The sequence below is a fragment of the Oceanimonas sp. CAM02 genome (assembly GCF_032842915.1).
GTDB classification, from domain to species: Bacteria; Pseudomonadota; Gammaproteobacteria; order Enterobacterales; family Aeromonadaceae; genus Oceanimonas; species Oceanimonas smirnovii.
The window spans coordinates 57,672-112,825 of sequence record NZ_JAWJBK010000013.1 but is presented as its reverse complement, the minus strand read 5'-3'; the positions used below and the strand labels follow the sequence as shown (position 1 = coordinate 112,825).

General features: G+C 54.3%; 56 protein-coding genes and 7 tRNA genes (2 of these 63 cut by a window edge). 27 read left to right on the top strand and 36 right to left on the bottom strand.

What is annotated here, in order from left to right; genetic code table 11:
• On the bottom strand, window positions 1-71 hold the beginning of the coding sequence (gene minC, locus R0I78_RS03830; protein WP_019933673.1) for a septum site-determining protein MinC. 610 nt of this gene lie to the left of the window's left edge; 71 of the gene's 681 nt are visible here — the first part of the coding sequence; the start codon lies at window positions 69-71; the stop codon falls past the left edge of the window.
• Window positions 72-176: 105 nt separating this feature from the next.
• Between minC and R0I78_RS03825 the strand changes: the two genes are divergently transcribed.
• From R0I78_RS03825 to R0I78_RS03815, 3 genes are read left to right on the top strand one after another with little or no spacing between them, the layout of a single operon-like run.
• The gene (locus tag R0I78_RS03825; RefSeq protein ID WP_019933672.1) at window positions 177-464 is read left to right on the top strand and encodes a YcgL domain-containing protein; all 288 of its coding nucleotides are present in this window, start codon (window positions 177-179) and stop codon (window positions 462-464) included.
• 9 nt (window positions 465-473) lie between these two features.
• On the top strand, window positions 474-1,136 hold the full coding sequence (locus R0I78_RS03820) for a fumarylacetoacetate hydrolase family protein (RefSeq protein WP_019933671.1): 663 nt from the start codon (window positions 474-476) through the stop codon (window positions 1,134-1,136).
• Window positions 1,137-1,571, top strand: coding sequence for a YcgN family cysteine cluster protein (locus R0I78_RS03815; protein WP_019933670.1), 435 nt, complete (start codon window positions 1,137-1,139; stop codon window positions 1,569-1,571).
• 45 nt (window positions 1,572-1,616) lie between these two features.
• Here R0I78_RS03815 and dsbB read toward each other — a convergent pair whose 3' ends face one another.
• Window positions 1,617-2,177 carry a disulfide bond formation protein DsbB gene (gene dsbB / locus R0I78_RS03810; RefSeq protein ID WP_317074369.1) on the bottom strand — a complete coding sequence of 187 codons (561 nt, stop codon included), beginning with the start codon at window positions 2,175-2,177 and terminating at the stop codon, window positions 1,617-1,619.
• 29 nt (window positions 2,178-2,206) lie between these two features.
• On the opposite strand from dsbB, the gene fadR reads away from it, so the two are divergent.
• Window positions 2,207-2,902: a fatty acid metabolism transcriptional regulator FadR gene (gene fadR / locus R0I78_RS03805; RefSeq protein WP_317074368.1), complete on the top strand. Its 696-nt coding sequence runs from the start codon at window positions 2,207-2,209 to the stop codon at window positions 2,900-2,902.
• A gap of 31 nt (window positions 2,903-2,933) precedes the next feature.
• Here fadR and R0I78_RS03800 read toward each other — a convergent pair whose 3' ends face one another.
• The 3 genes from R0I78_RS03800 to R0I78_RS03790 are packed head-to-tail and all read right to left on the bottom strand — an operon-like array spanning window position 2,934 to window position 7,675.
• On the bottom strand, window positions 2,934-4,454 hold the full coding sequence (locus R0I78_RS03800; RefSeq protein ID WP_019933667.1) for a SpoVR family protein: 1,521 nt from the start codon (window positions 4,452-4,454) through the stop codon (window positions 2,934-2,936).
• An 8-nt stretch (window positions 4,455-4,462) separates the two neighbouring features.
• Window positions 4,463-5,731: a YeaH/YhbH family protein gene (locus R0I78_RS03795; protein ID WP_317074367.1), complete on the bottom strand. Its 1,269-nt coding sequence runs from the start codon at window positions 5,729-5,731 to the stop codon at window positions 4,463-4,465.
• Window positions 5,732-5,752: 21 nt separating this feature from the next.
• A complete protein-coding gene (locus tag R0I78_RS03790) occupies window positions 5,753-7,675 on the bottom strand; it encodes a PrkA family serine protein kinase (protein WP_317074366.1) in 1,923 nt (640 codons plus the stop codon).
• Window positions 7,676-8,294: 619 nt separating this feature from the next.
• On the opposite strand from R0I78_RS03790, the gene R0I78_RS03785 reads away from it, so the two are divergent.
• Complete coding sequence (locus tag R0I78_RS03785) at window positions 8,295-8,885, top strand: FMN-dependent NADH-azoreductase (protein ID WP_317074365.1); 591 nt, start codon at window positions 8,295-8,297, stop codon at window positions 8,883-8,885.
• Between the two features lie 34 nt (window positions 8,886-8,919).
• On the opposite strand, the gene R0I78_RS03780 is transcribed toward R0I78_RS03785, so the two are convergent.
• Window positions 8,920-10,242, bottom strand: coding sequence for an aspartate aminotransferase family protein (locus R0I78_RS03780; protein WP_317074364.1), 1,323 nt, complete (start codon window positions 10,240-10,242; stop codon window positions 8,920-8,922).
• 185 nt (window positions 10,243-10,427) lie between these two features.
• Here R0I78_RS03780 and R0I78_RS03775 point away from each other — a divergent pair, with 185 nt between their 5' ends.
• The gene (locus R0I78_RS03775) at window positions 10,428-11,639 is read left to right on the top strand and encodes a PcfJ domain-containing protein (protein ID WP_317074363.1); all 1,212 of its coding nucleotides are present in this window, start codon (window positions 10,428-10,430) and stop codon (window positions 11,637-11,639) included.
• 54 nt (window positions 11,640-11,693) lie between these two features.
• On the opposite strand, the gene R0I78_RS03770 is transcribed toward R0I78_RS03775, so the two are convergent.
• From R0I78_RS03770 to R0I78_RS03750, 5 genes are all read right to left on the bottom strand, one after another.
• Window positions 11,694-11,770, bottom strand: a tRNA-Val gene (locus tag R0I78_RS03770).
• A 13-nt stretch (window positions 11,771-11,783) separates the two neighbouring features.
• Window positions 11,784-11,860: transfer RNA gene (locus R0I78_RS03765), tRNA-Val, on the bottom strand.
• A 19-nt stretch (window positions 11,861-11,879) separates the two neighbouring features.
• Window positions 11,880-11,956 (bottom strand) — tRNA-Val (locus R0I78_RS03760).
• A gap of 91 nt (window positions 11,957-12,047) precedes the next feature.
• The gene (locus tag R0I78_RS03755; RefSeq protein WP_317074362.1) at window positions 12,048-13,070 is read right to left on the bottom strand and encodes a DUF3080 domain-containing protein; all 1,023 of its coding nucleotides are present in this window, start codon (window positions 13,068-13,070) and stop codon (window positions 12,048-12,050) included.
• A complete protein-coding gene (locus R0I78_RS03750) occupies window positions 13,015-14,403 on the bottom strand; it encodes an MATE family efflux transporter (protein WP_317074361.1) in 1,389 nt (462 codons plus the stop codon). Before R0I78_RS03750 ends, R0I78_RS03755 begins: the two co-directional genes overlap by 56 nt.
• Before the next feature lie 161 nt (window positions 14,404-14,564).
• On the opposite strand from R0I78_RS03750, the gene R0I78_RS03745 reads away from it, so the two are divergent.
• Window positions 14,565-15,173 (top strand): riboflavin synthase subunit alpha, encoded by a 609-nt coding sequence (locus R0I78_RS03745; RefSeq protein WP_317074360.1) that lies wholly within the window; start codon window positions 14,565-14,567, stop codon window positions 15,171-15,173.
• Window positions 15,174-15,245: 72 nt separating this feature from the next.
• On the opposite strand, the gene R0I78_RS03740 is transcribed toward R0I78_RS03745, so the two are convergent.
• From R0I78_RS03740 to R0I78_RS03730, 3 genes are read right to left on the bottom strand one after another with little or no spacing between them, the layout of a single operon-like run.
• Window positions 15,246-15,449 (bottom strand): CPXCG motif-containing cysteine-rich protein, encoded by a 204-nt coding sequence (locus R0I78_RS03740; RefSeq protein ID WP_317074359.1) that lies wholly within the window; start codon window positions 15,447-15,449, stop codon window positions 15,246-15,248.
• A gap of 16 nt (window positions 15,450-15,465) precedes the next feature.
• Window positions 15,466-16,209 (bottom strand): pteridine reductase, encoded by a 744-nt coding sequence (locus R0I78_RS03735; RefSeq protein ID WP_317074358.1) that lies wholly within the window; start codon window positions 16,207-16,209, stop codon window positions 15,466-15,468.
• A complete protein-coding gene (locus R0I78_RS03730) occupies window positions 16,206-17,081 on the bottom strand; it encodes a fructosamine kinase family protein (protein WP_019933656.1) in 876 nt (291 codons plus the stop codon). Before R0I78_RS03730 ends, R0I78_RS03735 begins: the two co-directional genes overlap by 4 nt.
• A gap of 87 nt (window positions 17,082-17,168) precedes the next feature.
• On the opposite strand from R0I78_RS03730, the gene R0I78_RS03725 reads away from it, so the two are divergent.
• The 9 genes from R0I78_RS03725 to cobB all read left to right on the top strand — a co-directional run bounded on the left by R0I78_RS03725 (window position 17,169) and on the right by cobB (window position 25,615).
• Entirely contained in the window at window positions 17,169-17,612 is a 444-nt protein-coding gene (locus R0I78_RS03725; RefSeq protein WP_019933655.1) for a TerB family tellurite resistance protein, read from the top strand.
• A gap of 190 nt (window positions 17,613-17,802) precedes the next feature.
• Window positions 17,803-19,737, top strand: coding sequence for a threonine--tRNA ligase (thrS, locus tag R0I78_RS03720; protein WP_019933654.1), 1,935 nt, complete (start codon window positions 17,803-17,805; stop codon window positions 19,735-19,737).
• On the top strand, window positions 19,734-20,276 hold the full coding sequence (gene infC / locus R0I78_RS03715; RefSeq protein ID WP_083928683.1) for a translation initiation factor IF-3: 543 nt from the start codon (window positions 19,734-19,736) through the stop codon (window positions 20,274-20,276). The genes thrS and infC overlap by 4 nt, the downstream gene beginning before the upstream one ends.
• 72 nt (window positions 20,277-20,348) lie before the next feature.
• Window positions 20,349-20,546, top strand: coding sequence for a 50S ribosomal protein L35 (gene rpmI, locus R0I78_RS03710; RefSeq protein ID WP_014292509.1), 198 nt, complete (start codon window positions 20,349-20,351; stop codon window positions 20,544-20,546).
• 14 nt (window positions 20,547-20,560) lie between these two features.
• Window positions 20,561-20,917: a 50S ribosomal protein L20 gene (gene rplT / locus R0I78_RS03705; protein WP_014292510.1), complete on the top strand. Its 357-nt coding sequence runs from the start codon at window positions 20,561-20,563 to the stop codon at window positions 20,915-20,917.
• Between the two features lie 153 nt (window positions 20,918-21,070).
• Window positions 21,071-22,054, top strand: coding sequence for a phenylalanine--tRNA ligase subunit alpha (gene pheS, locus R0I78_RS03700; protein ID WP_317074357.1), 984 nt, complete (start codon window positions 21,071-21,073; stop codon window positions 22,052-22,054).
• A 15-nt stretch (window positions 22,055-22,069) separates the two neighbouring features.
• On the top strand, window positions 22,070-24,457 hold the full coding sequence (gene pheT / locus R0I78_RS03695; RefSeq protein WP_317074356.1) for a phenylalanine--tRNA ligase subunit beta: 2,388 nt from the start codon (window positions 22,070-22,072) through the stop codon (window positions 24,455-24,457).
• A 4-nt stretch (window positions 24,458-24,461) separates the two neighbouring features.
• Window positions 24,462-24,764, top strand: a complete 303-nt coding sequence (locus R0I78_RS03690) for an integration host factor subunit alpha (RefSeq protein ID WP_317074355.1) — start codon at window positions 24,462-24,464, stop codon at window positions 24,762-24,764.
• Window positions 24,765-24,874: 110 nt separating this feature from the next.
• Entirely contained in the window at window positions 24,875-25,615 is a 741-nt protein-coding gene (cobB, locus tag R0I78_RS03685) for a Sir2 family NAD+-dependent deacetylase (protein ID WP_317074354.1), read from the top strand.
• 33 nt (window positions 25,616-25,648) lie between these two features.
• Here cobB and R0I78_RS03680 read toward each other — a convergent pair whose 3' ends face one another.
• From R0I78_RS03680 to potA, 4 genes are read right to left on the bottom strand one after another with little or no spacing between them, the layout of a single operon-like run.
• Window positions 25,649-26,701, bottom strand: coding sequence for an extracellular solute-binding protein (locus R0I78_RS03680; protein ID WP_317074353.1), 1,053 nt, complete (start codon window positions 26,699-26,701; stop codon window positions 25,649-25,651).
• Window positions 26,698-27,465 carry a spermidine/putrescine ABC transporter permease PotC gene (gene potC, locus R0I78_RS03675; RefSeq protein ID WP_317074352.1) on the bottom strand — a complete coding sequence of 256 codons (768 nt, stop codon included), beginning with the start codon at window positions 27,463-27,465 and terminating at the stop codon, window positions 26,698-26,700. Before potC ends, R0I78_RS03680 begins: the two co-directional genes overlap by 4 nt.
• Entirely contained in the window at window positions 27,452-28,318 is an 867-nt protein-coding gene (potB, locus tag R0I78_RS03670) for a spermidine/putrescine ABC transporter permease PotB (RefSeq protein ID WP_019933646.1), read from the bottom strand. The genes potC and potB overlap by 14 nt, the downstream gene beginning before the upstream one ends.
• Window positions 28,305-29,414: a spermidine/putrescine ABC transporter ATP-binding protein PotA gene (potA, locus tag R0I78_RS03665; protein ID WP_317074351.1), complete on the bottom strand. Its 1,110-nt coding sequence runs from the start codon at window positions 29,412-29,414 to the stop codon at window positions 28,305-28,307. The genes potB and potA overlap by 14 nt, the downstream gene beginning before the upstream one ends.
• Window positions 29,415-29,643: 229 nt before the next feature.
• Between potA and R0I78_RS03660 the strand changes: the two genes are divergently transcribed.
• Window positions 29,644-30,402, top strand: coding sequence for a hypothetical protein (locus tag R0I78_RS03660; protein ID WP_019933644.1), 759 nt, complete (start codon window positions 29,644-29,646; stop codon window positions 30,400-30,402).
• Entirely contained in the window at window positions 30,402-31,001 is a 600-nt protein-coding gene (locus R0I78_RS03655) for a DUF2987 domain-containing protein (RefSeq protein WP_019933643.1), read from the top strand. Before R0I78_RS03660 ends, R0I78_RS03655 begins: the two co-directional genes overlap by 1 nt.
• 24 nt (window positions 31,002-31,025) lie before the next feature.
• Here the strand turns inward: R0I78_RS03655 and ttcA are convergent, their stop codons facing one another.
• The 11 genes from ttcA to ccoN form a co-directional block, all read right to left on the bottom strand.
• Complete coding sequence (gene ttcA, locus R0I78_RS03650) at window positions 31,026-31,940, bottom strand: tRNA 2-thiocytidine(32) synthetase TtcA (RefSeq protein WP_317074350.1); 915 nt, start codon at window positions 31,938-31,940, stop codon at window positions 31,026-31,028.
• 69 nt (window positions 31,941-32,009) lie between these two features.
• Window positions 32,010-32,924: a universal stress protein UspE gene (uspE, locus tag R0I78_RS03645; RefSeq protein ID WP_317074349.1), complete on the bottom strand. Its 915-nt coding sequence runs from the start codon at window positions 32,922-32,924 to the stop codon at window positions 32,010-32,012.
• A 21-nt stretch (window positions 32,925-32,945) separates the two neighbouring features.
• The gene (locus tag R0I78_RS03640; protein WP_019933640.1) at window positions 32,946-33,689 is read right to left on the bottom strand and encodes an FNR family transcription factor; all 744 of its coding nucleotides are present in this window, start codon (window positions 33,687-33,689) and stop codon (window positions 32,946-32,948) included.
• 63 nt (window positions 33,690-33,752) lie between these two features.
• Entirely contained in the window at window positions 33,753-34,436 is a 684-nt protein-coding gene (locus R0I78_RS03635) for a sulfite exporter TauE/SafE family protein (RefSeq protein WP_317074397.1), read from the bottom strand.
• Complete coding sequence (gene ccoS, locus R0I78_RS03630; protein WP_317074348.1) at window positions 34,420-34,620, bottom strand: cbb3-type cytochrome oxidase assembly protein CcoS; 201 nt, start codon at window positions 34,618-34,620, stop codon at window positions 34,420-34,422. The genes R0I78_RS03635 and ccoS overlap by 17 nt, the downstream gene beginning before the upstream one ends.
• A complete protein-coding gene (locus tag R0I78_RS03625) occupies window positions 34,617-36,986 on the bottom strand; it encodes a heavy metal translocating P-type ATPase (RefSeq protein WP_317074347.1) in 2,370 nt (789 codons plus the stop codon). Before R0I78_RS03625 ends, ccoS begins: the two co-directional genes overlap by 4 nt.
• Before the next feature lie 3 nt (window positions 36,987-36,989).
• Entirely contained in the window at window positions 36,990-37,475 is a 486-nt protein-coding gene (locus R0I78_RS03620; RefSeq protein ID WP_019933636.1) for a FixH family protein, read from the bottom strand.
• Between the two features lie 88 nt (window positions 37,476-37,563).
• Window positions 37,564-38,541 (bottom strand): cytochrome-c oxidase, cbb3-type subunit III, encoded by a 978-nt coding sequence (gene ccoP / locus R0I78_RS03615; RefSeq protein ID WP_317074346.1) that lies wholly within the window; start codon window positions 38,539-38,541, stop codon window positions 37,564-37,566.
• The gene (locus R0I78_RS03610; protein ID WP_317074345.1) at window positions 38,538-38,753 is read right to left on the bottom strand and encodes a cbb3-type cytochrome c oxidase subunit 3; all 216 of its coding nucleotides are present in this window, start codon (window positions 38,751-38,753) and stop codon (window positions 38,538-38,540) included. The genes ccoP and R0I78_RS03610 overlap by 4 nt, the downstream gene beginning before the upstream one ends.
• Window positions 38,754-38,764: 11 nt before the next feature.
• A complete protein-coding gene (gene ccoO, locus R0I78_RS03605; RefSeq protein WP_317074344.1) occupies window positions 38,765-39,373 on the bottom strand; it encodes a cytochrome-c oxidase, cbb3-type subunit II in 609 nt (202 codons plus the stop codon).
• Window positions 39,374-39,389: 16 nt separating this feature from the next.
• On the bottom strand, window positions 39,390-40,814 hold the full coding sequence (gene ccoN, locus R0I78_RS03600; RefSeq protein ID WP_317074343.1) for a cytochrome-c oxidase, cbb3-type subunit I: 1,425 nt from the start codon (window positions 40,812-40,814) through the stop codon (window positions 39,390-39,392).
• A gap of 306 nt (window positions 40,815-41,120) precedes the next feature.
• On the opposite strand from ccoN, the gene R0I78_RS03595 reads away from it, so the two are divergent.
• The 5 genes from R0I78_RS03595 (at window position 41,121) to fabA (ending at window position 46,247) form a co-directional block, all read left to right on the top strand.
• Entirely contained in the window at window positions 41,121-41,591 is a 471-nt protein-coding gene (locus R0I78_RS03595; RefSeq protein WP_317074342.1) for a hypothetical protein, read from the top strand.
• 76 nt (window positions 41,592-41,667) lie between these two features.
• Complete coding sequence (locus R0I78_RS03590) at window positions 41,668-42,957, top strand: site-specific integrase (protein WP_317074341.1); 1,290 nt, start codon at window positions 41,668-41,670, stop codon at window positions 42,955-42,957.
• 183 nt (window positions 42,958-43,140) lie between these two features.
• On the top strand, window positions 43,141-43,440 hold the full coding sequence (locus R0I78_RS03585; protein WP_317074340.1) for an MTH1187 family thiamine-binding protein: 300 nt from the start codon (window positions 43,141-43,143) through the stop codon (window positions 43,438-43,440).
• Between the two features lie 226 nt (window positions 43,441-43,666).
• Complete coding sequence (locus R0I78_RS03580) at window positions 43,667-45,622, top strand: AAA family ATPase (RefSeq protein ID WP_019935328.1); 1,956 nt, start codon at window positions 43,667-43,669, stop codon at window positions 45,620-45,622.
• Between the two features lie 94 nt (window positions 45,623-45,716).
• Window positions 45,717-46,247 carry a 3-hydroxyacyl-[acyl-carrier-protein] dehydratase FabA gene (gene fabA, locus R0I78_RS03575; RefSeq protein ID WP_211212448.1) on the top strand — a complete coding sequence of 177 codons (531 nt, stop codon included), beginning with the start codon at window positions 45,717-45,719 and terminating at the stop codon, window positions 46,245-46,247.
• Window positions 46,248-46,315: 68 nt separating this feature from the next.
• Here the strand turns inward: fabA and rmf are convergent, their stop codons facing one another.
• The 4 genes from rmf to rlmKL form a co-directional block, all read right to left on the bottom strand.
• On the bottom strand, window positions 46,316-46,492 hold the full coding sequence (gene rmf / locus R0I78_RS03570; RefSeq protein ID WP_014292547.1) for a ribosome modulation factor: 177 nt from the start codon (window positions 46,490-46,492) through the stop codon (window positions 46,316-46,318).
• Window positions 46,493-46,726: 234 nt separating this feature from the next.
• Window positions 46,727-48,628 (bottom strand): ABC transporter ATP-binding protein, encoded by a 1,902-nt coding sequence (locus R0I78_RS03565; protein ID WP_317074339.1) that lies wholly within the window; start codon window positions 48,626-48,628, stop codon window positions 46,727-46,729.
• On the bottom strand, window positions 48,625-48,858 hold the full coding sequence (locus R0I78_RS03560; RefSeq protein ID WP_317074338.1) for a glutaredoxin family protein: 234 nt from the start codon (window positions 48,856-48,858) through the stop codon (window positions 48,625-48,627). The genes R0I78_RS03565 and R0I78_RS03560 overlap by 4 nt, the downstream gene beginning before the upstream one ends.
• Window positions 48,855-50,957, bottom strand: coding sequence for a bifunctional 23S rRNA (guanine(2069)-N(7))-methyltransferase RlmK/23S rRNA (guanine(2445)-N(2))-methyltransferase RlmL (gene rlmKL, locus R0I78_RS03555; RefSeq protein WP_317074337.1), 2,103 nt, complete (start codon window positions 50,955-50,957; stop codon window positions 48,855-48,857). The genes R0I78_RS03560 and rlmKL overlap by 4 nt, the downstream gene beginning before the upstream one ends.
• Window positions 50,958-51,173: 216 nt before the next feature.
• Between rlmKL and R0I78_RS03550 the strand changes: the two genes are divergently transcribed.
• The 4 genes from R0I78_RS03550 (at window position 51,174) to R0I78_RS03535 (ending at window position 51,583) form a co-directional block, all read left to right on the top strand.
• A tRNA-Met gene (locus R0I78_RS03550) sits at window positions 51,174-51,250 on the top strand.
• Between the two features lie 33 nt (window positions 51,251-51,283).
• Window positions 51,284-51,360 (top strand) — tRNA-Met (locus R0I78_RS03545).
• Between the two features lie 40 nt (window positions 51,361-51,400).
• A tRNA-Met gene (locus R0I78_RS03540) sits at window positions 51,401-51,477 on the top strand.
• 29 nt (window positions 51,478-51,506) lie between these two features.
• A tRNA-Met gene (locus R0I78_RS03535) sits at window positions 51,507-51,583 on the top strand.
• A 66-nt stretch (window positions 51,584-51,649) separates the two neighbouring features.
• On the opposite strand, the gene R0I78_RS03530 is transcribed toward R0I78_RS03535, so the two are convergent.
• From R0I78_RS03530 to R0I78_RS03520, 3 genes are all read right to left on the bottom strand, one after another.
• Complete coding sequence (locus R0I78_RS03530) at window positions 51,650-52,180, bottom strand: cell division protein ZapC (RefSeq protein WP_019935333.1); 531 nt, start codon at window positions 52,178-52,180, stop codon at window positions 51,650-51,652.
• Between the two features lie 89 nt (window positions 52,181-52,269).
• Window positions 52,270-53,277: a quinone-dependent dihydroorotate dehydrogenase gene (gene pyrD, locus R0I78_RS03525; RefSeq protein ID WP_317074336.1), complete on the bottom strand. Its 1,008-nt coding sequence runs from the start codon at window positions 53,275-53,277 to the stop codon at window positions 52,270-52,272.
• Between the two features lie 59 nt (window positions 53,278-53,336).
• Window positions 53,337-55,154, bottom strand: the 3' end of a protein-coding gene (locus R0I78_RS03520; RefSeq protein WP_317074335.1) for an NAD-glutamate dehydrogenase. 3,015 nt of this gene lie beyond the right edge of the window; 1,818 of the gene's 4,833 nt are visible here — the last part of the coding sequence; the start codon falls outside the window, past its right edge; the stop codon is at window positions 53,337-53,339.

Sequence of the window (55,154 nt, the reverse complement as noted above, 5' to 3'; positions counted from 1 at the left end):
TCGGGCGAGTTGATATGCAACACCGACAGGGTAAAGCTGCTGCCTTTCAATTCAATGCCACGCTCCGCCATAAGCGGCTGTCCCCCAAGGAAGTTATCCTTTTTGTTATTGGTCGTGCAGATGGTATAGTTTGCCGTCCTAACTGGCAATAAACCCGACGGATTATAGCAATTTCCATGTTGTGTGCAGTGTATAAAAGCCCCAAAAAGGCAGAAACCTATTTGTTTGTTGAACGCCGCGACGATTTCTCGCGCGTTCCCGCCCCCCTGATGGATACCTTTGGCACGCCGCAACTGGCGATGATGTTTAATCTTGCCAGTAAAACCCGTCTCGGGATTTCAGATATCGACAAAGTTCGCGCTGCCCTGAAGACACAGGGTTATTTTCTGCAGCTGCCGCCACCGCCGGAAAACCTGCTGAAAGAGCATCTGGCGCGGCAGGCCGCAGAAGGCAACGGGGAATAAGGACGCATTATGTACCAGCACATTGATCAGGAAGGCTTCGTTCTGCCTTATGCTACCGGCAAGGTAGTGTGCGTGGGACGCAGCTATCGTGAGCATGCCGAGGAGCTGAACAACGCGGTGCCCGATGCGCCTTTGTTGTTTATCAAGCCGGCCACCAGCCTGACTCCGATGAGCGAGCCGCTGGTTTTGCCGAAAAACCAGGGGCCGGTGCACCACGAAGCGGAAGTGGCTCTGCTGATTGGCCGTCGTCTGTGCAAGGCCGACGCTGAAACTGCCCTGAACGGGGTAGTGGGCGTTGGCCTTGCGCTGGATCTTACCCTGCGTTCGGTACAGGATGATCTGAAGGCCAAAGGCCAGCCCTGGGAGCGGGCCAAGGCCTTTGACGGCAGCTGCCCCATGGGGCCCTTTGTGGCACCCGACTTGCTGCCGCCACTGCAGCAGCTGGTATTTTCTCTGGAGGTGAACGGCGAGCCGCGGCAGACAGGTGATACCGCCTTGATGATGTGGACCATGGGGGAGCTGCTGGCCGATATCAGCCACAGTTTTACTCTGATGCCCGGCGATATTGTTCTGACCGGCACGCCCAAAGGAGTGGCTGAGCTCAACCCCGGAGATTCCCTCAGGTTAACCCTGAATCAACAGTTTGCCGTTGAGGCGAAGGTAGCGAAATAAATGCAGGCGAATTTCTGGCAGACCAAAACCCTTGAGCAAATGACCGACGAGGAATGGGAAGCCTTGTGTGACGGTTGCGGTAAATGTTGTCTCAACAAATTGATTGATGACGAAACCGAGGAGCTGGTGCATACCAATGTCGCCTGCGAGCTGCTCAACACGCACAGCTGTGCCTGCAGTGACTATGTAAATCGCTTTGCCCGGGTGCCCGATTGCCTGAAGATCACCCGGGAGCAGCTGAGCGAATTTTACTGGCTGCCGTCTACCTGTGCTTACCGTGTGCTGGCAGAGGGTAAGGCACTGCCGTCCTGGCATCCGCTGCGCACCGGCTCCAAGAGTGCCATGCACAGAGCCGGTCAGTCTGTGCGGGGCAAGGTAGTCCCCGAGTCAAAGGCCGGAGACTGGGAAGATCATATTATTACCTGGGCCGGTTAGTCGTATTGAACAGCATACCGTCACTCCGGGCCTGGCCCGGAGTCCTTAACCCCTTGCTGCCGCCAGTCTTATCAGAATAAACAATCCCGCCAAGCCGGCCAGCACCGCAAAAATCCCCATCAGCCACTGGGGCATGGTCAGTCCCAGCCATTGCCAGTCGATGGAGGAGCAGTCACCGCTGGGATAAAATACCGCCGGCCACCAGGCATCCAGCTGAAACCAAACCGGAAACTCTGCTACCGTGGAACATTGATGAAAGGGTGACGGGTTGAGCTGATAATCCACATGCTCTTTTGCCAGTAAAAAACCTTCTACCGACGCGGCCAGCCAGCCGGTCAGTGCCAGTGCTCCGGGAACGCCGTTGCCCGATGCAAGCCAGCCCAGCGCACCGGCCAGGATCACGCCGGCCAGAGCGGCCCGCTGATAGACGCACATGACGCAAGGGGCGTAGCCCTGTACATACTGAAAAAACAACGCTGTTAATAACAGCGACAGGCTGCCCAGGGTGAGCAACGCCCAGGCGGTGCTGCTGCGTGAAAAGCGAAGCAGCCGCCCGCTTGTGACCGGCTGGTCCGCTCTGTTATTATTTTGCGCACTTTTTACCATTCACTAACCTTGCCTTATCAGAGGGTTTTATGATCATCAAGGCTCAAAGCCCTGCGGGATTTGCGGAAGAATATATCATAGAGTCCATCTGGAACAGTCAGTTTCCGCCGGGCTCCATTTTGCCGGCGGAGCGTGAGTTGTCGGAGCTGATTGGCGTGACCCGGACCACATTGCGGGAAGTGCTGCACCGGCTGGCGCGGGATGGCTGGCTGACCATTCGCCATGGAAAACCTACCCGGGTCAATAATGTGTGGGAGACATCGGGGCTGAATATTCTGGAAACCCTGGCAAGGCTTGATGCCGATAAAACGCCTGAGCTGATAGAGCATCTGCTGTCGGCCCGCACTCATATCAGCAGTATTTTTATTCGCAGCGCCATTCGTCAGTATCCACAGCAGGTATGCGAGGCTGTCGCCGGCCTGAGCCGGGTGACTGATAATGCAGAGTCTTTTGCTGCCTTTGACTATGAGTTGCATCGTCAGCTGGCGTTTGCGTCGGGCAACCCTATCTACGGACTGATCCTTAACGGTTTTAAAGGGCTTTATTGCCGCGTAGGTCGGGAATATTTCGCGGTGCCGCAAGCCCGTGCGCTGGCCACAGCGTATTATCGCACGCTGGCGGACTATGCGGAGCAGAGCATGGCCGATGCGGTGGTTGAGCGAATTCGGGAATATGGCCGCGCCTCAGGACTGTTATGGCAGCAGATCCGTGACTCAGACCATTAAGAAAAGATGCCGGAGCACGTCCGGCATGAGATCAGGCCTGTGCATTTTTGGCCGGGCAGCGGCCTAACAGGGTGCCGCTGCCATCGGCTTCCTCCTGCTCCAGCAAGACATCAAAGCCCCACAGACGGTGCACGTGTTTGATGACTTCATGGCAGGAGTCGGACAGCGGGATCCGGTTGTGCGGCACATGTCGCAGGGTTAAGGAACGGTCACCTTTTATCTCGACGTTATAGACCTGAATGTTGGGCTCCAGGTTGGACAGGTTATATTGGTTCGACAAAGTCTGACGTAATTGCCGGTAACCGGCTTCATCATGAATGGCAGAAATTTCGAGATAATTGCGGGTGTCGTCGTCAGCCACTGCAAACAAATGCATATCGCGCATTACCTTGGGTGACAGGAACTGACTGATAAAGCTCTCGTCCTTGAAATTTTCCATGGCAAAGTGCAGCGTTTTTATCCAGTCTGAACCCGCTATATCCGGAAACCAGTGTTTGTCTTCTTCGGTGGGGTGTTCGCAGATGCGACGAATGTCCTGAAACATGGCAAAGCCCAGGGCATAGGGGTTGATGCCGGAATAGTATTTGCTGTTATAAGAAGGCTGAAACACCACATTGGTGTGGCTGTGCAGTATTTCCATCATAAAGCGATCCGTTACCAGACCTTCGTCATACATATGCTGACAAATGGTGTAGTGCCAGAAGGTCGCCCAGCCTTCGTTCATGACCTGGGTTTGCTTCTGCGGATAAAAATACTGACTGATCTTGCGTACTATGCGTACTACTTCCCGCTGCCAGGGCTCCAGCAGGGGGGCGTGTTTTTCAATAAAATACAACAGGTTTTCTTCCGGCTCCCTGGGGTAGCGGATCTTCTGCTGCTGCTTTTCGTCCTGCATGCGGGGCAGGGTGCGCCACAGCTCGTTGACCTGAGTCTGCAGGTAAGCCTCCCGTGCTTTCTGCCGGCGGCGTTCTTCCGCCAGTGACAGCTTTTGTGGCCGCTTGTAGCGGTCTACGCCATAGTTCATCAGGGCATGGCAGCTGTCGAGCAGGGCTTCTACTTCGGTGACACCGTATTTTTCTTCACATTCATTAATGTAGTGTTTGGCAAACAGCAGATAGTCAATAATGGACTCGGCATCGGTCCAGGTTTTAAACAGATAGTTATTCTTGAAGAAAGAGTTATGGCCATAACAGGCATGGGCCATGACCAGCGCCTGCATGGGCATGGTGTTTTCTTCCATCAGATAGGCAATGCAGGGGTTGGAATTGATCACGATTTCATAAGCCAGCCCCATTTGACCGCGCTTGTAGTTCTGCTCGGTCTGAATAAACTTTTTGCCATAAGACCAGTGATGGTAACCAATGGGCATGCCGATACTGGAGTAGGCATCCATCATCTGCTCACCGGTAATAATTTCTATCTGATTAGGATAGGTAGTCAGGCCGTAGTGCTCGGCAATACGGATAATTTCCTTGTGATAGGCTTCGAGCAGCTCGAAGGTCCAGTCTGGGCCGTCGCTGAGCGGCCGGCCTTTTTTCAGTGCTTGGGCCATAAGTTACCTCACGCAACCTGTTTTCTGAACAGCTCCCGGAATACGGGGTAGATATCGTCTGCTGCACGAATATGCTCCATGGCAAAGGAAGAATACTCCCGGGCAATGGTTTCATATTCATGCCACAGGCTTTGATGGGCCCGGTTGGTGATTTCAATATAGGTGTAGTAACGCACCAGGGGCATGATGTCCTTTTGCAGTAGTTGCCGGCACAGGGGAGAGTCGTCTGCCCAGTTATCGCCATCTGACGCCTGAGCGGCATAGATATTCCACTGATCGGGCGGATAGCGTTCGTTCATCACCTCTTTCATCAGCTGCAGGGCGCTGGACACAATGGTGCCGCCGGTTTCCTGGGAGTAGAAGAACTCCTGCTCATCTACCTCTTTGGCCTGAGTGTGATGACGAATAAACACAACATCCACGTTTTTGTAGCTGCGGGTAAGAAACAGATACAGCAGCAGGTAAAAGCGCTTGGCCATGTCTTTGGTGGCCTGATCCATGGAGCCGGACACATCCATCAGGCAGAACATGACGGCCTGAGTAGAGGGCACCGGCCGCTTCACAAAATTGTTGTAGCGCAGATCAAAGGTGTCGATGAAAGGCACGGCGGCAATACGCCGCTTCAGCTCGGAAATTTCATCTTCCAGCTCCTGGATCCGGGCATAGTTTTCTGCCGGGCGCTTGCCAAGCTCGGCCAGCTCCTGCTCCAGATCCGCTACCGAACGCTTCTTGCCAGACTGCAGGGCAATACGCCGGGCCAGTGACTGACGCAATGAGCGCACCACGTTAATATTGGCGGGTACGCCATCGGCAGTGTAGCCGGCCCGAAAGGTTTTCATCTCGCTGATTTTGTTCAGCTTGTTTTTTTCCAGGTTGGGCAGCTCCAGGCCGTCGAACAGCAGATCCAGGTATTCGTCCTTGGAGATCTGAAATACAAAATCATCCTGACCTTCTCCCTGGTTGCTGGCATCACCCTGATCGCTGCCACCACCACCGCCCCCGGAAGGGCGGTCTACCTTGTCTCCTTTAATAAACTGATCGTTACCCGGGTGCACCTGATCCCTGTGCCCCCCTTTGCCGTGATGAAAAAAAGGCTCGGAAATGTCTCGTGTCGGAATGGAGACACTCTCACCCTGATCGATGTCCTGAATACTGCGTTTGAGTACCGCATCGGAAACCGCCTTTTTAAGTTGTTGTTTGTAACGGCGGATAAAGCGCTGCCGGTTTACAGCGCTTTTGTTGCGGCCATTCAGTCGTCTGTCGATAAAATGCGCCATGGTTCCCCCAACTGATCACTATCAGCTTGATTTTCGTACTCGCAGGTACCATTCGGACAGCAACCGTACCTGCTTGCGGGTGTAGCCTTTTTCCATCATGCGATCCACAAAGTCGTCGTGCTTCTTCTGCTCGTCGGCACTGGTTTTGGCATTGAAGGAAATAACCGGCAACAGCTCTTCGGTATTGGAGAACATTTTTTTCTCGATAACGGTTCTGAGCTTTTCGTAGCTGGTCCAGTTGGGATTTTTTCCGGCGTTGTTGGCCCGGGCCCGCAGCACGAAGTTAACGATTTCGTTACGGAAATCTTTCGGGTTGCTGATGCCGGCAGGCTTTTCAATTTTCTCCAGTTCGGCGTTAAGGGCCGCGCGATCAAACAGCTGGCCGGTATCCGGATCCCGGTATTCCTGATCCTGAATCCAGAAATCGGCGTAGGTAACATAACGGTCAAAGATGTTCTGACCGTACTCGGAGTAGGACTCAAGATAAGCAGTCTGAATCTCCTTGCCGATAAACTCCACGTATTTGGGGATCAGATAGCCCTTGATAAACTCGAGATAACGGTCGTGTACATCTTGCTGGAATTGCTCCCGCTCAATCTGTTGCTCCAGTACATAGAAAAGGTGTACCGGGTTGGCGGCCACTTCGGCGTGGTCAAAGTTGAATACCCGTGACAGTATCTTGAACGCAAAGCGGGTAGACAGGCCATTCATGCCTTCGTCTACGCCGGCATAGTCACGGTATTCCTGATAGGACTTGGCCTTGGGATCCGTGTCTTTCAGGGTTTCGCCGTCATACACCCGCATTTTGGAGTAGATGCTGGAGTTATCAGGCTCTTTCAGCCGTGACAGCACGGTAAACTGCGCCAGGGTTTCAAGTGTGCCCGGAGCACATTTAGCGGTAGACAGTTCACTGTTGGTGAGCAATTTCTGGTAAATCTCAACCTCTTCGGTGACGCGCAGGCAGTAAGGCACCTTGACGATGTAAACCCGGTCGAGGAAAGCCTCATTGTTCTTGTTGTGCTTGAAGTGCTGCCATTCCGATTCGTTGGAGTGGGCCAGAATAATGCCGTCAAAGGGCAGGGCAGAGAGTCCTTCAGTACCGTTATAGTTGCCCTCCTGAGTCGCGGTGAGCAGCGGGTGCAGCACCTTGATGGGGGCCTTGAACATTTCCACGAATTCCATCATGCCCTGGTTGGCCTTACACAGCGCCCCTGAGTAGGAATAGGCATCGGCGTCGTCCTGGGCATAGTGCTCCAGCTTGCGAATGTCTACTTTGCCCACCAGTGAGGAAATATCCTGGTTGTTGTCGTCACCGGGTTCGGTTTTGGCCACGGCAATCTGGTCGAGAACCGAGGGGTACACCTTTTCTACCCTGAATTTGGTGATATCGCCACCGAACTCATGCAGACGCTTGACTGCCCAGGGCGACATAATGGAGCGCAGATAGCGCCGCGGAATGCCATACTCCTGTTCCAGAATAGGGCCGTCTTCTGCCATATCGAACAGACAGAAGGGATGGTCATTGACCGGTGAGCCCTTGATGCGGTAGATGGGCACTTTTTGCATCAGTGCTTTGAGGCACTCAGCCAGGGACGACTTACCGCCCCCCACAGGGCCCAGCAGATAAAGAATTTGTTTCTTTTCTTCCAGCCCCTGAGCAGCGTGCTTGAGGTAGGAAACGATTTGCTCGATGCTTTCTTCCATGCCGTAAAAGTCGGCGAAAGCAGGATAACGGGCAATTACCCGGTTGGAAAACAGCCGGCTGTATCGTGGCACCTGAGCGGTGTCGATCATTTCCGGCTCGCCAATGGCCATCAGCAACCGCTCGGATGCGGAGGCATAACAGCTTTTATCTTCACGGCACAGGTCGAGAAATTCCTGCAGGCTGTATTCCTCTTCCTTGGCCTTTTCATAGCGCGATTGATAGTGCTCGAAAATACCCATGGTCATTCCCCCTGATTTACTTTCGGCTCACTTAAGATGACAGAGCCTTGCGCACACGAATTTCATTTCTCTGTAGATAAGGTTAGTCATGGTTTTGTTATTGCGCTCGTGTAAGACACGGAAAAAACTAACAATTGTTTAATTTTATGACGGTCGGCCGCGAGGGCGGCAAGTGAAGAGATTATCTGACTGGCAGGTTAACCATGACGTTAACGTAACGTTGTTTTTGAGATCGGCTTGTAGTGTGTTTTTTTGTGGTTTTTACGTTGACTTCACATTTTGCTCCGGTTACATTGAACGAGCATCACGGTCTGACCATTTGCTGCCAAGCAATGAAAGCAACTTGTTAGGTGAGATGCGTAGCTCTGTTTAAGCACGTTTCCGTTTGTTTGACCCTCGCTTGCCGAGGGTTTTCTTTTATCTGTTGCTCGGTATTACCTTGACGTTAACGTAAGTCCTGAGGTCTGGATGTTCGATTATTTTGAACATCTTGAACACCAAATTCTCGTTTCACTTCGCCTTTTGTTTGCTTAATCTTGTCTGCAATGACTCGGTTTTCCGCTGTTTATTCAGTATTTTCGATTTTATTTATACCCACTTTGCATCCAGGAGCGTTGTGATGAGCAAGACCCTTATTTTGAAATCCAGTATTTTGGGTGATTATTCTGCGTCAGGCATGTTGACCGACTATTTTGCTGCCCGGCTTGATGAGCCCGGTATCAAAATACGGGATCTGGCCGATGCACCATTACCCATGCTGGACGGTGACGGAGCCATGGCACTGCGCGGTGGTGAGCATCTGAATGAGCAGCAGCAAGCGCTGCTGGCGCTGTCTGACGAACTGGTGAATGAGCTGAAAGAGGCGGAACGTATTGTGATTGCCGCTCCCATGTATAACTTTCATGTACCGGTTCAGCTTAAAGCTTGGATTGATCTGGTGTGCCGGGCCGGTGTGACATTCCGTTATACTGACAAAGGTGCCCAGGGCCTGCTTGAGAACAAGATGGCGATTGTCATTACCACTCGTGGTGGCCTGCATAAAGACACAGCTCACGACATGATCACCCCCTACATGCGTACCATTCTTGGTTTTCTGGGTATTACAGAGGTGGAGTTTGTGTATGCTGAGGCCATGGGCATGGCTGAAGAGCTGCGCGAGCAACAGCTTGATGACGCCAAAAAGCAGCTGACCCGGCTTGCCAAGGGATAATATAAAAGAGGCTGCCGAAGCAGCCTCTTTTTTATCAGTCGAACTGCTGGCGAATGCAGCGCTCAAGAATACCAATGGTCTGATCCACGTGCTCTTTTTCCATGATCAACGGCGGAGACATGGCGATGGCATCACCCAGCGAACGCAGCATCAGCCCCTGTTGCCAGGCATTGGTCTGAACGCCCGGGCCTGTGCTGCCGGTCTTGCCTGCCGGCGCTTCAAATTCGACGGCGGCAATCAGTGAGTAGTTACGAATATCAATCACACCCGGCAGCCCCTTGAGGCTGTGCAGGCCCTGCTCGAAGTACTGGCTGATATCACCATTGGCCGCACCACGCTGATACAGTCCTTCCTGCTCATAGACATCCATGGTGGCCATGGCGGCAGCACAGGCCAGCGGATGAGCAGAATAGGTATAGCCATGGTAGAACTCAACGCCTGCGGCACTGCCTTCCATCACCGCATCATGAATATGGTCACCACACAGCACGGCACCCATGGGAGCGGCACCGTTGGTCAGGCCCTTGGCGGTGGTCATGATATCGGGCAGCACGTCAAAGGTCTGGCTGGCAAAGGCATTGCCGGTACGGCCAAAGCCGCAAATCACTTCATCAAAAATCAGTACGATGCCGTGCTGGTCACAGATCTCACGAATACGCTTAAGGTAGCCCACCGGCGGCGGCAATACGCCACCGGCACCGGTGATCGGCTCTATGATCACGGCGGCAATGCGGCTGGCATCGTGCAGGTGGATCAGTTTTTCCAGCTCGTTGGCCATTTCCACCCCGCCATGGAGCGGCAGGCCGCGGGAAAAGGCGTTGCGGGACAAGTCCTGAGTATGGGACAGATGATCCGTGGGCAGCCACTGGCCAAAGGCCTTGTAGTTACCGGTAATGCCACCCACTGAAATGCCACCAAAGTTCACACCGTGATAGCCGCGCTCACGGCCGATAAACAGCTGACGTCCGCGGTCGCCCCTGGCGTGATGATAGGCCAGCGCCATCTTGAGAGCAGTTTCTACTGACTCCGAACCTGAGTTGGTGTAGAACACCTTGTTCAGGTTGCCCGGGGCCAGGTCGGCCAGGCGCTCGGACAGCTCAAAGGCCAGCGGGTGCCCGAAGCCAAAGCAAGGAGCATAGTCCAGCTCACGTGCCTGACGGGCAATGGCTTCGGCAATATGCGGGTTGCCGTGGCCGGCGTTGCAGCACCACAGACCGGCGGTCATGTCGAGTACCTGACGGTTATCGTCCGTGGTCCAGTACATGCCCTTGGCACCGGTCAGCATACGCGGGCTGGCTTTAAAACCCTTGTTGGGGGTGAAGGGCATCCAGTGAGCATTCAGTGATTGTTGATTCATTGCAGCACTCTCTCAGACTCTTGTTATATGACGCTTATCGCTAAGTAACTGCCAGTGTGAATAAAATGTAATGAAGATAAAATGACAAGGTTTCAACGTTCAGTTTGGTCCGAGTCAACCCGGGCGACCTTTGGTGTCGCTTCAGGCTGGCAGCATGGCAAATCGTTTTCTTTTAAGGACGCAATATGTGGCTTGATCCTCAGCATATGGAAATGACTGCCAGCGGGCATTTTGAGATACGGCTGGAGCAGCCTTTTGCTATCCACTTTCGTTATTCCTGCTGGCGCAGCGGACTGGTATGTGAGCGCCGTGAGCAGGGGCGTTGGGTGACGGATGCGCATACCGACTATGGCATGGCGCTGCTGGATATTGCCCGGCTGGCCGGCGAACAGAGTGTGCCCGGCAGGTTTGCCGGACAAATTCCGGTGTCCGTTCGCCGGGCGGTACAGCCTTATTTTTATCAGCAAACCCGTTTATTGCAGTGGCTGGCGCGAGAGCCCGCCGCCGGCGAGCTATTTGCTCATTCTCCCCATCTGCTGTGGTTACTGGTGGCTCATAGTGAACTGGAAGGCTGGCCTGCCATCCAGGTCAGCGCGCTGCTGAGTGCGCCAAGAAGAAACGTAGTGCAGGCGCTGGGCGGTGAGGGCAGCAAGGCGCTGCTTAAATTGCTGGGGCGGGTGCAGCTGGTACGCGGCGACCTGAAAGAGTGCCGCTTGTTGCTGCAGCTGTGCCGGGAGCAGACGCCCATGATGTTGCGGGTGCTGGCGCAGCAACCAGCGCTGACCATTTATCATGTGTTGTTTGCTGTACGTTTTCCTGAGCTGCTGCAGAGCCGGTTTATGCTGTTAAACGAGGTGAGCAGATTTTCCAGCTGCGATGCACTGACGGCCAGACTGAAGAGTATATCGCGGATCTGGCAGGATGTGCTGAGGCTGGCGGAGGCATTGAATATTCCCGATGCCGGCCGGGCACTGAACCGCTGCGCTGATATGGATGCGCTCAACCGGCTGCATGATCGCTGGACCGACAGGCTGAACCGGCAACATTGTCTGGCAGCCCACGGCAGCATGTATTTTCCTGCGCCACCATTACCGGGTAATGAGCATATAATCCCGATTGAAACCCTCGAAGATCTGCAGGCAGAAGGCAGATTGATGCGCCACTGTGTAGCCAGCTATGTCAATCGTATAATGGCGGGGGAGTGTTATATTTACCGGATTATGCAGCCACAGCGGGCTACCTTTGAGCTGGGATATTCGCAGGGCCAGCTCACAGTGATGCAGGTACAGTTGCAGCGCAACCACAGGGCCAGTAATGAGACTCACCAGGCCATTCATGACTGGTTGCGCCGGGAGAATGATAAGCAGAGAAATTATGCCAACATACAAACGGGTTAATAAGAACTGACACCGCCAATAAAAAAAGCCTGCTCGTAAGCAGGCTTTTTTATCTGGTGCGTTCTAGTGGATTCGAACCACCGACCCCCACCATGTCAAGGTGGTGCTCTAACCAACTGAGCTAAGAACGCGTTTATATAAAACTGGTGCGTCCTAGTGGATTCGAACCACCGACCCCTACCATGTCAAGGTAGTGCTCTAACCAACTGAGCTAAGGACGCTAAATTTGTTTCAGTTATCTGGTGCGTTCTAGTGGATTCGAACCACCGACCCCCACCATGTCAAGGTGGTGCTCTAACCAACTGAGCTAAGAACGCAGACTGCCTTCAGGCGCTGCGTATACTAGCCAAGGGGGACAGAGGGGGCAAGCATTTTTTGTTCCATAACAACCGGATGGAGAACAAATGCTCAGCCCGGTGATAAATCACAGCGACGCAGAAAGGTTTGCCAGGCTTTGGCATGCTCCAGAGTGAGCTGACGATATTCAGTGTACAGGCGGCTGTTCAGGCCGCTGGCATACCAGGCACGATATTCAGCCATGGCGTCAGCCCGTTCGGGCGGTGGTTGCAGGCTTTGTTCAAGCAAGGGAGCCAGCCGCACAAAATGACGATCCAGCTCGGTCAGCTGGGCCTGAATATCCTTGATGTAATAGTGCTCCATGGCGTTACGCAGACGTTTGGCATCGTCCTGCCCGGCGGGGCCGCAATTAAATTGCTCAAGCCGGCCCAGAAAAACCAGGCTTTCGCTGAGATAGTGCCGGGCACTGTGCAGTGAGTAATACAGCTCCCCCAGATAGTAGTTGTTATAAAGACCGCTGAGCTGTTCGGTGAATTCTTCACTGCTTACCACAGTGGCCCGTGACTGCAGAGGGTTAAGGCCGGCAAACAGGGAGAAGGCATTGTAAGTGGCCTGAAAACCACTGTGATCCGCAGGCACCGAGCGGGCTCTGGGTGTCAGTGCGGCACGAATATCAGGCTCGGCTATCATCATGTTCCAGTAAAACCCGGGCAGCAGGGGAGCTTTTTGGGCTTTAAGTTCACTGAGCCAGTGAGTGAGACTGTCGTTGTTGCTTTGTGCAAGGCAGGTATTCAGGCCCTGTTGAAACTGCAGATGATACATAAATACAGGACCGGCCTGCTGGCTTTTACCTACCGGACCGTTATGCTCGCTGACCAGGCCCAGCAGGCGGCACTCACCCAGTTTAAGGGTATCGAGCAGGCCTGCACTGATGCGGGGCTGCTGTACCTGCAGTTCACGCTGCCCCGGCAAGGACGGCAACGGGGCCGGAGCCCTGAGCTCGGGAGGAGCTGTATCCAGCACATTAGCCACCCGAGCCAGGTAGGTATCAAAAGAGAGTTTAAGTGTTTGCCGGTCGTTACAGCCCGTCAACCAAAGGCAAACCAGCACTGTCGCGATGATGAACCTGTTCATAAATTCTGCGTAACCGCCATATCAGTAAGAACGCCGCTATGGTCAAGCCTACCAGAAAACCAATCCAGAAGCCGTGCGGACCCATGGCAGGAACTATCCAGTCGGTCAGCCCCAGCACCATGCCCACGGGCAGACCGCAGCACCAGTATGAGAACAGCGTAATATAAAAAATGACTTTTGTGTCTTTATAACCGCGCAATGCCGCTGCGGTAATCACCTGCACCGAGTCGGAAATCTGATAAAGTGATGCCAGCAGCAACAGGCTGGCGGCCAGCTCCAGCACAAAGCTGTTATCAGTATAAATGCCGCTGATCTGATAACGGGCGAGGGCGGTGGCCAGACCGGTAAACACGGCCGCCAGTGCACCAAATCCAATACCGGTCAAGCTGGCAATTCTGGCCTGATCAGCCTGATGTTCTCCCAGGCTGTGACCCACCCGTATGGTCAGTGCCATGCCAAGGCTGAGTGGCAGCATAAAAATAATGCTGGAGAAGTTGATGGCGACCTGATGACCGGCCACTACATCGGCTCCCAGCGGAGCCAGCAACAGCGCGACCACGGTAAACAGGGTGACTTCACAGAAAATGGCCATGGCAATAGGAAAACCCAGCCGGAAAATTCGTCCGATGCGAGCCATGTCGGGAGCCGTGATATTGGCAAACACTGCAAAATGGTTGAGTAAGGCAGAGCGCTTGGTGTAAACAATCATGGCCACCAGCATGGCCCAGAACACCAGTGCAGAGGCATAGCCACAACCCACACCTCCGAGCTGGGGAAAGCCCAGTTTACCGTGGATCAATATGTAGTTGGCGGGGACGTTAATAGCCAGTCCGATAAAACCAATGACCATGGTAGGGCGTGTATGTGACAGGCCTTCACTGAAATTGCGCAGCACCTGATAAAGTGCGTAGGCGGGCATGCCCCAGAGAATACCGTGCAGATAGCCGGTGGTTTTTTCTGCCAGCAATGGCTCCACATCCATCCAGTGCAGTATCATGGGGGAGAAATACAGTGCCAGCGAGGCAGGAACGATCACCATCAGGGTAAGCCAGAAGCCCTGATGCACAGCGCCGGCCACTTCATGGTGCCGGCGGGCTCCGTTAAGCTGAGAAATAATGGGAGTGAGTGCCATCACGACTCCCTGTACCAGCAAAATAATGGGCAGCCAGAAGCTGGTGGCCACGGCCACGGCGGCCATATCGGTGGCACTGATCTGGCCGGCCATGACGGTGTCAACAAAGCTCATGGTGGTTTGTGCTACCTGAGCCACCAGAATGGGACCACACAAACGCAGCAAATGGCGCGTTTCTGTGAAATATGCAGAGAATGACATGGTTTTCTCACCTGAAAGCCGCAATCGGCAAACGCCTGCCGAAGAGCGAAATGGGATAAAGCAGAGTTAGGACGGGGTTATATTGGCCCTGATGCCGGAAATATAACCGTTAACACTGTTTTTTCCCATTATTTTTCACTGTTTTGCTATGGATTAACGCGATGTTTACCGGAATTGTTCAGGGGCAGGGCACCCTGCTGAATATTATCAAAAAAGCGGACTTTCAAACTCACGTGCTGGCCATGCCGGATGAGCTGTTGCCCGGCCTGGAGCTGGGTGCCTCTGTGGCTCACAATGGTTGCTGTCTTACCGTCACTGCCATTGAAGAGGACAAGGTCAGCTTTGACCTGATGCAGGAAACCCTGAGAGTGACCAACCTGGGGGGATTAAATGCAGGTGACAAGGTGAACCTGGAGCGGGCGGCCCGTTTTGGCGATGATATTGGCGGCCATGCCATGTCGGGCCACATTATCGCCATGAGCGAGCTGCTGGAGCGCACTGAAACCGAGACCAACACCACACTGCGCTTTGCCGTACCCGAGGGGCTTGGGAGATATCTGTTTACCAAGGGCTATATCGGCATTGATGGGATCAGCCTGACATTGGGCGACGTCACCGGCAGTCATTTTCTGGTGCACCTTATTCCAGAAACGCTGGCCCGCACTAACCTGGCCCGGGTGCAGCCCGGCTATCGTGCCAATATTGAGATTGATCCGCAGACTCAGGCGATAGTGGACACGGTTGAGCGGGTACTGAGCAGCCGTGAATAACAGGCGAATGATACCGGGCAAGCCCGGTATTTTTAACTTGACAAAGTTATGCCAACATACAAATGGGACTGTTTAAAAATACTGCTCATCATCAGCATCAACGCTGACTTCAACCTCATCACTGATCTCGTTTCGCACCACGCGTAAATGCATGGGATTACAACAGGCCTGGCAATCTTCGTAATAATCCTGATCACCGGCGCTGGCATCTACCTCAATGCGGGTGTGATGACCGCAATGAGGGCAGATAATATTCCGTTCAAAATAATCACGCATAGAAATCTCCCGATAATCAGGCTTCCGGCAGGCTCTGGCAGGAGCGACCACCATCAATGGCAATAATCTGGCCGGTCAGGTAGGCCGGCCCCTGAAGTAAAAACCGGACTGTGTCAGCAATTTCAGACGGCGTGCCCAGCCGCCCCATGGGCACTGAATCCAGTACTCGCTGCTTTTGTTCGTTATCAAGTTCATGTTCAGGCCAGAGAATAGGACCCGGTGCAATACCGTTAACCCGCACCTGCGGAGCCAGCTCGGCAGCCAGTGCCCGGGTCAGGGTGACCAGCGCATTTTTGGCCATGCTGTAGGGCAGGTGGTCTTTCAGACCGTTGGCCGCGTGTATATCAAGCAAATTCACTATGCTGCCGCGCTCCTGTCTGAGTGACGGCAGCAGCGCCTGGCTCAGCAACAGTGGCGCTGCCGCATTGGTGGCAGAGAGTTCCAGCCAGTGAGCCGGAGTAATGTTGCCAAAACGGGTGGGATAAAAGGCAGAGGCATTGTTAATCAGTGCACTGACATGGCCGAAGCATCCCATGGCGCTGTCGGCCATGGCATTAATGGCATTCAAATCGGTCAGATCCTGCTGCAGCAGCTTTACGCTGCCCGCGCGGAGCCGGTTCAGCTCTTCTGCCAATACCCGGGCCTCATGCTCACTGTGATGGTAATGCACTATCAGGTCCATTCCTTGCCGGTGCAGCATGCGGCTGATGTCAGCACCAATGCGTCTGGCGGCACCGGTGATCAAGGCCACTTGGGTCATGATATCTCCTGGCTGGCAATAATATTGCTCAAACTCAGTTTGGCTTGCTTGATATAGGCTTCACCAAACAGGTTTATGTGATTAAGCAGGTGATAGAGATTATAAATTTCCCGCCGCTGCCAGTAACCATCATCACGAGGCCAGACGGCATCATAGCCCTGGTAAAAAGCCTGAGGAAACTGGCCGAACAGCTCTGTCATGGCGATATCTGCTTCTCTGTCACCAAAATAACTGGCAGGGTCAAAAATCACTCCCTGACGCTGATAAAATCCGAGGTTGCCACGCCATAAATCGCCATGCAACAGGCAGGCCTCGGGCTGATGTCCTGCCAGCCGGTTTTTGATGGCACCGGTTATCTCTTCAATATCACCAAAACGAATGCCTTGCTCTTCCAGAAGCTGCAGCTGCCAGCCAACACGTTGTTCGGCAAAAAAGGTCGCCCACTTTTTATGCCAGGCATTGGGCTGCACTGTGGTGCCGATAAAGTTGTCTTCGTCCCAGCCATACATGGACTGAGTACTGCCCTGATGCAAATGAGCCAGCTGCCGCCCCAGCATATGCCAGTCCTGATCCTGTGCCTGCCCCAGACGCAGATACTCCAGCACGATAAAACTGCTGTTAACCGTAGTCCCGCAGCAAACGGGGCGGGGCACTCTGAGTGTCTGCGTATTAAGCAGATGCTCAAGGGCAGTCCATTCGGCACGGAACATATCCAGCGCTGCACGGTCATTTAGTTTAACAAAGAATATATGCTGGCCATCGCTGACGCGGTAAGCCTGATTGATTTCACCGCCACCCAAAGGCGAGCGTTCACTCACATGAAACTCGGCATTAATGGCATCGCTTATCTGACTGGCAATGGCTGGCCACATAGACTGTTCACTCCGGTAACGCAGGTTTTGCCACCAGTATAGGCTAAAAGCGGTTGCCTTCAGTGACTTAACCGAAAAGGAAAAAGCATGATAGAACGCATCAAGCAATGGCTGAATTCTACCCCCGAACACGATACCCCCGCCTTGCAGGAAGAAGTGGCGGTAGCCGCCCTGTTAAGTGAGGTCATGCTGGCAGACGGCGTGGCCAGTGAGGCCGAACACCAGCGTCTGGAACAGTTGCTGGCAAGACTGTTTGGTCATGCCCCCCATGAAGTGCACCAGTGGCTGCAACAGGGCAGGGCGCACCAGGAAGAAGCGGTATCCTTGTATGAGTTTACGCAACATCTGAAAACCCTCGCCATTGAACGGCGGGAAGCCATTTTGTCCGCCCTGTGGCAAATGGCCATGACAGATGGTGTGCTGGATCCGCAGGAAGAAGGCATAGTCCGACAAGTGGCTGAATTACTCTATATTCCGCACAGCCGCTTTATTCAGCTGAAATTACGGGTAGAAAACGGGTCCGAAGATTAACCATGGTCCGTGGCGATGAAGTGTGATTTCTGATAGTCTTTGCGCTTCCCGACCTGTGCCGCGGTATCACACTCAAGCGTGCCAGGCTGGCCGAGTAACGCCAGATGGTCGGGGCTCTGTCGTGAATTATCATTCTTTTCATTACATACATGTGCGCTTTGGTAGGGTGCACCACTGTTAAGGACCTTTCATGCCGACAATTACTCTTCCCGATGGCAGTCAACGCCATTTCGACAATCCCGTTTCCATCATGGATGTGGCTCAGGATATAGGCCCGGGCCTGGCCAAGGCCTGCATTGCCGGCCGTATTAACGGCGAGCTGGCAGATGCTTGTGACCTCATCAGCCAGGATGCCAGCCTGTCCATTATCACCGCCAGGGATCAGGAAGGACTGGAAATTATCCGTCACTCCTGTGCTCACCTGCTGGGTCACGCCATCAAGCAGCTGTGGCCGCAAACCCGCATGGCCATTGGCCCTGTCATTGAAAACGGCTTCTATTATGATGTGGATCTTGAACATACCCTCACCGAGGAAGATATTCAGAAAATCGAGACCCGCATGCTGGAACTGGCCAAGACCGAATATGCGGTGATCAAGAAAAAGGTCAGCTGGCAGGAAGCGCGGGATACCTTTGCCCGTCGGCATGAGTCGTACAAAATTGAAATTCTGGATCAGAACGTGAGCCAGGATGACAAGCCGGGTCTGTATCATCACGAAGAATATATCGACATGTGTCGCGGCCCGCACGTGCCCAACATGCGTTTCTGCCAGCACTTTAAATTGCAGAAGGTCTCCGGTGCCTACTGGCGTGGCGACTCCAAAAACAAAATGCTGCAGCGCATTTACGGCACAGCCTGGGCCGACAAGAAAGCGCTCAAGTCCTATCTGGTGCAGCTGGAAGAAGCCGCCAAGCGGGATCACCGCAAAATTGGCAAGCAACTCGATCTTTACCACATGCAGGAAGAAGCGCCGGGCATGGTGTTCTGGCACAACGACGGCTGGACCATCTTCCGTGAGCTGGAAACCTTTGTGCGGGACAAGCTGCGCGAATATAAATATGAAGAGGTAAAAGGCCCCTTCATGATGGACAGAGTGCTGTGGGAAAAGTCCGGCCACTGGGATAAATATGCTGATCACATGTTTACCACTCATTCCGAGAGCCGGGACTATGCCATCAAGCCCATGAACTGCCCGGGTCATGTGCAGATCTTCAATCAGGGCCTCAAGTCCTACCGTGATCTGCCGCTGCGCATGGCTGAGTTCGGCTGTTGCCATCGCAACGAGCCGAGCGGTGCCCTGCACGGTCTGATGCGGGTACGGGGTTTTACTCAGGACGATGCTCATGTCTTCTGTACCGAAGATCAAATTCAGAGCGAAGTGTCTGCCTGCATCAGAATGGTGTATGACACCTATGAAACCTTTGGTTTCAGTAACATCGCCGTCAAGCTGTCTACCCGCCCAGAACAACGCATCGGCAGCGACGAGATCTGGGACAAGGCCGAACTGGCTCTGGAAGAAGCCCTCAAAAGCAATGGTATCGAATACGAGCTGCAGCCGGGCGAGGGGGCCTTTTACGGTCCTAAAATTGAATTTACTTTGCACGACTGCCTGAATCGTGCCTGGCAATGTGGTACGGTACAGCTTGATTTCGCGCTGCCGGGCCGTCTGGGTGCCAGTTATGTCGGTGAAGACAACGAGCGCCATGTGCCGGTAATGATCCACCGCGCTATTCTGGGGTCTATCGAGCGCTTTATCGGTATTCTTATTGAAGAGTATGCCGGTCTGTTCCCGACCTGGCTGGCTCCTACCCAGGCGGTGGTGCTGAATATTACCGATAATCAGGCTGACTATGCCAAAAACCTGGTCGAGTCACTGAATAATATCGGTATTCGGGCCAAGGCAGACTTGAGAAATGAGAAGATTGGCTTTAAAATCCGCGAGCATACTCTTAAGCGGGTACCTTTCATGCTGGTATGCGGCGACAAAGAAGTCGACGCCGGCAAGGTAGCGGTTCGTACCCGAAAAGGTCAGGATCTGGGAACCTTTGATGTTGAGGAACTGATTGCTCTCATCAAGGAAGAGGTTCAGACCCGCGGAAAGAAAACAGTGGAGGATAGGTTATAAAAGGCGCCAAAAAAGGGGGCAAGCCCGCTCCCCGTAATCGACTGAATGAAGAAATCCGACTGAAAGAAGTTCGTCTGGTCGGCCTGGAAGGTGAAGCATTGGGGGTCGTGTCCATCAATGAGGCACTGAGCGCTGCCAGCGAGGCGGGCGTCGATCTGGTAGAAATCAGTCCCAATGCCGAACCCCCTGTTTGCCGTATCATGGACTACGGCAAGTTCCTTTACGAAAAAAGTAAAGCGACCAAGGAACAGAAGAAAAAACAGAAACAAATCCAGGTGAAGGAAGTTAAATTCCGTCCCGGTACTGATGAAGGCGACTATCAGGTAAAGCTACGCAACCTGATTCGCTTTTTGGAAGAAGGCAACAAAGCCAAAGTCACACTGCGGTTCCGCGGTCGTGAAATGGCGCACCAGGAGCTGGGTTTTGATCTGCTTAACCGCATCAAGACCGAACTCGATGAACTCGCCGTGGTTGAGTCCTTTCCCAAGCTGGAAGGCCGCCAGGCAGTGATGGTGCTTGCCCCTAAAAAGAAACAGTAAGGTCTGCAAGTAGCCGGGCATTTCGTCCGGCTCACCTTGTCTGTTGTTGTTATTAACAATGCGGAGTATTTCATGCCTAAGATGAAATCCAACAAGGGCGCTGCCAAGCGCTTCAAGAAAACCGGCTCTGGTGGCTTTAAGCGCAAGCAGTCCCACCTGCGTCACATCCTCACCAAGAAAAGCACCAAGCGTAAGCGTCAGCTGCGCGGTAAGTGTCTGGTAGCGGCGTCTGACGTTGCCCAGATCAAATCCATGCTGCCCACCGCTTAAGAGGAGAGTGAACAATGCCAAGAGTTAAACGTGGTGTCACTGCACGCGCTCGTCACAAGAAAATTCTGAAGCAGGCCAAAGGTTATTACGGTGCCCGTTCACGCGTTTATCGCGTAGCGGTACAGGCAGTAACCAAAGCCGGTCAGTACGCCTATCGTGACCGTCGTCAGAAAAAACGTCAGTTCCGTCAGCTGTGGATTGCCCGTATCAACGCGGCTTCCCGTCAGAACGGTCTGTCTTACAGCCGCTTCATCAATGGTCTGAAAAAGGCCTCTGTTGAAATCGATCGCAAGATCCTGGCTGACATCGCCGTACACGACAAAACCACCTTCACTGCTTTGGTTGCCAAAGCAAAAGAAGCCCTGGCTTAAGTCGTTAAACGACCGTTTTCAAAGGAGGCTCCGGCCTCCTTTTTTGTTGCCTTTTCCCCGGCTCCGCGCTGGAAGAAAACAGGCATTTCCTTTATTATCAAGACCTTTCTAATATCAAGCGTCCGTGTATACGGGCAAGTCAACGAGGAATACATGGATCAGCTGGAAGACGTGATCGTCAAGGCGCAGGCGGAGATCCAGGCTGCCGCTACTGCCGCCGAACTGGATGAAATCCGGGTTCGCTATATGGGCAAGAAGGGCACCTTTACCGAGCAGTCCAAGGCGCTCGGCAAGCTGTCTGCCGAAGAGCGCCCTGCAGCAGGGCAGGCTATCAACCAGGCCAAACAGGCGGTTAACGACGCCCTTAACAGCAAGCGCGACGCACTGCAGCTGGCCGAGCTGAATGCCAAACTGGCCAGTGAAACCCTGGATATTACTCTGCCGGGCCGTCGTCAGGTGAGTGGTGGCCTGCATCCGGTCAGCCGTACCATCAAGCGCATAGAATCCTTTTTCGGTGAACTGGGTTTTCAGGTGGCCGAAGGTCCGGAAATTGAAGACGATTTCCATAACTTCGATGCCCTCAACATTCCGGCCCATCATCCGGCCCGGGCGGATCACGATACCTTCTATTTTAATCCCAAGCTGATGCTGCGCACCCAGACTTCCGGCGTGCAAATCCGCACCATGGAACAACAGCAGCCACCCATTCGTATTATTTCGCCGGGACGAGTCTATCGTAACGATTACGATCAGACCCACACCCCCATGTTCCATCAGGTAGAAGGTCTGCTGGTGGATGAAAACGTCAGCTTTACCCAGCTTAAGGGCGTACTGCACGACTTTCTGCACAACTTCTTTGAAGAAGATCTGCAAATTCGTTTTCGCCCCTCCTATTTCCCGTTCACCGAGCCCAGTGCCGAAGTGGATGTGATGGGCAAGAACGGTAAGTGGCTGGAAGTACTGGGCTGCGGCATGGTGCATCCGAATGTATTGCGCTCCGTGGGTATCGACCCCGAGCGTTACAGCGGCTTTGCCTTTGGCATGGGCGTTGAGCGTTTGACCATGCTCCGTTACGGCGTCAATGATCTGCGCGCCTTCTTCGAAAATGATCTGCGTTTTCTCAAGCAATTCCGGTAAGCGGCAGGAGCAATAATGAAGTTTTCAAAATCATGGCTGGATGAATGGGTCAACACCGGTCTGAACGATGAGGCCCTTGCCGAACAAATTACCATGGCCGGCCTGGAAGTAGACGGCATTGAGCCCGTCGCCGGTGATTTTTCCCAGGTCGTTGTGGGCGAAGTGATCGAATGCGGCCAGCACCCGGACGCCGACAAGCTGCGCGTGACCAAAATTAATGTGGGCGGCGACGAGCTGCTCGATATCGTCTGTGGTGCGCCCAACTGCCGTCAGGGCCTGAAAGTGGCGGTGGCCGTGGTGGGTGCCGTGCTGCCCGGCGATTTTAAAATCAAAAAAGCCAAGCTGCGTGGTCAGCCCTCTCACGGCATGCTCTGTTCCTACAGTGAGCTGGGCATTGATATCGAGTCCGACGGCATTATCGAGCTGCCGGCTGATGCCCCCGTCGGTACCGATGTGCGCGACTATCTGGCCCTGAATGATGTCACCATTGAAGTGGATCTGACCCCCAACCGCGCCGACTGCCTGAGCATGGCGGGCCTGGCCCGGGAAGTGGGTGTTCTCAATAATCAGGACGTTAACTGGCCTGAAATTGCTGCCGTGCCTGCCAGCATTGACGACCAGCTGGATATTCAGCTGCACGCGCCCGAGGCCTGCCCGCGCTATCTGGGCAGGGTAGTGAGAAACATTAACGTCAAGGCGGCAACGCCGTTATGGATGCAGGAAAAACTGCGTCGCAGCGGCATTCGCAGCATCGATCCCGTGGTGGACATCACCAACTTTGTGCTGCTGGAATGGGGTCAGCCCATGCATGCCTTTGATCTGAATACCCTGAACGGCGGTATTCAAGTGCGCATGGCAGAGCAGGGTGAAAAACTGACCCTGCTTGACGGTAACGAAGTGACTCTGAACGCCGATACTCTGGTCATTGCCGATAACGAGCGTCCCGTGGCCATGGCCGGCATCTTTGGCGGCGACGCCACCGGTGTGACCGAAAATACCAAAGACGTATTGCTGGAATGTGCCTTTTTCAGCCCGCTGGCCATTACCGGCCGTGCCCGCAACTATGGCCTGCACACTGACTCTTCCCACCGTTTTGAGCGCGGTGTTGACTATCAGCTGCAGCATAAGGTGATGGAGCGTGCCACGGCGCTGCTGCTTGACATTTGTGGTGGTGAAGCCGGCCCTGTGATTGAAGCCGTTGCTGAAGACAAGCTGCCTCAGGCCGCCACTGTCACTCTCCGTCATGACCGCCTGAACAGGCTTATCGGCATTGATATTGCAGCTGAGCAGGTCACTGAAATGCTGACTCGTTTAGGGCTGCAGGTGACAGCAACTGCCGATGGCTGGAGCGTAGTGGTGCCCAGCTATCGCTTTGATATTGCCATTGAAGAAGATCTGGTTGAAGAAGTCGCCCGTATTTACGGCTACAACAATATTCCCGATGTGGCCCCCAGAGCTGACCTGTCCATGTCTTCTCACCATGAAGCCCATCTGCCACTTAACCGGCTGAAGGATGCATTGGTGGACCTGGGTTATCAGGAAGCCATTACTTACAGCTTTGTGGATCCGGAACAGCAAAAACTGATGTTCCCGAATGCCGGGCATATGATTCTGCCCAACCCCATTGCTGCAGACATGTCTGCCATGCGGGTATCGCTGTGGCCGGGCCTGGTACAGGCTGCGGTTTACAACCAGAACCGTCAGCAGTCTCGCCTGCGCCTGTTTGAACAGGGCCTGACGTTTGTGCCTGATGACACCGCAGAAAACGGCGTACGTCAGACACCGGTACTGGCCGGTCTGGTGCTGGGCTCTGTGGTGGACGAGCACTGGAGCATGAGCAGCCAGGCTGCCGACTTCTTTGATCTCAAGGGTGATGTGGAAAGCCTGCTGGCCCTGTCTGCCGATGAACTGTCCTTCAGCGTAGCGCGGACCGACTTATCTGCCCTGCATCCGGGGCAGTCTGCGCAGTTGCTGCGCGGCGGCCAGCCGGTGGGTCACTTTGGTGCTCTGCACCCGAGCCTGCTGAAAAAACTGGGTCTCAAGTCACAGGTTTATCTGTTTGAAATTGAGCTGTCGGCGCTGACGGAACGCAAAGTGCCTGATGCCGTGGCTGTGTCCCGGTTCCCGGCCAACCGCCGCGACCTTGCGCTGGTTGTCGATCAGAGCCTGGCTGCTGCCGATATCCTTGATTTGGTTAGGAAAGTTGGCGGTAATCAGCTGGTTGGATTAAACTTGTTTGACGTATACCAAGGGCAGGGCATTGCAGAGGGCAAGAAAAGCCTGGCACTCAGTCTGGTATTGCAGGATACCCAACGGACGTTGGAAGAAAAGGAAATCGCCGACACCGTGGCCCGCATTGTTTCGGCGGTTTCCGACGAGTTTAATGCTTCCTTGAGGGATTGAGCTTATGGCGTTAACCAAGGCCGATATAGCAGAGCACCTGTTCACTGAACTTGGCATCAGTAAGCGCGATGCCAAAGACATGGTAGAGGCGTTTTTTGAAGAAATCCGCGTCTCTCTTGAACAGGGGGAACAGGTAAAAATTTCCGGTTTCGGTAATTTTGAACTGCGTAACAAGGGGGAGCGCCCCGGGCGTAACCCCAAAACCGGTGAAGACATTCCCATTTCGGCCCGGCGGGTAGTGACCTTTCGGCCAGGGCAAAAACTGAAAGCCCGGGTAGAAAATGCCATCACGCCCGACCAGGAATAACGCTGAAAAGCCAGGCTCTGCCTGGCTTTTTGTTGTTCCTAGACTAAGGCATTATTGGCCTGCAGCGCGTGCGCCTGTTAGCCTATGGGCAAGATGGATTTAGCAGAGGCATGCCCAGCGTGCAGAAAGGAAACATCGTAATACTTACTGGTGCCGGTATCTCGGCAGAATCAGGCATTCGTACCTTCAGGGCTGCAGATGGCCTCTGGGACGAGCACCATATTGAAGACGTAGCCACACCAGAAGGCTACAAACGCAACCCGGAGCTGGTGCAGACATTTTATAATGAGCGCCGGGCATTGCTCCAGACGGTGGAACCCAATGCTGCCCACCTTGCGCTGGCCAGACTGGAAGCCCAGTGGCCTGAACAGGTAACCATTGTTACCCAGAATATCGATGATCTGCATGAACGTGCCGGCAGTCAGAACGTATTGCACATGCACGGCGAACTACTCAAGGCCCGCTGTCCTCACAGCAATCAGACGCTGAACTGGCCCGGCCCGTTAACGACGTCTGATCTGTGTCACTGCTGTCAGTTCCCCGAGCCGCTGCGCCCGCATGTGGTCTGGTTTGGCGAAATGCCGCTGTTGCTCGACCGTATTTATCAGGCACTGAGTGAGGCCAGTATATTCGTGGCTATCGGCACCTCTGGCAATGTGTATCCTGCGGCCGGCTTTGTGCATGAGGCTGCCATGCACAATGCGCATACACTGGAAATTAACCTGGAGCCGAGTGAAGTTACAAACCACTTTAATGAGCACAGATATGGCCCGGCTACACAAATGGTAACCGGCTGGGTAGAAGAGCTGCTGCAGGGGCGGGTGCTTAAAACCGCCGGCCGCAGCCGCTGACAAGAAGGCCCGCAATGCGGGCCTTCATCATTATTACTGTGTGCGAAGTTTTACCCAGTATTGTTCATACTCCAACTGAGCGGCATCGCTCAAATCATGCTGAAAGTGCCCGTTTTCCACCACAGTTGCAGATGGAAACAAGACAGGATTTTCCGCTATCTCTGCAGGTAACAGCGTTTTTGCTTCCCGGTTGGGCACAGCCAGGCCCAGCTCGGTGATGATGTGTGCTGCCACTTCGGGCCGCATCAGATAATCAAGAAACTGATGGGCAGCGTCGGCCGCCCTGGCATTGGCCGGAATGGCGGCATTATCTACCCAGAAAATGGCTCCTTCCTCGGGATAGATATATTCCAGACTCAGGCCATCCTGTTGCGCTTTGTAGGCCTGGTCACTCCACAGCAGTCCGATATTAGCCTCACCGGTCATATAAGGCAGGCGGGGATTATCGGAGTTATAGAGCAACACATTGGGCTGCAGTGCCTGCAGTTTTTCATGGGCGGCAACAATGTCATCCTGCTGCTCACTGTTGGCATTCATGCCCAGCGCCAGCAACGCCATCTGAAAGTTTTCCCGAATATCATCGGTAAGCATCAGCTGGCCGGCAAAGTCGCTGCGCCACAAATCATTCCAGCTGGTTACTCCGGCGTCAGGCAGCTCATCACGGTTAATGGCGATGGCGGTACTGCCAAAGGCATAAGGCATACTGTAGGTGTTGTCCGGATCAAAATCCCGGTTCAGCAGCGCCGGCTCAAGGGCGGAAAAATGCGGCAATCTGGTCTTGTCGAGCGGCAGCAGCATACCTTCACGGGCCATTTTGCTGAGCATGTAGCTGGATGGAAAAATCACATCGTAGCTTTCTTTGGCACCGCTGCTTTGAAGCAGTTTCAGCTTGGCGTACAGCGCTTCATTGGAGTCAAAACTGGCATAATCCACGGTAATGCCGGTTGCCTTGGTAAAGTCGTTCAGTACCGTTTCGGGTAAGTATTCTGCCCAGGCGTATACCGACAGGCGCGATTCGGCCTGAGCCAGCAGGGGCAGGGCGGCAGCCAAGGCCAGAGCCAGAGAGCGAACGTGCAGTTTCATCATCCGTGTTTTTTCCTTAATAACCATTGAGACAGTACCACCAGCGTCAGGGAAACCATCAGCATCAGCGTGGCCAGGGCGTTAACTTCAGGCGACACACCCACCTTTACCATGGAGTAAATGCGCAGAGGCAGAACGTCAAAACCGGGGCCGGTCACGAAAGAGCTGACAATGACGTCATCCAGCGACAGGGTAAAACTCAGCAGCCAGCCGGCGGCAACGGCCGGAAAAGCCAGCGGCAGCAGAATACGCCGGAAAATAATTCCTTCACTGGCTCCCAGATCACGGGCAGCTTCCAGTATACGCACATCAAACCCCTTTAATCTGGCATAAACGGTTATCACCACAAAAGGCAGACAAAAGGTGATGTGAGCAAACAGCAACGACCAGAATCCCAGTGATATGCCCAGCACCACAAATAACGCCAGCAGTGAGATAGCCATCACAATATCCGGCGACATCATCACCACAAACAGCATGCCGCCTACAAAACGTTTACCGTAAAAACGATAACGGTACAGCGCCACTGCAGCCAGCGTGCCGATAAGGGTAGCCATGCTGGCCGCAAGCAGGGCGATCAGCAAGGAATGCCGGGCCGCCTCCATCAAAGCGCCGTTTTGGGCCAGACGTTCATACCAGCCCAGACTGAAACCATCCCAGCGAATGCCGAAACGATTACTGTTGAAGGAATTAACCACCAGCACCACGATGGGCACATACAGCCAGACAAATACCAGCAGCAACCAGCTGCCCTTAAGCCATTTCATTTATGCTCTCCCGCCGGTTAAGCAACTTGCCGGTGTGGTAATACACCAGCAGCAGCAGGGCCATCATCAGGGTCAGTGCCACACTGGTGGCCGCGCCAAAAGGCCAGTCACGAATCGTCAGAAACTGGGATTTGATAATGTTGCCTATCAGCAGATTTTTGGCCCCACCCAGTAAATCGGAGATATAAAACATGCCCATGGCCGGCAGAAATACCAGCAGGCAGCCGGCAATAATGCCCGGCATGGTAAGCGGCAGCACGATGCGCACAAAGCGGGGCAGGGCACCTGCACCCAGATCCCGTGCGGCTTCCAGCAGGCGGCCGTCCAGCTTTTCGATGGCGGCATAGAGTGGCAGAATCATAAAGGGCAGCAGAATATAGACCAGGCCGATAATCACCGCCGCTTCGGTAAATACAATGCGCAGTGGCTGATCAATCAGCCCCAGTGCCAGCAGGCTCTGGTTGAGCAATCCTTTGGTACCCAGCACAGCCTTGAGGGCATAGGTGCGGATCAGAGAATTGGTCCAGAACGGTACTATGATCAGAAACAGAAGCACGGGCCGGACACGCGCCGGCAGCCCCGCCACTATCCAGGCAAAGGGGTAAGCGATCAGCAGGCACAGCAAAGTAGCCGTGCCTGCCATTACCAGGGAATGCCATAATACGCTGAAATACATGGGGTCAAACAGCCGGCTGTAATTACCGGAGGTCAATACCAGGCTTATCAGGCTGCTGTGATCCCGGGTCAGAAAGCTGGTGCCGATGATCATCAGGTTGGGCAGAAACACAAACAACATCAGCCAGCTGACGATAAGGCCTACCGCCAGGTTGCGAAAGCGGTTAGTGCTGTTCATAAGGCAACACCACCTCCCAGCTGTCTACCCAGCCAATCTCTACCTGCTGATCAATGGCATAATCAAAGTCGGGATCGTCTTCATCAAAAAATGCCGATACCAGCAGCTCTCTGCCTGAGGCAAGTTTTACCCGGGACTCCAGGGTGGCACCTTTATACTGACGATCAAGAATGTGACCGGTTACGCCGTCAGTACCGGACTGAGTGCCGGCTTCTTTCATGCGTAAATCTTCCGGACGCAGCAGCACACACACCTTGTCACCGGCGCTGAACGCCTGTTGCGTATGCACCACACAGTGGCGCCCTTCCACCCGCGCATGCCAGCTGCCCGGTTGCCCGGCCGGTGCCAGGAGTTCGCCGTCGAGTATGTTGATTTCACCAATAAAGCGCGCCACAAACAGATTGGCAGGAGCTTCATAAATATCTCGCGGGCTGCCGTCCTGTACAATGCGGCCATGCTGCATGACCAGAATACGGTCAGACATGGACAGGGCTTCTTCCTGATCGTGAGTAACAAATACAAAGGTAATGCCCAGGCGGCGCTGCAGCGCTTTCAGCTCAACCTGCATCTGGCGGCGCAGTTTGTAATCCAGCGCACTTAATGACTCATCCAGCAGCAGCAGCCTGGGACGGTTAACCACAGCACGGGCAATGGCCACCCGCTGCTGCTGACCGCCGGAAAGTTGATGAGGAAAACGGCTGGCGTGCTGGTCAAGTTGTACCATCTGCAAGGCTTCCTGTACCCGTTGCCGAATCTCGGCAGCAGGCACTTTCTGCATACGCAGACCAAAGGCCACATTGTCAAACAGGGTCATATGGGGAAACAGGGCATAGCTTTGAAACACGGTATTCACATGACGTTGCTCGGCGGGCACCTGAGTAATATCTTCTCCGCCCAGACGAATGATACCGGCATCAGGATGTTCAAGCCCGGCCAGCATGCGCAGTACCGTGGTCTTGCCGCAGCCGGAGGGGCCCAGCAGGGTAAGAAATTCGCCGTCATAAATAGACAGATCAAGATGTTCGATAATGGCTTTGTCACCAAAGGATTTGCTGATCCCGGCAAGGGTAACAAGGGGAGATTTATGTTCGGCCATTTGCCTGACTGCACCTCGATAGGAACGCACGCGTTCAGTATGCTGAAAGAATCGCGCATTCTAGGTCTCGCCTCATTTGAAGCAAAGCAAATAAAAATTGCCGCAACAAACGGTTTTGTTGTTTGTTAACAATTGGTTTCAACCTGATATTTCAACACCTTGTCATGGGTTACGAGAGCTGGCCGATGCGGCTATAATGGCCCCATCCCCTGACACAGATACTAATTTCATGAATACACCTGATTTTTCGCGCCTGCAGCAATCCCTGGAGCAGGGTTATTCTCTTGAGCCCAGAACGATTCTGCAGGAAGCCTGGCAACGCATTTATGGTGCCAAACTCACCATGATTCTGGCTGCCATCGGGGTTGCCGGCAGCTGGCTGGTGCTGAATCAACTGCTGCTGACAGTGGCAGGCGGTGAAGACAATCAATGGAGCGCCAGCCTGCTGGGTCTGATTATCTCCATGGTAATGGCTCCCATGAGCGGCGGACTGGACATGATTGGCATCTACCGTGCGGCAGAAAAACCCATTCGTCCCAGCCAGATTTTTGATTACTTTCGCTTTATATTGCCACTGGCCGTGGCCAGTCTGCTGATGGGGTTTATCACCAGTCTGTTTTTACCTCTGGGGGCGGCTCTGGGGCTGCCGGTGGCGGTGTCTTTATTACCCACCCTGATCCTCAGCATGGCACTGATGTTTGTCTTTCCGTTGATCCTGGAAAAGCAACTCAGTCCGGTGCAGGCTATTGTGGTGTCGTTACGCTTGTTTGCCAGACAGTGGCTGGCCCTGGTGGTTATTCATCTGCTGCTGGTTGTGCTGTTTATGGCAGCCATTTTTAGCTTTGGGATCGGCCTTATCTGGGTTGCTCCGCTTTATATGACCGTAAAAGGTATTATCTACCGGCAAGTGTGTGGTGTGGGTGGCGATCAGCAGCCCGGCCCCACTCAAGACGATCATTCACCTTCAGCAAATCATTTTGAGGCCTGATGAAATACTCTCTGATTGCAGGGGCGCTGTCTCTGCTGGCGTTATCGGCTCAGGCCGATACCCTCACCCTGGGCTACAGTGGCTTTTACAAACACCTGGATACAGTAGCTGATGCCGGAACCGAACAAGCCACACTGGGGTTTTATCTCAGCCGCCATGATGGCAAGGGGCTGTGCACCATCAACTCGGGCATTGTTGAAATGGAAGGTCAGCAAAAAGCCGTGGTAGAAGTACTGCCTCACGGCGAATTTGTGTTGCCTTATGACAAGCAGCTCGATACCGATAAGGCCGTTGTCAAGCTGGATGTTACCAGCCCGGTACAATGCGATATATCCATTCAGATCCAGTCAGTGCTGCCGGCCGGCATGACTGACGCGGCTCAGCTTCGTTATGTTCGCGACGAGATGACAACCTTGCTGAAAGAGATGGCTGGCTGGCCCGGGCGTTATTTTGTGCCCGACGTCAAAGGCATTCAGCTGCAGCCACTGGTAAAAGAGCAAAGCATAGAAGGCTTGTCCAGACTCACCCTGGATAATGCGGCTCTGGCAGGCAGGGGCCAGTGGCAGTTGCCGAATACCCTGGTGACTCCCTGGTTGTAAAAAAAGGCGCGTGAGCGCCTTTTTTTATTTCAGTTCAATAACCTGTAGTCGTTCACCCAGCTCGGGACCGTCATCTTCCTGCTCAAAGCGGGTAGCAAAGTCAGGCTTATCAAAACCGATATCACCGCCATCTATCACACCTGAGTCCCGGTTGATGCTTTTAAAGTCGAACTGCTGATGGTCCATCAGATGTGAGGGCACCAGGTTCTGTACCGAGCGGAACATGCTTTCAATACGGCCCGGAAAACGCTTGTCCCAGTCCTGCAGCATGCTCTTGATGGCCTGACGTTGCAGGTTTTCCTGAGAGCCGCACAGATTACAGGGAATAATGGGGAACTCACGGGCTTCGGCAAAACGGATCAAATCTTTTTCCTTGGCATAAGCCAGGGGCCGGATCACCACATGTTTGCCGTCATCACTCACCAGCTTGGGCGGCATTGATTTCATGGTACCGCCATAAAACATGTTCAGCAGCAGAGTTTCAAGAATGTCATCTCTGTGGTGACCAAGGGCGATTTTAGTGGCACCCAGCTCGGTAGCGGTGCGATACAAAATACCCCGGCGCAGCCGCGAGCACAGCGAGCAGGTGGTTTTGCCTTCCGGAATTTTGTCTTTAACAATGGAGTAGGTGTCTTCTTCAACGATTTTGTACTCCACCCCCAGACCATCAAGATAGGCAGGCAGCACATGCTCGGGAAAACCAGGCTGCTTCTGATCCAGGTTAACCGCCACAATTTCAAAGGAAATAGGCGCATGAGCCTGCAGATTACGCAGAATATCCAGCATGGCATAACTGTCTTTGCCGCCGGAAAGGCACACCATGACTCTGTCACCGTCTTCAATCATATTGAAATCGGCAATGGCTTCACCCACATTACGGCGCAGGCGCTTTTGCAGCTTGTTGAAGTTATAGACTTGTTTGGCGGTTTGAACAGACATAATGACCCCGGCGAAAAAACCAGGGGCCATTATAGTGACTGCGGCCTCAAGGGCAAGAAAGGAAACGGCTCAGTCGGTGTCGGGGCGCAGCACCAGTACATCACAGCTGAGCTTGTCGATCACATGCTCGGCAGTATTACCCAGCAGCGCCGCCGACAGGCCAGTGCGGCCCACCGAGCCCAGGATCACCAGACTGGCATCTATGCTGTCGGCACAGTCGGGGATCACTTCTTCCGCCAGCCCTTCCAGCAGATGCAGGCTGTCTGACTCCAGATTAAAACGCACCGCATATTCATAAAGGGCACGCTCATGGTGTTTCTTCACTGCGGCGTTATAAGCGTGAGGATCAAAGTCGGGCAGCTCCAGCGCCATATTGACCGGCGTAATGGGATAGGCGTTGACCAGATGTAACGTCGCAGACAGCAAGCGTGCCACTTCCGCACTTTCGGCAATGATTTTTTCGTTCAGGGCTTCCTGAGCCTGATCGTCACTGCAGCAGTTTACCGCTGCCAGCACGGTGCCGCCCATGGGCCAGTCCCGCTCTTTTACCAGCAGCACGGGGCAGGGGCACTTGCGCAACAGATGCCAGTCGGTAGGCGTAAAGATAAACGACTGGATCATGGCATGTTTGTGTGTGCTCTTTACGACCAAGTCATGCTGATGATCCAGCACCTGCTGATTAATGGCTTCAAAAGGACGGCTGTGCCAGACCACTTTCAGCTCAAACTTGATTTGGCTGTCGGCATAAGGCTCAAGAAAAGTTTTCAGCCACTCTTCACGACCCTGTAATACGCCTTCGCGCATTTCATCACGCTCTTCACTGGAGAGCATGGAGGTCATTTCATAAGAAAAATCATAAATGGCCAGAAATAGCGTAATAGTGGCACTTTCCTGTAAAGAAGCCACAGACACAGCACGATGCAGCGCCGGCTGAGCGTCGGCTACCGGATCGACAACCACCAGAATATGACGATATTTGATCATAACACCTCCTTGTGGTGTCTGTTATTCTGCTTCAGAAACACCGGCCAGACGTGCCAGCTCGGTTTGATCCAGAATGCGAATATATTTACCGTCTACGGCAATTAAATCATTTTTCTGAAAGCGGCCAAGCAGGCGGCTGACAGTTTCTACCGTCAGGCCGAGATAATTACCAATATCACCCCGGGTCATGCTTAAGCGGAATTCTTTGGCGGAAAATCCCCGCTGGGCAAAACGGCTGGACAGACCATGTAAAAAGGCAGCTAGACGCTCTTCTGCGGTTTTTTTGGAAAGCAGCAGGATCATTTGCTGATCGCCGTTGATTTCATTGCTCATCAGCCGCATGATTTGCTGACGCAGGCGGGGCATTTTACCAGACAGCTCATCCAGCACTTCATAGGGGATCTCACACACCATGGCCGTTTCCAGTGCTTGCGCAAAGGAGGGGTGAGCACCATTGTGAATCGCATCAAATCCCACCAGATCACCGGCCAGATGAAACGCCGTGATCTGCTCATCACCTTGCTCGGTAATGGTGTAAGACTTAACGGTACCGGCCCGAATGGCATAAAGCGCTTTCAGTGGCTCACCGGCCTTGAACAGCTCCTGGCCTTTTTGAATGGGCTTTTTGCGTTCAATGATATTATCCAGCTCGTCGAGCTCGTCGGAATTAAGACCCAGCGGAATACATAGCTGACTGATGCTGCAGTCCTGGCAATGAATGGCACGCCCCGAGGCTTGTTTACCGGCTTTAATAATATTTCCCATGTGCTTTATCGCCTGTTAGGTATTCTGGCTCAATCATAGCACCAATAAAAAACGCTTAATAGTTTAGCCAAGCAGCATTACCGCTTCATACAAACTGAAGATTCCATATAAAATCAACAGGATGCCTGAAAATTGCCGAAAGCGCGGATGATTCAGCCAATGTCGCAATGAGCCTGCCAGCCCGCCCAGCGCCAGCAAAGCAGGCAACGTGCCCAGTCCAAACAGCGCCATGACCAGCGCACCCTGGGTGGCACCGCCGGAAACGGCACTCCAGGTTAGGGCAGAATATACCAGACCACAGGGCAACCAGCCCCAGATCATGCCAAAGGGCAGGGCGGCCAGCGGGCTGCGAAAGGGAACAAAACGGCCAGCGAGCGGCTTTATATGACGCCATAAGCCGCCACCCAGTCGCTCCAGCCACAATAAACCGCTCCACCAGCGGGCCAGATATACGCCCAGTAAAATCATCATAATGCCGGCAAGCAGCCGCAGCCATAACAGTCCCTGCTTGCCCATGCTGATATCGGCCAGCCCCGCAAACACACCGCCCACCATAGCACCGGCCACGGCATAACTGACAATACGTCCGGTGTTATAACTGAGCAGATACAGCCACTGCCAGCGACGCTGGGTTTGAGGAATCGCCATGGAGAATGCCGCAGCCACACCGCCGCACATGGCAATACAATGGCCGGCACCCAGCAGACCAATCAGGATGGCAGCGTAAGCATCAAGCTGACCGGTCATCATCACGCTTGCCCTGAGCCCGGCGGTGGGCTTCGCTGTCATCATCAAACAAAATATTATTACCGTGGCGATCCAGATCCTCGAACTGATTGCTTCTTACTGACCAGAGAAAGACAGCAATCACCACCACCAGCAGGATCAGGGCGATGGGCAAAATCAAATACCAGATAGTGTCACCGTTCATAAGCGGGATAACCTCAGGGAGTTGGTCATAACAATGAGCGAGCTGGCTGACATGCCAATCATGGCAAACCAGGGCGAGACATGCCCCATGGCAGCCAGCGGCAGCACCACCAGGTTATAGCCCAGTGCCCAGGAAAAGTTCTGTTTAATAATACGCCGGGCAGCAGCGGCAATGCGTCTTGCCATTATCAGCCGCTGCAGGTTATCGCCGAGCAAAATAGCATCGGCGCTGTTTTTGGCGATATCAGTGCCACCGGCCATGGCAAAAGAGGCATGAGCGCCCGCCAGTACAGGCGCATCGTTAATACCGTCGCCCACCATCAGACAAATCTCGCCAGCGGCGGCACGCTCTTGCAGATAGCGTAACTTGTCATCGGGGCTGGCATTTTTACGCAGTTCACAGACACCCAGCTCGCTGGCAAGCTTGTCTGCCTGGCCGGAGCCGTCTCCAGTTAGAATGGTGGTTTTCAGACCCTGCTGATGACAGGCTGCAACCAGCGCAGCCGCGTCTTCACGCAGCGGATCGGCCAGCTCAAAACGGGCCTGCACGCCATCGGCATTGGCCAGATACACACACAGGCTGGCATCCTGTGCCTTGGGTTGCAGCCAGGCAGCGCTGCCCAGCCGCCATTCTTGACCATTGATAACACCGCTTACGCCCTGACCCACATGGTTTTGCCGCCCGGCTACCTGAATGCCGGTATTGGCATGGGGTGCAAACGCTCTGGCAATAGGATGCTCAGAGCCGGCTTCCAGCGCCGCCGCCAGCGCCAGCACCTGCTCTTTGGTCAGGTCTTCAGTATGGTTCACGCCCGCCAGGGCCACTTTACCCTGAGTCAGGGTGCCGGTTTTATCAAATACCATACGGTTTGCTTTGGGCAGGGTATCCAGGACATGAGCCCGGCGCACCAGCACTCCTCCCTGTGTGAGTCGTGACGTGGCCACGGTCAGTGCCGTGGGTGTAGCCAGAGAAAGAGCACAGGGGCAGGTGGCCACCAGCACCGACAGCATCACCCAGAAAGCACGGTCGGCCTCCAGCTGCAGCCACACCAGCCAGGTGCCCAGCGTGGCCAGCAGCAATGCGGCTACAAAATAGCGGGACAGCTGATCAGCCAGCACGGCGACCCGGGGTTTTTCCAGCAGGGCGTCATCCTGAGCGCGCAGAATTTCTGATACCCGCGCATCGGCCAGACTGCGGCTGACCCGAATGCGCAGCGGTGATTCCACATTGGTGGTGCCGGCAAATACCGGCTCACCCGGGCTGCGTGATACCGGCAGATGTTCGCCGGTGAGCATGGCTTCATCCACACTGGTACGGCCTTCAATAATGTCGCCGTCGGCAGGGATCACCGAGCCCGGCGATACCCGTACTATCTGCCCGGGTTGCAGGGTGCGTGCAGCCACTTCCTGCTCATCGGCACCCACTTCAACCCGGGCCAGCATGGGAATATGGTGAGTGAGGTTAGCCGTGGTTTCCGATGCCTTGCGTTTGGCCCGCATTTCCAGAAAGCGGCCGGTGAGCAGCAAAAACGCAAACATGGACACACACTCGTAATACACTTCACCGCTGGCAGTAACAGTGGCATACATGGAGGCGAAAAAAGCAAACAACATGGCCAGAGACACCGGCAAGTCCATGTTAAGCGCGCCATGTCTGAGGCCGCGCCAGGCATTGCGATAGAAGGGCAGGGCAGAGTAACTCATCACCGGAATCGACAGCCACAGGCTGACCCAGCGAAACAGCTGTACCAGGCCGGGATCAATATCCGGGAACAGATCTTCATAGAGGGCAAAGCCCACCATCATCACCTGCATGCTGGCAATGCCGGCCACCCCCAGGCGCAGCAGATAAGATTTCACTTCACGGTTATAATCCTGCTCCTGCTGGTGAGGCAGAAAAGGGCGCGCCTGATAGCCAATTTGAGCAAAAGCGGCGAGCAGAGTACTGAGCCGGGTTTGACGGTCGTCCCAGCGCAGCCGGGCCCGCTCTGTGGTGGTATTCACCTGAATGAGAATAACACCGGGCACCTGCGCAAGGTGGCGTTCAATCAACCAGGCGCAGGCGGCACAGGTCAGCCCGCCAATAGATAATTGAACTTCACGCACATGATCCCGCTCCAGCACAAAATCCTGCTGAATTTCATCCAGATCGTAATGCTGTAACCGGCGCAGCTCATCGGGCACGGCGTCAGCTTTGGGGGCAGTGCTGGTTCTGTGCTGATAATAACTGCCCAGGCCACAGTCGATAATGGTTTCAGCTACGGCCTGGCAACCAGGACAACAAAAGTGGCGGGATTCCCCTTCCAGGGTGGCAGTAAACGCCACCCCGGCGGGCACGGGCTCACCGCAATGAAAACAGCCGCTCATGGCTCAGCTCCCGGCGCGGATCTGAAGCCAGTCCGATGAGGGCAGATAAACGGTATTCTGCAGCCGCCAGCGCTTGTCAAACGCTTCCAGCTGCAAGTGCCACTTGCCTTTGAGCAGCTCATGATCCGGACGCAGACGATAAATACCATTGGCATCACTGCTCAGCAGTGCCTGCACGTCCTGGGCTTCCAGGGTCGGGTGACTGAGGCGCAGATAAATCGCTTCACCTGCTTCATGCTCACCCTGCATTCGAATGGCGATTTCACCGTTTTCAAGTTTCAGTTCGGCAATCAGACCAAGACGCTCGGCTTCTTTCAGCTCGCTTAAGTCCTGATTGATGGCACGGCCTTTTTTGTAATAGTCATCCACCACCATGGAGTCGGCATGGGAGTTCGCCAGATAAAAGGTATAAAGGCTGGCCACCACCACACAAGCGGGCAGAACAATCAAAAACCAGGGCCAGAATTGCTGATACCAGGGACGTTGCATAATGGAGAATTCCTACTACAAAAAGGGTCGGTTGCCAATATAACAAAAAAGCCCCGCGAACGGGGCTTTCTGTGTTATGCCCTGAGCGTTACTGCTCGTTACTCAGGCTGTAAACATAAGAGGCCAGCAGGTGAACCTTGTCTTCGCCCAGAATGTCATTCCAGGCAGGCATGACACCGGCGCGACCGTTACGGATGGAGTCTTCCACCGCGGCGCGGGAGCCGCCATAGAGCCAGATGTTATCGGTCAGGTTAGGCGCACCCAGCGCCGGGTTACCTTTGCCGTCAACACCATGACAACCGGCACAGATGCCAAAGCGGGCCTGGCCTTTCTGGGCTTCCACCGGATCAACCTTACGGCCCGACAGGCTCAGCACATAGCTGGCAACTTCCTGCACACCTTCTTCACCCAGCATGGGGCCCCAGGCTGCCATGCCGGCAGACTTGCGGCCTGCCACTATGGTGTGTTTGATGGCTTCAGGTGAACCACCCCACAGCCAGTCACCGTCGGTCAGGTTGGGAAAGCCGCGGGCACCACGGGCGTCGGAGCCATGACACTGGGCACAGTTCTGCAGATACAGACGCTGACCCACTTTGGTGGCTTCCTTGTCCTGGGCGATATCAGCAATGGCGCGGTAGGTCTCGCCGTCGGCCTCGTATACCAGCTCACGGAACTTGGCACCGAAGACTTCATCAGCTTTGACCATTTCACGCTCATACTGCACCAGACGGCCTTCTTCACGGGCAGCCGCAGACGCTGCACGGGATTCTTCCAGAGAACGTACGTCCTGGTTGGAACTTTCCCAGCCCAGAATGCCCTTGAAGTTGCCCAGACCGGGGTAGAGCACCAGATAAATCAGAGAAAAGACAATCATGAACACGAACATGTAGCTCCACCATTTGGGCAGCGGGTTGTTCAGCTCAGAAATGCCGTCAAAGGTGTGCCCGGTGGGCGCGCCTTCTTCCATTCCCATTTTGTCTTTGGTGCACCAGATTAGCAGCGTCAGGCAACCGAAGATGGTACCCAGGCTGATCACGGTTACAAAAATGCTTAAAAAAGTATTCATTCTTTATTAGCTCCTGCGCGATCCTGCTCAGCACCCTGGCGATATTGTTGCTCTTCCTTCTCATCAAAGATGGAGTTGGCGGCATCATCAAATTTGCCCTTTCTGCGTTTGCCAAAGGCCCACCAGACAATGCCTGCAAACAACACCAACAGAGCCAGGGTCTGAAAGCTTATCAGGGTTGGCTTCAGGGCTTCCAAGGTACTGAAATCCATATCGACTCCGGTTATTTAAGGGCGTGACCCAAGGATTGCAGATAAGCGATAACGGCTTCCATTTCGGTTTTGCCTTTCACCGCTTGCTCAGCGCCTTCAATGTCGGCATCGGTGTAAGGAACACCAAAGCTGTCCCGGAACACGCGCAGTTTGTTGGCGGTATTCTTGCCATCCAGCTCGTTGGTTTCCAGCCAGGGGAAACCGGGCATGTTGGACTCGGGCACCACATCACGCGGGTTGATCAGGTGCACACGATGCCACTCGTCGGAGTAGCGGCCACCCACACGGGCCAGATCCGGACCGGTACGCTTGGAACCCCACAGGAAAGGGTGCTCCCACACGCTTTCACCGGCGACGGAGTAGTGACCGTAACGCTCGGTTTCGGCACGGAACGGACGGATCATCTGGCTGTGACATACATGACAACCTTCACGGATGTAAATGTCACGGCCTTCCATTTCCAGCGCAGTGTAAGGGCGCAGACCCTCTACCGGCTCATTGGTCTGTTGCTGGAAGAACAGCGGTACAATTTCTACCAGACCACCGAAGCTGATTGCAGTTACAGTGAGCACTATCAGCCAAAAGGTATTCTTTTCGACCAGTTCATGACGGTTTTTCATTCACGAGTCTCCTTAATCAGGCCGGTTGAGGGATGGCTTGCAGGGAGCCTTTCGGCGCCTTGATGGTGCGATAGGTGTTGTACGCCATCAGCAACATACCGGTGACAAAGAAGACACCGCCCAGGAAACGTACGAAGTAGAACGGGTAAGAAGCCTGCAGACTTTCAACAAAGCTGTAGGTCAGGGTGCCGTCTTCGTTCACAGCACGCCACATCAGACCCTGCATGACACCACTGATCCACATGGCCACGATGTACAGTACGGTGCCGATGGTTGCCAGCCAGAAGTGCGTGTTGATCAGGGCCACACTGAACATGCGCTGCTGACCGAACAGGTTGGGGATCAGATGATAAACAGAGCCGATAGAAACCATGGCAACCCAGCCCAAGGCACCGGAGTGAACGTGACCTACGGTCCAGTCGGTGTAGTGGGAGAGGGCATTAACGGTTTTAATCGCCATCATGGGGCCTTCAAAGGTGGACATGCCGTAGAACGACAGGGACACAATGAGGAAACGCAGAATGGGATCGTAGCGCAGTTTGTGCCAGGCACCGGACAGCGTCATGATGCCGTTGATCATGCCGCCCCATGACGGAACAAACAGGATCAGGGACATCACCATACCCAGAGACTGAGCCCAGTCGGGCAGGGCAGTGTAGTGCAGGTGGTGCGGACCGGCCCAGATATACAGGGTGATCAGTGCCCAGAAGTGCACAATGGACAGACGGTAGGAATAAACCGGGCGACCAGCCTGTTTGGGAACGAAGTAGTACATCATGCCCAGGAAGCCGGCAGTCAGCAGGAAGCCAACGGCGTTATGACCATACCACCACTGGATCATGGCATCGGCAGCACCGGAATACATGGAGTAGGACTTCATGCCGCTGACCGGAATGGCCATGCTGTTCACAATGTGCAGCACGGCAACGGTCAGGATAAAACCGCCGTAGAACCAGTTGGCTACATAGATGTGAGAGGTGGTGCGACGGGACACAGTACCGAAGAAGACGGCAGCATAGGCTACCCAGACCACGGTAATGGCGATGTCGATCGGCCATTCCAGCTCTGCGTATTCTTTACTGGTGGTGTAACCCAGCGGCAAAGAGATAACGGCAGCAACAAGAATGGCCTGCCAGCCCCAGAATACAAACGATGCCAGGCCACCACCAAAGAGGCGGGTCTGACAGGTGCGTTGTACCACATAGAAGGAGGTGGCCATCAGGGCGTTAACGCCAAACGCAAAAATCACTGCGTTGGTGTGTAACGGGCGAAGCCGACTGTAGGTCAGCCAGGGTGTCTCAAAGTTAAGAGCAGGCCAGATCAGCTGTGCTGCAATCAGCACACCCAACGACATACCCACGATACCCCAGAATACGGTGGCGACCGTAAACTGACGAACTACGGCGTAGTTGTAGTTTGGTTGATTATTAGTTTGACTCATCGTTATAGTTCCGCTTCCACTGCTGTTATTCAGATTTAGTGCTCACGCCAGGGTGCTCACATCGGAAGGATAAAGTTACCGGTTTCTACCTAAGGCTTCAGCATGCGCTCTGCTTTATTAACTCTTTGTTAACAAAGAAAAGCGCCCCCCTAAAACCCGGCCATGATGATAATGGAGTGGGTGCGAAAATAACAGTATAAACAGTAATATGATTGCCCCTTTAACCGCTCCATAAGGCATAACGAAGGGCGTTGATCGAGATCAAGCCGAGCCACGAATTCACCTTGCAACAGGGATAAAAATAGTATGAGAGAGCGTCTTACCGGCCCCAAGCTGGTGCAAATTCTGATAGTGCTGCTGGTTTTACTGGCTGCTTTCTTTCTGCGCACCTGCGGTACGAATGAAACAGCAGGGGAGTCAGCACAAAAAACATTTGATTATTGTGACATTGGTCACATGACTTGTGTACAGGAACAGCAAGAACTGGTAGCTACTGCACAACTTTCTGCAGACAAATTGCAGGCAGAAAGCCCGTTTTTACTTAATGTAGTGCTGTCTGATCCTGATGCCACCATTACCCGCAGCGTACTGGAAGGCGACAGCATGTACATGGGCACGCTGCCGGCACTGATTGAACAAACCGATGCCGGTGTCTGGCAGGGCAGTGCGCTGGTGGGCAGCTGTACCGAAGCCAGCATGATCTGGGCCTGGGTGCTGAATGTTGAACACGAGGGCAACACGCTGACATACCGGTTTTTATTTGAAGTGACGCGCTAAAGCAGAGCGCTTATTGCCGATAACGCAGTTTATCGGCATTATGCCGCACACCTGATGTTAACCCTGCTTGGCTGTTATGGACACTCCACCGGTTTTTCCCTTATTCGATGCTCCCCGCTTTCTGGAAGAGGGGAATGCCGAGGTTAACCAGCATATTGCCTGGCTGACCCTGAACCGGGTACCCGATGCCGCCTTTATCTATGAACACGCCATGGAATGGCTGCTGGAAAGTCGCCACAGCGAAAACAACTACAAAACCTACCGCAGCGAGCTGACTACCTTTTTGCACTGGTGCCTTGAAGTAGAGCAAATATCGCCGACAGAAGTGACCCGGCGCACCATGAACCGCTATGTGGATTATTGTCAGTCGCCGCCCGGGCACCTGATTGCTTACCGTAATGTGGCCCAGTTTGTTACCGATAAGGCCCTGAACGAGCGCCGTCCCAATCCGCTATGGCGGCCATTCCTGGGCAAAAAAACCGATGGTGCCGAGCAGCCGTACCGGCTCAGCGACAAGGCGCTGAAGACCAAGATGGCGGTGCTGTCTTCTTTTTATGGTTATCTCATTAATGAAGAAATCACCGAGCGTAATCCGGCCACCATCTGGATGCGGCACAGCCGCTTTGGTGCGCCGGCGGCGGTACCTGCAGCTTTGTTTGAGGAAGATGAAGTACGGGTATTCAGTGATTTACAGTGGTCATATGTAATGAACACGGCTCACACACTGGCTGAAAGCAATCCGGAACGCCATGAACGCACGTTATTTTTAGTATCGCTGATGTATGGCTGTTACCTGCGCATCTCGGAAGTCGCGGCCCGGCCCGGGTTTTCGCCGGTCATGAGCCAGTTTCGCCGCGACAGCAAAACCGGTATCTGGAGCTTTTATATCCCTGTCAGCAAGGGCGGTAAAAAACGCACCGTGGCCGTCTCCCGCGAATTGCTGGACGCCCTGAAGCGCTATCGTGAATATCTGGGATTACCGGCACTGCCGGCACCCAGCGACGCCACGCCGCTGTTTGTGCGTCACCGCGCCGCCGGGCGAGGCCGGGATCAGGGCCTGCTCAATGCCAATCTGGGCATTCGTCAGCTGCGTGAGTTGCTCAATGAACTGCTGGCCACCGCTGCCGATGCGGCCATGACCGATGGTTTTGATCAGGATGCCGCCGAGATGCGCACGCTCACGGTGCACGGCATTCGCCATACCGGCATTACTCACGACATCAACTACAACAACCGACCGTTATCTCATGTGCAGGCCGATGCCGGTCACGACAGCATCGACACCACATCGCAATATCTGCACACCAGCAAAACCGAGCGCCACGAAAGTGCCGCCAACAAACGCCTGGATCGGCTAAGAGACTAGGGCAGTTTGAGTGTCTGCTCCAGACGCGGTATGGCGTCATGAATACCATATTTAACATAATATACATTATGCGAAGTGTTATATCCGACGCAATCTGGCCATATTGATACCGGCATCTGGCCCTTGTGACTGGTGCCGCTTCAGGCTCGAATAAGACTTCAGGCATTTACTCAAGGAGCAGTTATGTACGTACTGATGGATATCATGGTGTCACCCGGCGGTGTTGGCTTGTCGGTGTCGCCTTATGTGGCCCGCTGCCAGCAGATTTTTGAAGACGCCGGCCTCACTTATACCATGCACGGATTCGGCACCAATGTTGAAGGTGAATGGCAGCATGTAATGGCCGCCGTTCAGCGCTGTCATGAAGAACTGCATGCAGCCGGTGCCGTGCGCATTACCAGCCATATGAAGTTAAGCACCCGCAACGACCGGGATCAGACCATGGCCGACAAGGTCACCAGCGTGCAACAAAAGCTGAGCTGATAACAGCAGCTTGTGCTGTGCAGTCTCGGAAATTACCGAGGCTGCATTTTGGCCCGCAGATTTTTATGCTGAAAAATCTCCATATTCACAGTGTTTGTAATAACATCCGGCCATTTCAATTATTTCGCATTCAGTCGTAAAACATCAGGATTATCAAGGCGCAGGCTGTAACAAAAGCACGGCTGCAGTATACTGGCAGCCATAAACCAATAGAACGAGTGAACCAGTGCAACCACTGAGCCCGGCCGAGCTGGCCCCTGCATTTTCGTTACCCGAACTGACCACCCTGAAAGACGCGGATCCCCTTCCCTTTAGCGCGCTGCAGCAAAGGGCCGACTCGGCATTTGCCACCCTGTCGGGGCTGAACGCCGTCAACCCCATTTTGCTGATGAACGGCTTTTCCGGCCTGGATGTGGAAGAGCTGGTACAGGATCTGGTGAAACGTCATGCCAATCATGCCGACTTGTTTGATCTTTGCTATGCGGAAAACCTGCATCACCCGCAAAAGCCCATCTGGCTGCGGCTGAAAGCCGGCACCGGCATTGAATTTTGCGAACTGGTTGGCCAGCTGCTGGAGCTCAGCTCCCGCCATCTGGAAGCTGAGCATATTGTTGAGCGCATTCTGAAAAAACAGGGACAGGACGAAAAAGTTGCCGACTATCTCTCAGCTCTGGCACAGCATGTGGCTGCCGGCGGTGGCTTCAGCCATCCGGTGCTGATTAACCTGATGGTGCATCGCCACGACGAACGCATTCCCATTGTGCATGCCCGTCAGTTTACTCCCGAGCAGTTGTTTGGGGCTGTTCATTTTCAGACCGAGCAAGGCTCGGTATTCAGCCATCATCACCTGCTTGAGCCCGGCCTGATACATCAGGCTAACGGCGGCTATCTCATCGTGCCCATTGAAGAGCTGCTGATGCAGCCTTACCTGTGGTTCCGGCTGAAAAATGCCCTGGCCACACGGCAAATAGAATGGAGCCGGCCTCAGGAGATGGCTGCTTTTTACTTTCAGCCCGAGCCACCACCGCTGGATGTGCATCTGGTACTGGTGGGCGATCGCCTGGCGGTGGCCGAGCTGCATATGCTGGACAGAGAGCTGGATACCCTCGCCTTTTTGCGCGCCGATATTATTCCGGAATGGGATGCAGAAGCGGATTTGCCTTCTTATCTGGGTTATCTGGCGCATTTGCGGCAAAAGCATCAGTTGCGTGATATGGATGTGGCAGCGGTAACCCGGTTGTGCCGTTATGGCAGCCGCATTACCGAGCATCAGCAGCGGCTGTCGCTGGTAGAATCGCACCTGGTGGCCATGATGCAGCTGGCAGACGTGATTGCTGCCCGGGAAAACAGCGAACTTATCAACGAGCGTCATTTGATGCTGGCTCAGCAGGAGCAGGATCAGCGCCTTAACTTTCTGGTGGAGCAGTCTGATCTGGGCGTGCGCGACGGTCAGTTCCTGCTGCAGACTCATGGCCGTGAGATTGGCCAGATCAATGGCCTGTCGGTGATTCAGATTGCCGGTCATCCTTATGATTTTGGCGAGCCGGTACGGCTCACTGCCACTGTGCATCTGGGCGACGGTGATGTGGCCGACATTGAGCGCAAGGCCGATCTGGCCGGCCATATTCACGCCAAGGCCATGATGATTATTCATGGCTACCTGGCCAATCTGTTTGGTGCCGAGCACCCTTCGCCGCTGTCGGCCAATCTGGTGTTTGAACAGTCTTATCATGAAATTGACGGCGACAGTGCCGCCCTCGCCGGCCTGTGTGCCCTGCTCTCTGCTTTGGCCCGAGAGCCCATTTATCAGCACTTTGCCATTACCGGTGCGGTGGATCAGTTTGGTAATGTGCTGCCCGTGGGCGGCGTAAACGAAAAAATTGAAGGCTTTTACCGGCTATGCCGGCTACAGGGACTGACCGGCGAGCAGGGCGTGTTAATTCCTGCCAGTAACCGGCTGCAGCTGAATTTGTCTGATGACGTCACTCAGGCCGTGACCGAGGGGCGTTTTCATATTTATCCGGTGGCCCGGGTAGAGGACGCCATTGCCCTGCTGATGGGCTGCGAGGCTGGCAAAGTCGATGATCCGCACACCTTGTTCGGGCGTATTCGCGAACGTCTTGATGAGTTAAACGGTCATACGGTAGAAAGCAGTTTCTGGCAAAGATTACTGCGCCGATAACAAATCGGACTTGTCGGGCGCACAGCTGTTCGCTAAAGTGACGCCAATTTTACACCCGGGCCATGAGTGCCCGATGAAAAAACGGAAGAGTGAAATGCCTTCACAAAAAGAACTGGGTAAACACAGCTTTACCAGAGAAGAACTGCTGGCCTGCAGCCAGGGTGAATTGTTCGGCCCCGGCAACAGTCAGCTGCCCGCCCCCAACATGCTGATGATGGATCGTATTCTGCACATCAGCGATGAAGGCGGTGAGCATGGCAAGGGCGAAATTATCGCCGAGCTGGATATCACCCCGGATCTGTGGTTCTTTGACTGCCACTTTCCTGGCGACCCCGTTATGCCGGGCTGCCTGGGTCTGGATGCCATGTGGCAGCTGGTGGGTTTTTTCCTGGGCTGGAAAGGCGGCCCCGGCAAGGGTCGTGCACTGGGCGTGGGTGAAGTGAAATTTACCGGTCAAATTCTGCCTACCGCTAAAAAGGTAACCTACAAAATTACCCTGAAGCGGGTGATCTGGCGCAAGCTGATCATGGGCATTGCCGATGGCGTGGTAGAAGTGGATGGTCGCCCCATCTATGAAGCCAAAGATCTGAAAGTGGGTCTGTTTACCGACACCTCTGCTTTCTGATCAGCCTTTGCAAACGATAAGGCCCCGCAGTTGCGGGGCCTTTTTTTGTTGATGAAGAAAATGTATGTTTACTTGATGAAGAGGCCGGAACCTTTGTCTTCCATGGCATCTCGCCATCCCCCCAGCCAATGGCCTTTGGCATCAAAATCATTGTAGGGGCACTGCTCTTTGGAACGTCCACTGACTCCAGCTTGGTAACCGCGGGTACGCGCTCTTTCCAAACGGTCACGTTTTTGTCTCTTCATAGGTATTACCCTCGTTTAATCAACAAAAAGTGTGCGGCGTTATCAAGCAGCCGCACTTAAAGTGATAGTTGAGTTTGTGGTTTTTAACAAGGGGTAATTTTTGAGCTTAGCCCAGTCCTGGGTTTTAGCGACTGATATTTATGACGTTTTTGTGAAAGGCAAAAGTGAGAAAGTGTGAGACAGATCACGGGTGGAAAATGCCGGCACCAGGGCCGGCATAAGGTTGTGTCCAGGTTAACCGGCGGCCAGCTCCTCAAGCTCTTCCCAGCGGGAAAACGCAGTGTCGAGTTCGTTTTCCACTGCGGCCAGTTGCTGCAGTTTGTCCTGAGTCACGGCTTCGGGCTGAGTAAAAAAGTCCGGACCATTAATTTCTGCCTGCAGGGCTTCAATCTGCTGCTCCAGCTGTTCAAGCCTGGCCGGCAGGCCGTTCAGCTCCTGCTGCTGTTTATAAGACAGCTTTTTGCCGGAAGACGGCTTGGGCTTTTGCGCCTTGACCGGTGCGGCTTTGTCTTCTTTTACCGCTGCCGGCGTGGGCTGACGCACCCGCTGGGCCTGCATGTCCTGATATCCCCCCACATATTCATCAATGCGGCCGTTGCCTTCAAAGGTCCAGCAATGAGTGGCGGTATTATCGATAAAGTCCCGGTCATGGCTGACCAGTAACAGGGTGCCCTGATAATCGGCGAGCAGCTCTTCCAGCAACTCCAGGGTTTCCACATCCAGATCGTTGGTGGGCTCATCGAGCACCAGCAGGTTGCTGGGTTTGAGGAACAGCCGTGCCAGCAGCAGACGGTTCTTCTCACCGCCCGACAGCGCTTTTACCGGAGTGCGGGCCCGTTTGGGCTCAAACAGAAAGTCCTGCAGATAGCCCAGCACATGGCGGCTTCGGCCCCCGACTTCCACTTCCTGTTTGCCGTCGGCCAGATTGTCCATCACGGAGCGTTCGGGGTCGAGTTGCTCCCGATACTGATCAAAGTAGGCCACATCCAGCTTGGTGCCGCATTTGAGGCTACCCTGCTGCGGCTCTATTTTGCCCAGCAGCAGCTTGATCAGGGTACTCTTGCCGCAGCCGTTAGGGCCCACCAGGGCAATTTTGTCGCCCCGCTGTACCATGGCAGAAAAGTTGCGAATAAGGGGCTTGCCTTCATATTCAAAGCCCAGGTTCTCGGCTTCAAACACAATTTTGCCCGAGCGGCGTACATCGTCCAGAGTAACCGACACCTTGCCCACACTTTCCCGGCGCTGGCTGCGCTCATTACGCAGGGCTTTCAGCGCCCTCACCCGGCCTTCATTACGGGTACGGCGGGCCTTGATGCCCTGACGGATCCAGGCTTCTTCCTGAGCCAGCCGCTTGTCGAACAGGGCGTTTTGCTCGGCTTCCACTCGCAGGGCTTCTTCTTTGTTAACCAGATAATCATCATAATTGCCTGGCCAGCTGGACAGCTTGCCCCGGTCAAGGTCGAGAATACGAGTGGCCATCTTGCGAATAAAGGCACGATCGTGGCTGATAAACACAATGGCACCCCGAAAGTCCATCAGGAAGGTTTCCAGCCAGGCAATGGCATCAATGTCCAGATGGTTGGTGGGCTCGTCCAGCAGCAGAATATCAGGGTCATTGGCCAGCGCCCGGGCCAGCGCCACCTTGCGCAGCCAGCCGCCGGACAGATCCTTCAGCCGGGTATCACCGTTCAGGCCCAGCAAGGTCAGGCTCTGGTTAATACGGGTATCAAACTGCCAGCCATTGGCATGCTCCACCTGCTCCTGCAGGCGCATCAGCTCATTCATGGCTTTTTCCGAGCTGTCGTGACTGACTTTTTCCAGCTGATGATGATAGCGGGCCAGCAGTTCGCCCAGCTCTGCCAGACCGGCAGACACATAATCAAATACGGTCTGATCGTCATCGGTCTTGGGCGGATCCTGCTCCAGCCGGGCAATCACTACGTCCTGCTGCACCTGACGGCGGCCGTCGTCCAGCTGAATATCACCGGCAATCACCTTCATCAGGGTGGATTTGCCGGCCCCGTTGCGGCCCACTATACAGAGCCGCTCACCGGCCTGAATATTCAGTTCAATGCCATCCAGCAAGGGCGCATCACCGTAGGCCAGCAGCGCATTTTGTAACGTTAACAGACTCATGAATGTTCCTGATTGAATGCAAGGAGTTCGTCGGCGGTAAAGGGCCAGTTCAGCTCGGCCCCATCGGTGCTGCGCACTACCGGAATACGAATGCGATAGGCCTCAAGCCACTGTTCATCGTCAATAATGTCTTTTATTTCGGCCTGTGCCGCCAGCCCGGTCTGCTCCAGCAAGGCCCGGGCCTGTTCACACAAATGGCAGCCGTCGGTAGAAAACAGCGTCAGTGTCATTGGTCACTCCAGCGAATTTCCCAGCAGTTATGAATGTTGGGGTTGCGGGCAAAATCCTTGGGCAGAGTGGCGCGGGTAATGTCTTTGGCGGTCAGGCCCATGGCAGCCAGACCATCGGTGTCCATTTTAAAATTGCGCTTGTTGTTGGAGAAAATCAGCAGGCCGCCCTTGCGCAGGTGTTTGCTCAGCAGGTGCAGCAGCTCCAGATGATCCCGCTGCACATCAAAGCTGTCTTCCATTCGCTTGGAGTTGGAAAAAGTGGGCGGATCGCAGAAGATCAGATCATAAACACCATCGGTATTGGCCAGCCAGCTCAGACAGTCAGCCTGCACATATTGGTGCCGGCGGCCGTTCATGCCGTTCAGCTGCATATTGCGCTCGGCCCAGCCCAGATAGGTTCTGGACATATCCACCGTCGTGGTGGAACGGGCACCGCCCAGCGCCGCATGCACGGTGGCGGTACCGGTATAGGCAAACACGTTGAGCACATCTTTACCGTTGGCAAGCTCACCCAGACGCTGCCGAATGGGCCTGTGATCCAGAAACAGGCCGGTATCCAGATAATCGTGCAGGTTTACCAGCAGCTGAGCATTATGCTCCTGTACCTGCATCCACTGGTCGCGCTTATCAAGCTTTTCATACTGCTCTTTGCCCTTCTGCCTGGCTCGTACCTTGAGCACCACCTTGCTGCCGGGCACACCGGTCACTGTCATGGTGGCCTGCACCAGATCAAAGAAACGGGCCTGAGCCTTATGCTCGGGCACACTCTTGGGGGCCGCATATTCCTGGATCACCAGATGGTCCTGATAACGGTCAATGGCGGCATTGTATTCCGGCAGATCCGCATCATAAAGGCGATAGCAGTCTATGCCCTCGCCTTTTGCCCACTTGTCCAGCGCCTTGATGTTCTTGGCCAGCCGGTTGGCAAAGTCTTCCGCCAGCGGCCGGGCCGGTCTGGCATCAATGGCCACGGCATAGTTGCGCAGTTCACAGGCCAGGGCACCGTTAAACAGCTTGTAGGTTTTTTCCGGACGCAGCCGCAGGCAGCTGAGCAGCTCCGGCGAGCTGGAAATCAGACTGACCTGCCAGCCCTTGAACTGATCCCGCAAAATATCGCCCAGGCGCTGATGCAGGCCCAGCAGTGACGGAAACTCGCTCAGGCGTTCACCATAAGGCGGGTTGGAAATCAGCCAGCCGGGCTGCTCACTCGGGTTCTTCAGTTCACTCACGGCTCCCTGAGTGAAGTGGATCAGCCGCTCCACCCCAGCCGCCTCTGCGTTTTCCCGGGCAAAACCCAGCACTCGCTGATCCTGATCAAAGCCGTAAATAACGGCGTCTGTCTTGTTCAGGCCACGAGTCGCCCGCACCGTGGCTTCAGCGTGCAGGCTTTGCCACAGCTCCCGGTCGTGTCCGGACCAGGCCATAAAGCCAAAACGCGGACGCAGCAGACCCGGAGCCTGATCAGCCGCCATCAGCGCGGCTTCAATCAACAGAGTGCCGGAGCCGCACATGGGGTCGACCAGCGGACTTTTGGCGTCCCAGCCGCTGCGCAGCAAAATGGCGGCGGCCAGGTTTTCCTTCAGCGGTGCTTCACCGGCCTGCTGACGGTAACCGCGCTGATGCAGCGCCGGACCGGACAGGTCCAGGGTAATACTGACCCGTTCGCGTTTTAAGTGAGCCAGAATGCGAATATCGGGAAACCGCTTGTCCACGCTGGGACGTTCGCCCCGGCGCTTGCTCAGGCGGTCGACAATGGCATCTTTTATTTTCAGGGCACCATATTGAGTGTTGGTAATGGCCCGGTTGCTGCCGGAAAAATCTACCGCAAAGGTCTGGCCTTCCTTTATATGGGTTTCCCAGTCGATGTTGCTGGCACCTAAATAGAGGTCCATGTCATCACGCATGGGAAATTCCGCCAGCTGCAACATAATGCGTGACGCCAGTCGTGACCATAAGCAGGCCCGGTACGCCACGTCCAGTTCACCTTTAAAGGCCACCCCGGCCACAGTTTCCTGTACCTGGCTGGCGCCCAGGGCTTGAAGTTCGTCAGAGAGTAAAGATTCCAGGCCCTTGGGGCAGGTAGCAAAAAACGGCAGCATAATCACGCATGGTCAGAAATAGGAAGACCCGCATTATACATGAGTGAGACAGTGATATCTGCGGATTAATGGAGGCCGGCCGGCACGAAGCGAATGAAAAGCCACCAAAGCGGGTGGCGAATGAACAGGTCGCTGCTTTGTTGAGCGAACAAAATAAAGTTTTAAACAAGGGCTTGCCTTTGGTGAGCCGGATCACTACTATGCACAGCCTGAGGACGCGGGATGGAGCAGTCTGGTAGCTCGTCGGGCTCATAACCCGAAGGTCGTCGGTTCAAATCCGGCTCCCGCAACCAGTTCTCAGAGTGTAAGTTGAAGTGTTTACCGGCCGCGGGATGGAGCAGCCTGGTAGCTCGTCGGGCTCATAACCCGAAGGTCGTCGGTTCAAATCCGGCTCCCGCAACCAACCGGTGCGCATCAACAAACACAGCATATTCAGTTATCGGCGCGGGATGGAGCAGTCTGGTAGCTCGTCGGGCTCATAACCCGAAGGTCGTCGGTTCAAATCCGGCTCCCGCAACCAACTGAATAAGCAAAATGTATCACACCGGCCGCGGGATGGAGCAGTCTGGTAGCTCGTCGGGCTCATAACCCGAAGGTCGTCGGTTCAAATCCGGCTCCCGCAACCAATCCGGTGATACAACTCCCCTCTTGTTGAAAAATCCCCTTAGTAAGTAATAAATAGCAGGCCGGCTTCAGCCGACCCGACGCATTTCTGCCTTGTTTTCTTCCAGACTGAACAGCCTGTCATTCATTACCTTGATGGCACCAAACACCGGCAAGGTTTTGGTCTCGTTCAATGCAACATCTGCCGACAGCGAAATACACAAAGATGTTGATGGTGACGTCTCCACTACCATCATGGTCAGGTGTCGCTCACCGCAATCCAGACCGATTAACTCACCCAGCTGGGGCTGATGGTAATCGGCTTGTGGCTCAAAAAACCAGCTCTGGGGCATCAGTGGCTTGTAGAAGCGGGCTACCGCCACGCCGTTCAGCGCCGCCTGCATCCGCCGCGACGGCGTTGCCACACAGCTGAGTTTGTCGAGAAAGGTATAATAGAGCCCGGTCTCTTCCACCGAAAAGCTCTGGCGCAGATCGTCAGCGCAAATCAGTCGTTTCTGCTGATAGGGAGTGGCAAACAGCATCTCCTCTCCCAGATCCAGCATCAGGTGCCGGTCTGCGCCGACAAACCAGCACCAATTGTCGTTTGGTTGTAGCAGCATTCACACACCTTGTGAAAAATTATAAGTTCCCCCGATACTGTTAATATATAAGAAAATTTGGGACCGGGGGCAAATAATTATTCAGTTTATCAGAGATAACGCGCCAGATTTTGAACCAGCGCAGGCCCTTGATAAATAAATCCGGAATAAACCTGCACCAGACTGGCACCGGCATTCATTTTTTCCCGGGCGGCGGTCAGTGAGTCTATGCCCCCTACCCCGATAATGGGCAGCTTGCCGTCAAGGCGGCGTGACAGCTCGGCAATCACCTGCGTGCTTTTGCTTTGCACCGGCCGGCCGCTTAAACCACCGGCTTCCTGAGCATGGGGAAGCTCAAACACCAGTTCTCTGTCAAGAGTCGTGTTGGTTGCAATCACGCCGTCAATATTAAAGCGCACCAGGCTATCGGCAATCTGCTCAATTTCACCCTCATCGAGATCCGGTGCAATTTTTACCACCAGCGGTACCTGCTTGTGGTATTTCTCAGCCAGCTCGGCCTGCTTTTGTTTTAATGAGCCCAGCAGATCGTCCAGGGCATCGCCATATTGCAGCGAACGCAGATCCGGCGTGTTGGGGGAAGAAATATTCACGGTAATGTAGCTGGCATGCTCATAAGATTTTTCCATGCAGATCAGGTAATCATCTTTACCATGCTCTATGGGAGTATCTTTGTTCTTGCCGATATTAATACCGAGAATGCCGTTGTAACGGGCCTGTTTTACGTTTTCAATCAGATAATCGATGCCCTTGTTATTAAACCCCATGCGGTTAATGATACCTTCGGCAGGCTGCACCCGGAACAGACGGGGCTTGGGGTTACCGTCTTGTGCACGAGGCGTGACCGTACCTACTTCCACAAAGCCAAAGCCCATGGCAGCAAAGGCATCAATGCACTCGCCGTTCTTGTCCAGACCGGCAGCCAGCCCCACCGGATTACTGAAGGTCAGGCCCATGACTTCAACAGGATTATTAATATGAGGGCGACGATACAGGGCTTCCAGCGGTGTACGCTGAGTTTTGGCCAGGGCTTTCATGGTCAGCTCATGAACCTGTTCGGGATCACATTTAAAGAGAAAAGGTTTTACCAGGGAATACACGTGTTTGTTCCTTATAAAAAAGCCCCGGACCAGGCCGGGGCTTTTGTTGCGGCCGCTTATCAGGCGGCGTTCACACAATTAAGATGCAGCAGGTTCAGCTCCCTTAATGCCACCGAGAACTGGGCGAACTCATGGCTGCCGGAAGTTTTAAAGTCTGCCAGCAGGTTTCGCCAACGGTTGAGCAGCTGCTCATGCTCATCAAGCCACTGGTCGAGCATGGTAGCGCATTCGCCGTTTTCTTTACAGGTTTTCAGTACCACAGAAGCCAGGCTGCGCTGCTGATAGTCCAGATCTTCCCGGAATGACGCCCGGGCCAGTGCCTGCCAGTGGTTACCCACCGCCTGCTGGTTGATCTGCTCCAGGAACCAGTGCAGCTCAAGCTCAGCACCCAGATGGAAATACACCTTGGCGGCCACCTGAATACCCTGCTGATGCTCGTTGCTGATCTGAGCCAGATCCAGCGCCGAGAACAGTGAGCTCATGTTCACAATGCGTGCCGCCAGCGACTCGGGCACGCCCTGTTTGGTCAGCGCTGCCACTTCCGCTTTATGCTCGGCCACTTCACTGTCAACCATCACGTCATAAAGGTGCTTGCCGAGAGTGTCATAGGCGGGTTTATATTGCTCGATGGTTTCTTCCAGCCCCAGATTGCGGTTGCGGTTACGCAGGAACCAGCGGGTAGCCCGGCGTACCATGCGCCGGCACTGGTAGAACATCTGCAGTTGTAGCTGTGCCGGCACCTTGTTGTCCAGAGACTCAATATCGCGCAGCAGCTGATTCAGGCCAAACACTTCCCGGGCAATCATAAAGCTGATGGCGATATCACCAATGCCGGCACCGGTTTCATCCAGCAGGCGGTTGGCAAAGTTACAGCCCATGTCGTTGACCATGATATTGGCCAGGCGGGTAGCAATAATTTCATGGCGCAGCGGATGCTGCATCAGTGCTTCACCAAAGCGGGCCACCAGTTTCTCCGGCATGCTGGCGGGCAGCAAACGGGCGATATAGTCGTTGTCGGTGATCTCGGGAATATTGAGCATGTCCTTCAGCACCATTTTGCCGTAAGCCACCAGCACCGCCAGCTCGGGCCGGGTCAGGCCCCGGTTGGCGGCCATGCGCTCGGCCAGCTCCTCATCACTGGGCAAGTACTCCAGCCCGCGGTCGAGCCGGTCCTGGCGCTCCAGCCAGTGCATAAAGCGCTGATGCTCCTTCAGTGCCTGCGCGCCTCTGTGCTGGGTAATGGAAATGGTCTGGGACTGACGATAGGCGTTGGTCAGCACTATGTCGGTGACCTTATCGGTCATATCGAACAGCAGCTCGTCTCTGTGCTTTTTGGTCAGCTCGCCTTCTGCCACCAGCTTGTTCAGCAGAATTTTGATATTCACTTCGTTATCGGAGCAGTCAACGCCGCCCACGTTGTCGGTAAAGTCGGTATTGATGCGTCCGCCCTTGCTGGCATATTCAATACGGCCCAGCTGAGTGCAGCCGAGGTTACCGCCCTCGCCCACAATACGGGCGCGCAAATCTTCCCCGTTTACCCGCACGGCGTCGTTGGCCCTGTCACCCACATCGGCGTCGGTTTCATTGCGAGACTTGATATAAGTGCCAATGCCGCCGTTCCAGATAAGATCCACCTGCGCCATCAGCAGATGGCGAATCACCTCATTGGGTGTCAGGCTGGCTTTTTGCGTGCCCAGCAGTTTTTTCATCTGCGGCGACAGTTTCACCGACTTGGCAGCCCGTGAAAAGATACCGCCGCCCTCGGAAATGAGCTCCTTGTTATAATCCTCCCAGCTGGTGCCCGGCGTGTTGAACAGGCGCTGGCGCTCGTCAAAGCTGGCCGCCGCATCGGGCTCGGGATCAATAAAAATATGCAG

Coding starts and splice junctions, on each gene's coding strand:
- R0I78_RS03825 (WP_019933672.1), top strand. CDS start 177: ATGTTGTGTGCAGTGTATAAAAGCCCCAAAAAGGCAGAAACCTATTTG.
- R0I78_RS03820 (WP_019933671.1), top strand. CDS start 474: ATGTACCAGCACATTGATCAGGAAGGCTTCGTTCTGCCTTATGCTACC.
- R0I78_RS03815 (WP_019933670.1), top strand. CDS start 1,137: ATGCAGGCGAATTTCTGGCAGACCAAAACCCTTGAGCAAATGACCGAC.
- dsbB (WP_317074369.1), bottom strand. CDS start 2,177: ATGGTAAAAAGTGCGCAAAATAATAACAGAGCGGACCAGCCGGTCACA.
- fadR (WP_317074368.1), top strand. CDS start 2,207: ATGATCATCAAGGCTCAAAGCCCTGCGGGATTTGCGGAAGAATATATC.
- R0I78_RS03800 (WP_019933667.1), bottom strand. CDS start 4,454: ATGGCCCAAGCACTGAAAAAAGGCCGGCCGCTCAGCGACGGCCCAGAC.
- R0I78_RS03795 (WP_317074367.1), bottom strand. CDS start 5,731: ATGGCGCATTTTATCGACAGACGACTGAATGGCCGCAACAAAAGCGCT.
- R0I78_RS03790 (WP_317074366.1), bottom strand. CDS start 7,675: ATGGGTATTTTCGAGCACTATCAATCGCGCTATGAAAAGGCCAAGGAA.
- R0I78_RS03785 (WP_317074365.1), top strand. CDS start 8,295: ATGAGCAAGACCCTTATTTTGAAATCCAGTATTTTGGGTGATTATTCT.
- R0I78_RS03780 (WP_317074364.1), bottom strand. CDS start 10,242: ATGAATCAACAATCACTGAATGCTCACTGGATGCCCTTCACCCCCAAC.
- R0I78_RS03775 (WP_317074363.1), top strand. CDS start 10,428: ATGTGGCTTGATCCTCAGCATATGGAAATGACTGCCAGCGGGCATTTT.
- R0I78_RS03755 (WP_317074362.1), bottom strand. CDS start 13,070: ATGAACAGGTTCATCATCGCGACAGTGCTGGTTTGCCTTTGGTTGACG.
- R0I78_RS03750 (WP_317074361.1), bottom strand. CDS start 14,403: ATGTCATTCTCTGCATATTTCACAGAAACGCGCCATTTGCTGCGTTTG.
- R0I78_RS03745 (WP_317074360.1), top strand. CDS start 14,565: ATGTTTACCGGAATTGTTCAGGGGCAGGGCACCCTGCTGAATATTATC.
- R0I78_RS03740 (WP_317074359.1), bottom strand. CDS start 15,449: ATGCGTGATTATTTTGAACGGAATATTATCTGCCCTCATTGCGGTCAT.
- R0I78_RS03735 (WP_317074358.1), bottom strand. CDS start 16,209: ATGACCCAAGTGGCCTTGATCACCGGTGCCGCCAGACGCATTGGTGCT.
- R0I78_RS03730 (WP_019933656.1), bottom strand. CDS start 17,081: ATGTGGCCAGCCATTGCCAGTCAGATAAGCGATGCCATTAATGCCGAG.
- R0I78_RS03725 (WP_019933655.1), top strand. CDS start 17,169: ATGATAGAACGCATCAAGCAATGGCTGAATTCTACCCCCGAACACGAT.
- thrS (WP_019933654.1), top strand. CDS start 17,803: ATGCCGACAATTACTCTTCCCGATGGCAGTCAACGCCATTTCGACAAT.
- rpmI (WP_014292509.1), top strand. CDS start 20,349: ATGCCTAAGATGAAATCCAACAAGGGCGCTGCCAAGCGCTTCAAGAAA.
- rplT (WP_014292510.1), top strand. CDS start 20,561: ATGCCAAGAGTTAAACGTGGTGTCACTGCACGCGCTCGTCACAAGAAA.
- pheS (WP_317074357.1), top strand. CDS start 21,071: ATGGATCAGCTGGAAGACGTGATCGTCAAGGCGCAGGCGGAGATCCAG.
- pheT (WP_317074356.1), top strand. CDS start 22,070: ATGAAGTTTTCAAAATCATGGCTGGATGAATGGGTCAACACCGGTCTG.
- R0I78_RS03690 (WP_317074355.1), top strand. CDS start 24,462: ATGGCGTTAACCAAGGCCGATATAGCAGAGCACCTGTTCACTGAACTT.
- cobB (WP_317074354.1), top strand. CDS start 24,875: ATGCCCAGCGTGCAGAAAGGAAACATCGTAATACTTACTGGTGCCGGT.
- R0I78_RS03680 (WP_317074353.1), bottom strand. CDS start 26,701: ATGATGAAACTGCACGTTCGCTCTCTGGCTCTGGCCTTGGCTGCCGCC.
- potC (WP_317074352.1), bottom strand. CDS start 27,465: ATGAAATGGCTTAAGGGCAGCTGGTTGCTGCTGGTATTTGTCTGGCTG.
- potB (WP_019933646.1), bottom strand. CDS start 28,318: ATGAACAGCACTAACCGCTTTCGCAACCTGGCGGTAGGCCTTATCGTC.
- potA (WP_317074351.1), bottom strand. CDS start 29,414: ATGGCCGAACATAAATCTCCCCTTGTTACCCTTGCCGGGATCAGCAAA.
- R0I78_RS03660 (WP_019933644.1), top strand. CDS start 29,644: ATGAATACACCTGATTTTTCGCGCCTGCAGCAATCCCTGGAGCAGGGT.
- R0I78_RS03655 (WP_019933643.1), top strand. CDS start 30,402: ATGAAATACTCTCTGATTGCAGGGGCGCTGTCTCTGCTGGCGTTATCG.
- ttcA (WP_317074350.1), bottom strand. CDS start 31,940: ATGTCTGTTCAAACCGCCAAACAAGTCTATAACTTCAACAAGCTGCAA.
- uspE (WP_317074349.1), bottom strand. CDS start 32,924: ATGATCAAATATCGTCATATTCTGGTGGTTGTCGATCCGGTAGCCGAC.
- R0I78_RS03640 (WP_019933640.1), bottom strand. CDS start 33,689: ATGGGAAATATTATTAAAGCCGGTAAACAAGCCTCGGGGCGTGCCATT.
- R0I78_RS03635 (WP_317074397.1), bottom strand. CDS start 34,436: ATGACCGGTCAGCTTGATGCTTACGCTGCCATCCTGATTGGTCTGCTG.
- ccoS (WP_317074348.1), bottom strand. CDS start 34,620: ATGAACGGTGACACTATCTGGTATTTGATTTTGCCCATCGCCCTGATC.
- R0I78_RS03625 (WP_317074347.1), bottom strand. CDS start 36,986: ATGAGCGGCTGTTTTCATTGCGGTGAGCCCGTGCCCGCCGGGGTGGCG.
- R0I78_RS03620 (WP_019933636.1), bottom strand. CDS start 37,475: ATGCAACGTCCCTGGTATCAGCAATTCTGGCCCTGGTTTTTGATTGTT.
- ccoP (WP_317074346.1), bottom strand. CDS start 38,541: ATGAATACTTTTTTAAGCATTTTTGTAACCGTGATCAGCCTGGGTACC.
- R0I78_RS03610 (WP_317074345.1), bottom strand. CDS start 38,753: ATGGATTTCAGTACCTTGGAAGCCCTGAAGCCAACCCTGATAAGCTTT.
- ccoO (WP_317074344.1), bottom strand. CDS start 39,373: ATGAAAAACCGTCATGAACTGGTCGAAAAGAATACCTTTTGGCTGATA.
- ccoN (WP_317074343.1), bottom strand. CDS start 40,814: ATGAGTCAAACTAATAATCAACCAAACTACAACTACGCCGTAGTTCGT.
- R0I78_RS03595 (WP_317074342.1), top strand. CDS start 41,121: ATGAGAGAGCGTCTTACCGGCCCCAAGCTGGTGCAAATTCTGATAGTG.
- R0I78_RS03590 (WP_317074341.1), top strand. CDS start 41,668: ATGGACACTCCACCGGTTTTTCCCTTATTCGATGCTCCCCGCTTTCTG.
- R0I78_RS03585 (WP_317074340.1), top strand. CDS start 43,141: ATGTACGTACTGATGGATATCATGGTGTCACCCGGCGGTGTTGGCTTG.
- fabA (WP_211212448.1), top strand. CDS start 45,717: ATGCCTTCACAAAAAGAACTGGGTAAACACAGCTTTACCAGAGAAGAA.
- rmf (WP_014292547.1), bottom strand. CDS start 46,492: ATGAAGAGACAAAAACGTGACCGTTTGGAAAGAGCGCGTACCCGCGGT.
- R0I78_RS03565 (WP_317074339.1), bottom strand. CDS start 48,628: ATGAGTCTGTTAACGTTACAAAATGCGCTGCTGGCCTACGGTGATGCG.
- R0I78_RS03560 (WP_317074338.1), bottom strand. CDS start 48,858: ATGACACTGACGCTGTTTTCTACCGACGGCTGCCATTTGTGTGAACAG.
- rlmKL (WP_317074337.1), bottom strand. CDS start 50,957: ATGCTGCCGTTTTTTGCTACCTGCCCCAAGGGCCTGGAATCTTTACTC.
- R0I78_RS03530 (WP_019935333.1), bottom strand. CDS start 52,180: ATGCTGCTACAACCAAACGACAATTGGTGCTGGTTTGTCGGCGCAGAC.